Source organism: Gallaecimonas pentaromativorans (genome assembly GCF_003751625.1).
GTDB lineage: Bacteria > Pseudomonadota > Gammaproteobacteria > Enterobacterales > Gallaecimonadaceae > Gallaecimonas > Gallaecimonas pentaromativorans.
Genome location: NZ_RJUL01000008.1, coordinates 1 through 56,103 on the forward strand (window position 1 = coordinate 1; position 56,103 = coordinate 56,103).

52 protein-coding genes and 1 rRNA gene (1 of these 53 only partly in view) are annotated in these 56,103 nt (G+C 59.1%); 31 read left to right on the forward strand and 22 right to left on the reverse strand.

All coding sequences use genetic code 11. The features are described 5' to 3' along the window. Positions 1-89, forward strand: a 5S ribosomal RNA gene (gene rrf, locus EDC28_RS20525); the annotation flags it as partial. A gap of 995 nt (positions 90-1,084) precedes the next feature. Here the strand turns inward: rrf and EDC28_RS14585 are convergent. Both EDC28_RS14585 and EDC28_RS14590 read right to left on the reverse strand, forming a co-directional pair. After that, entirely contained in the window at positions 1,085-2,956 is a 1,872-nt protein-coding gene (locus tag EDC28_RS14585; protein ID WP_123422105.1) for a sensor histidine kinase, read from the reverse strand. Beyond that, complete coding sequence (locus EDC28_RS14590) at positions 2,956-5,211, reverse strand: EAL domain-containing protein (protein ID WP_123422106.1); 2,256 nt, start codon at positions 5,209-5,211, stop codon at positions 2,956-2,958. The genes EDC28_RS14585 and EDC28_RS14590 overlap by 1 nt, the downstream gene beginning before the upstream one ends. A 225-nt stretch (positions 5,212-5,436) precedes the next feature. On the opposite strand from EDC28_RS14590, the gene crcB reads away from it, so the two are divergent. The 7 genes from crcB to EDC28_RS14630 all read left to right on the forward strand — a co-directional run bounded on the left by crcB (position 5,437) and on the right by EDC28_RS14630 (position 13,483). Then, entirely contained in the window at positions 5,437-5,814 is a 378-nt protein-coding gene (crcB, locus tag EDC28_RS14595; RefSeq protein ID WP_050659344.1) for a fluoride efflux transporter CrcB, read from the forward strand. 9 nt (positions 5,815-5,823) lie between these two features. After that, on the forward strand, positions 5,824-8,001 hold the full coding sequence (locus tag EDC28_RS14600; protein ID WP_123422107.1) for a S9 family peptidase: 2,178 nt from the start codon (positions 5,824-5,826) through the stop codon (positions 7,999-8,001). Between the two features lie 164 nt (positions 8,002-8,165). Then, the gene (locus EDC28_RS14605) at positions 8,166-10,487 is read left to right on the forward strand and encodes a Tat pathway signal protein (RefSeq protein ID WP_170164138.1); all 2,322 of its coding nucleotides are present in this window, start codon (positions 8,166-8,168) and stop codon (positions 10,485-10,487) included. Between the two features lie 74 nt (positions 10,488-10,561). Beyond that, the gene (locus EDC28_RS14610; RefSeq protein WP_050659188.1) at positions 10,562-11,467 is read left to right on the forward strand and encodes a M14 family metallopeptidase; all 906 of its coding nucleotides are present in this window, start codon (positions 10,562-10,564) and stop codon (positions 11,465-11,467) included. Between the two features lie 97 nt (positions 11,468-11,564). Next, the gene (locus tag EDC28_RS14615; RefSeq protein ID WP_123422109.1) at positions 11,565-12,059 is read left to right on the forward strand and encodes a DUF6622 family protein; all 495 of its coding nucleotides are present in this window, start codon (positions 11,565-11,567) and stop codon (positions 12,057-12,059) included. Between the two features lie 189 nt (positions 12,060-12,248). Next, a complete protein-coding gene (locus EDC28_RS14625; protein WP_123422110.1) occupies positions 12,249-13,001 on the forward strand; it encodes a hypothetical protein in 753 nt (250 codons plus the stop codon). A 17-nt stretch (positions 13,002-13,018) separates the two neighbouring features. Further along, positions 13,019-13,483: a hypothetical protein gene (locus EDC28_RS14630; RefSeq protein WP_050659190.1), complete on the forward strand. Its 465-nt coding sequence runs from the start codon at positions 13,019-13,021 to the stop codon at positions 13,481-13,483. A gap of 6 nt (positions 13,484-13,489) precedes the next feature. Here the strand turns inward: EDC28_RS14630 and EDC28_RS14635 are convergent, their stop codons facing one another. From EDC28_RS14635 to EDC28_RS14645, 3 genes are read right to left on the reverse strand one after another with little or no spacing between them, the layout of a single operon-like run. Beyond that, positions 13,490-15,166 carry a toxin-antitoxin system YwqK family antitoxin gene (locus tag EDC28_RS14635; RefSeq protein ID WP_170164139.1) on the reverse strand — a complete coding sequence of 559 codons (1,677 nt, stop codon included), beginning with the start codon at positions 15,164-15,166 and terminating at the stop codon, positions 13,490-13,492. A gap of 11 nt (positions 15,167-15,177) precedes the next feature. Next, positions 15,178-17,313, reverse strand: coding sequence for a hypothetical protein (locus tag EDC28_RS14640; protein WP_123422112.1), 2,136 nt, complete (start codon positions 17,311-17,313; stop codon positions 15,178-15,180). Next, positions 17,310-18,230, reverse strand: coding sequence for a hypothetical protein (locus tag EDC28_RS14645; RefSeq protein WP_123422113.1), 921 nt, complete (start codon positions 18,228-18,230; stop codon positions 17,310-17,312). Before EDC28_RS14645 ends, EDC28_RS14640 begins: the two co-directional genes overlap by 4 nt. A 221-nt stretch (positions 18,231-18,451) precedes the next feature. Here EDC28_RS14645 and EDC28_RS14650 point away from each other — a divergent pair, with 221 nt between their 5' ends. Then, positions 18,452-19,486 (forward strand): response regulator, encoded by a 1,035-nt coding sequence (locus tag EDC28_RS14650; RefSeq protein ID WP_123422114.1) that lies wholly within the window; start codon positions 18,452-18,454, stop codon positions 19,484-19,486. 3 nt (positions 19,487-19,489) lie between these two features. After that, positions 19,490-19,930: a diguanylate cyclase gene (locus tag EDC28_RS14655; RefSeq protein WP_050659195.1), complete on the forward strand. Its 441-nt coding sequence runs from the start codon at positions 19,490-19,492 to the stop codon at positions 19,928-19,930. Here the strand turns inward: EDC28_RS14655 and EDC28_RS20180 are convergent. From EDC28_RS20180 to argE, 5 genes are all read right to left on the reverse strand, one after another. Continuing rightward, entirely contained in the window at positions 19,912-20,055 is a 144-nt protein-coding gene (locus EDC28_RS20180) for a hypothetical protein (protein WP_157052937.1), read from the reverse strand. The genes EDC28_RS14655 and EDC28_RS20180 overlap by 19 nt on opposite strands. Before the next feature lie 125 nt (positions 20,056-20,180). Next, a complete protein-coding gene (gene ppc, locus EDC28_RS14660) occupies positions 20,181-22,793 on the reverse strand; it encodes a phosphoenolpyruvate carboxylase (protein WP_123422115.1) in 2,613 nt (870 codons plus the stop codon). A gap of 12 nt (positions 22,794-22,805) precedes the next feature. Continuing rightward, positions 22,806-23,723, reverse strand: coding sequence for a 2-hydroxyacid dehydrogenase (locus tag EDC28_RS14665; protein WP_123422116.1), 918 nt, complete (start codon positions 23,721-23,723; stop codon positions 22,806-22,808). Next, a complete protein-coding gene (locus EDC28_RS14670; protein ID WP_211355742.1) occupies positions 23,720-24,469 on the reverse strand; it encodes a TerC family protein in 750 nt (249 codons plus the stop codon). The genes EDC28_RS14665 and EDC28_RS14670 overlap by 4 nt, the downstream gene beginning before the upstream one ends. Positions 24,470-24,508: 39 nt before the next feature. After that, positions 24,509-25,651 carry an acetylornithine deacetylase gene (gene argE / locus EDC28_RS14675; protein WP_050659199.1) on the reverse strand — a complete coding sequence of 381 codons (1,143 nt, stop codon included), beginning with the start codon at positions 25,649-25,651 and terminating at the stop codon, positions 24,509-24,511. Between the two features lie 234 nt (positions 25,652-25,885). Between argE and argC the strand changes: the two genes are divergently transcribed. Genes argC through argH form a run of 5 tightly spaced genes read left to right on the forward strand, consistent with a single transcriptional unit; the run spans position 25,886 to position 31,582 of the window. Next, positions 25,886-26,902, forward strand: coding sequence for an N-acetyl-gamma-glutamyl-phosphate reductase (gene argC / locus EDC28_RS14680; RefSeq protein ID WP_050659200.1), 1,017 nt, complete (start codon positions 25,886-25,888; stop codon positions 26,900-26,902). Further along, a complete protein-coding gene (gene argB / locus EDC28_RS14685; protein WP_123422118.1) occupies positions 26,899-27,648 on the forward strand; it encodes an acetylglutamate kinase in 750 nt (249 codons plus the stop codon). Before argC ends, argB begins: the two co-directional genes overlap by 4 nt. 7 nt (positions 27,649-27,655) lie before the next feature. Continuing rightward, on the forward strand, positions 27,656-28,540 hold the full coding sequence (locus EDC28_RS14690) for an ornithine carbamoyltransferase (RefSeq protein ID WP_123422119.1): 885 nt from the start codon (positions 27,656-27,658) through the stop codon (positions 28,538-28,540). 5 nt (positions 28,541-28,545) lie between these two features. After that, complete coding sequence (locus EDC28_RS14695) at positions 28,546-29,751, forward strand: argininosuccinate synthase (protein WP_123422120.1); 1,206 nt, start codon at positions 28,546-28,548, stop codon at positions 29,749-29,751. Position 29,752: 1 nt separating this feature from the next. Further along, positions 29,753-31,582: an argininosuccinate lyase gene (argH, locus tag EDC28_RS14700; RefSeq protein WP_123422121.1), complete on the forward strand. Its 1,830-nt coding sequence runs from the start codon at positions 29,753-29,755 to the stop codon at positions 31,580-31,582. A 31-nt stretch (positions 31,583-31,613) separates the two neighbouring features. Here argH and EDC28_RS14705 read toward each other — a convergent pair whose 3' ends face one another. The 7 genes from EDC28_RS14705 to EDC28_RS14735 all read right to left on the reverse strand — a co-directional run bounded on the left by EDC28_RS14705 (position 31,614) and on the right by EDC28_RS14735 (position 38,211). Then, positions 31,614-32,798 (reverse strand): ATP-binding protein, encoded by a 1,185-nt coding sequence (locus tag EDC28_RS14705; protein ID WP_050659205.1) that lies wholly within the window; start codon positions 32,796-32,798, stop codon positions 31,614-31,616. Further along, entirely contained in the window at positions 32,795-33,499 is a 705-nt protein-coding gene (locus EDC28_RS14710) for a response regulator transcription factor (RefSeq protein WP_244946599.1), read from the reverse strand. The genes EDC28_RS14705 and EDC28_RS14710 overlap by 4 nt, the downstream gene beginning before the upstream one ends. Continuing rightward, complete coding sequence (locus tag EDC28_RS14715; RefSeq protein WP_123422123.1) at positions 33,496-33,855, reverse strand: DUF3019 domain-containing protein; 360 nt, start codon at positions 33,853-33,855, stop codon at positions 33,496-33,498. The genes EDC28_RS14710 and EDC28_RS14715 overlap by 4 nt, the downstream gene beginning before the upstream one ends. A 5-nt stretch (positions 33,856-33,860) precedes the next feature. After that, the gene (locus tag EDC28_RS14720; RefSeq protein ID WP_170164141.1) at positions 33,861-34,688 is read right to left on the reverse strand and encodes a MipA/OmpV family protein; all 828 of its coding nucleotides are present in this window, start codon (positions 34,686-34,688) and stop codon (positions 33,861-33,863) included. Positions 34,689-34,796: 108 nt separating this feature from the next. Continuing rightward, positions 34,797-35,273, reverse strand: coding sequence for a bacterioferritin (gene bfr, locus EDC28_RS14725; protein WP_050659209.1), 477 nt, complete (start codon positions 35,271-35,273; stop codon positions 34,797-34,799). Positions 35,274-35,326: 53 nt separating this feature from the next. Beyond that, positions 35,327-35,545: a bacterioferritin-associated ferredoxin gene (locus EDC28_RS14730; protein WP_123422125.1), complete on the reverse strand. Its 219-nt coding sequence runs from the start codon at positions 35,543-35,545 to the stop codon at positions 35,327-35,329. A 65-nt stretch (positions 35,546-35,610) separates the two neighbouring features. Then, positions 35,611-38,211 (reverse strand): penicillin-binding protein 1A, encoded by a 2,601-nt coding sequence (locus EDC28_RS14735; protein WP_336391547.1) that lies wholly within the window; start codon positions 38,209-38,211, stop codon positions 35,611-35,613. A 138-nt stretch (positions 38,212-38,349) separates the two neighbouring features. Between EDC28_RS14735 and EDC28_RS14740 the strand changes: the two genes are divergently transcribed. The 9 genes from EDC28_RS14740 (at position 38,350) to EDC28_RS14780 (ending at position 47,232) form a co-directional block, all read left to right on the forward strand. Next, a complete protein-coding gene (locus tag EDC28_RS14740) occupies positions 38,350-39,417 on the forward strand; it encodes a pilus assembly protein PilM (protein ID WP_123422126.1) in 1,068 nt (355 codons plus the stop codon). Beyond that, positions 39,417-39,992, forward strand: a complete 576-nt coding sequence (locus EDC28_RS14745; protein ID WP_123422127.1) for a PilN domain-containing protein — start codon at positions 39,417-39,419, stop codon at positions 39,990-39,992. The genes EDC28_RS14740 and EDC28_RS14745 overlap by 1 nt, the downstream gene beginning before the upstream one ends. Then, positions 39,989-40,576: a type IV pilus inner membrane component PilO gene (locus EDC28_RS14750; protein WP_050659212.1), complete on the forward strand. Its 588-nt coding sequence runs from the start codon at positions 39,989-39,991 to the stop codon at positions 40,574-40,576. Before EDC28_RS14745 ends, EDC28_RS14750 begins: the two co-directional genes overlap by 4 nt. Next, positions 40,557-41,087, forward strand: a complete 531-nt coding sequence (locus EDC28_RS14755; protein ID WP_123422128.1) for a pilus assembly protein PilP — start codon at positions 40,557-40,559, stop codon at positions 41,085-41,087. Before EDC28_RS14750 ends, EDC28_RS14755 begins: the two co-directional genes overlap by 20 nt. Before the next feature lie 29 nt (positions 41,088-41,116). Then, positions 41,117-43,177: a type IV pilus secretin PilQ gene (locus tag EDC28_RS14760; RefSeq protein ID WP_123422129.1), complete on the forward strand. Its 2,061-nt coding sequence runs from the start codon at positions 41,117-41,119 to the stop codon at positions 43,175-43,177. A 245-nt stretch (positions 43,178-43,422) separates the two neighbouring features. Then, positions 43,423-43,938, forward strand: a complete 516-nt coding sequence (aroK, locus tag EDC28_RS14765; protein WP_050659215.1) for a shikimate kinase AroK — start codon at positions 43,423-43,425, stop codon at positions 43,936-43,938. A 4-nt stretch (positions 43,939-43,942) separates the two neighbouring features. Next, the gene (gene aroB / locus EDC28_RS14770; protein ID WP_123422130.1) at positions 43,943-45,025 is read left to right on the forward strand and encodes a 3-dehydroquinate synthase; all 1,083 of its coding nucleotides are present in this window, start codon (positions 43,943-43,945) and stop codon (positions 45,023-45,025) included. Between the two features lie 8 nt (positions 45,026-45,033). Beyond that, positions 45,034-46,302, forward strand: coding sequence for an SPOR domain-containing protein (locus tag EDC28_RS14775; RefSeq protein WP_123422131.1), 1,269 nt, complete (start codon positions 45,034-45,036; stop codon positions 46,300-46,302). Between the two features lie 33 nt (positions 46,303-46,335). Continuing rightward, the gene (locus EDC28_RS14780) at positions 46,336-47,232 is read left to right on the forward strand and encodes a Dam family site-specific DNA-(adenine-N6)-methyltransferase (RefSeq protein ID WP_123422132.1); all 897 of its coding nucleotides are present in this window, start codon (positions 46,336-46,338) and stop codon (positions 47,230-47,232) included. Here EDC28_RS14780 and EDC28_RS20515 read toward each other — a convergent pair. The 4 genes from EDC28_RS20515 to EDC28_RS14800 all read right to left on the reverse strand — a co-directional run bounded on the left by EDC28_RS20515 (position 47,143) and on the right by EDC28_RS14800 (position 50,029). Next, on the reverse strand, positions 47,143-47,346 hold the full coding sequence (locus EDC28_RS20515) for a DUF2970 domain-containing protein (protein WP_083445882.1): 204 nt from the start codon (positions 47,344-47,346) through the stop codon (positions 47,143-47,145). The genes EDC28_RS14780 and EDC28_RS20515 overlap by 90 nt on opposite strands. Beyond that, positions 47,324-47,542 (reverse strand): hypothetical protein, encoded by a 219-nt coding sequence (locus EDC28_RS14790; RefSeq protein WP_123422133.1) that lies wholly within the window; start codon positions 47,540-47,542, stop codon positions 47,324-47,326. The genes EDC28_RS20515 and EDC28_RS14790 overlap by 23 nt, the downstream gene beginning before the upstream one ends. 119 nt (positions 47,543-47,661) lie before the next feature. Further along, a complete protein-coding gene (locus tag EDC28_RS14795) occupies positions 47,662-48,336 on the reverse strand; it encodes a TorF family putative porin (RefSeq protein ID WP_148049860.1) in 675 nt (224 codons plus the stop codon). A 241-nt stretch (positions 48,337-48,577) separates the two neighbouring features. After that, positions 48,578-50,029, reverse strand: coding sequence for an NAD-dependent succinate-semialdehyde dehydrogenase (locus EDC28_RS14800; protein ID WP_123422134.1), 1,452 nt, complete (start codon positions 50,027-50,029; stop codon positions 48,578-48,580). A gap of 108 nt (positions 50,030-50,137) precedes the next feature. On the opposite strand from EDC28_RS14800, the gene rpe reads away from it, so the two are divergent. From rpe to EDC28_RS14835, 7 genes are all read left to right on the forward strand, one after another. Then, entirely contained in the window at positions 50,138-50,812 is a 675-nt protein-coding gene (rpe, locus tag EDC28_RS14805; RefSeq protein ID WP_123422135.1) for a ribulose-phosphate 3-epimerase, read from the forward strand. Further along, the gene (locus tag EDC28_RS14810) at positions 50,809-51,465 is read left to right on the forward strand and encodes a phosphoglycolate phosphatase (RefSeq protein ID WP_123422136.1); all 657 of its coding nucleotides are present in this window, start codon (positions 50,809-50,811) and stop codon (positions 51,463-51,465) included. Before rpe ends, EDC28_RS14810 begins: the two co-directional genes overlap by 4 nt. A 2-nt stretch (positions 51,466-51,467) precedes the next feature. After that, positions 51,468-52,472 (forward strand): tryptophan--tRNA ligase, encoded by a 1,005-nt coding sequence (gene trpS, locus EDC28_RS14815; RefSeq protein WP_050659224.1) that lies wholly within the window; start codon positions 51,468-51,470, stop codon positions 52,470-52,472. Between the two features lie 164 nt (positions 52,473-52,636). Next, the gene (locus EDC28_RS14820; protein WP_211355743.1) at positions 52,637-53,188 is read left to right on the forward strand and encodes a hypothetical protein; all 552 of its coding nucleotides are present in this window, start codon (positions 52,637-52,639) and stop codon (positions 53,186-53,188) included. Positions 53,189-53,326: 138 nt separating this feature from the next. Next, positions 53,327-53,956: a PepSY-associated TM helix domain-containing protein gene (locus EDC28_RS14825; RefSeq protein WP_123422137.1), complete on the forward strand. Its 630-nt coding sequence runs from the start codon at positions 53,327-53,329 to the stop codon at positions 53,954-53,956. 12 nt (positions 53,957-53,968) lie between these two features. Then, on the forward strand, positions 53,969-54,469 hold the full coding sequence (locus tag EDC28_RS14830) for a DUF2271 domain-containing protein (RefSeq protein WP_123422138.1): 501 nt from the start codon (positions 53,969-53,971) through the stop codon (positions 54,467-54,469). Positions 54,470-54,471: 2 nt separating this feature from the next. Beyond that, positions 54,472-55,269, forward strand: coding sequence for a DUF4198 domain-containing protein (locus EDC28_RS14835; RefSeq protein WP_123422139.1), 798 nt, complete (start codon positions 54,472-54,474; stop codon positions 55,267-55,269). An 85-nt stretch (positions 55,270-55,354) separates the two neighbouring features. Here EDC28_RS14835 and EDC28_RS14840 read toward each other — a convergent pair whose 3' ends face one another. Beyond that, on the reverse strand, positions 55,355-56,103 hold the 3' portion of the coding sequence (locus EDC28_RS14840; RefSeq protein WP_123422140.1) for an MFS transporter. The gene runs 421 nt beyond the window's last position; 749 of the gene's 1,170 nt are visible here — the last part of the coding sequence; its start codon lies beyond the right edge, outside the window; the stop codon is at positions 55,355-55,357.

Genomic DNA, 56,103 nt, shown 5'->3' on the forward strand with positions numbered 1-56,103 from the left:
ACCTGACTCCATTCCGAACTCAGAAGTGAAACGCAGCCGCGCCGATGGTAGTGTGGCATTCGCCATGTGAGAGTAGGTCACCGCCAGGCACCTAATAAACGAAGAACCCCAGCCTTACGGCTGGGGTTTTTTCGTTTATAGCGCCCAACGGCGCCCACCCGCCCATCACGGCCACCGCCGCAAGCGGTGTGGCATGGCAACGCACGTCCTTGTGCGTCGTCCCTGCGGGACCGTGCTGCGCACGTCCAAGCGCCGGTTCCCGACGCGCTTGTCGCCAGGTGATGTAGCTTCACCTCACATGGCGAAAGCAAACAAGCCGCTGCCGCAGGCAGCGTCCTTCCCGTGTGAGAGGAGGGCGAAGCCGGGAATAGCAGCATGAACAGTTTCATGCTGCCCGGCGTAGCGGGCCGCGCTCTGCGCGGCCCTGGCCACCGCCAGGCACCTAACACGAAACGCAAAAGTCTGGGCCCACCTCGGGCGAGAGAAAGGCCGGGGCTCGGCGCCCCCGGCTTTTTGCATTTGGGCTACGCCCGGCGGTGACCCACCCGTACATCACGGCCACCGCCGCAAGCGGTGTGGCATGGCAACGCACGTCCTTGTGCGTCGTCCCTTCGGGACCGTGCTGCGCACGTCCAAGCGCCGGTTCCCGACGCGCTTGTCGCCATGTGATGTAGCTTCACCTCTCATGGAGGCAAGCAAACAAGCCGCTGCCGCAGGCAGTGTCCTTCCCCTGTGAGAGGAGGGCGAAGCCGGGAATAGCGGCATGAACAGTTTCATGCTGCCCGGCGTAGCGGGTCGCGCTCTGCGCGGCCCTGGCCACCGCCAGGCTTCAAAAGTGGCTCTTTGCTCTCGCCTCTCACATTGCTATGAAAGCCGTCCCCTCTCGGAAACCTTCCCTGGCCAGTCACCCCGTTCGCACATCCGGTGTGCTCGCACTACTCGGACTGTCCCTGTCCTCGCCCTTCGGGCCATCGTCGCTTGGCTCCGATGTTCAACTTTGCTCCAGGCAAAGTTGTCGCCTGCGTGAAAGCAGCGCTTTCACTTCGAGGCTCACCCACCGCTGTACCTCCCTTATTTATACGGATCACAGCGCCGGTGTTTCGAGATTCTGTGGGAGTTGTAGGAAGAACGTGGTGCCTTGGCCTAGCCGGGATTGGACTTTGACTTTGCCGCGAAGCACGCTCACGACCCAGTTGTAGACAAAGTGCAGCCCCAGGCCAGAGTTGCCCTTGCCGCGACCTGTGGTAACGAAAGGGTCGAAGATCTGGGGGATAAAGCTGGGCTCAATGCCCTTGCCGTTGTCAGAAACCGTAATAGATACCCAACCTTTCTCCAGCCTGGCTTTAATGTTGATGCTGCCTTTGTTGTTAGTGTCAAAGCCATGATCCAAGGCGTTTGTGATTAGGTTCTGTAGCACCTGGGACAGGGTGCCGGGCTGCGAACGCATTTCAATCTCTGGCGGTATATCCAGCACTATCGCAACATGCTGTTTGGCCGCTCGTATCTTTATGGCGTCGGTAAGGTCGTTTGCTACTTGCAGCAGTTTAAAAGCAACAACGTCTTCGTTACTGCGGTCTATGGCCAGCCGTTTAAAGCGTTGCACCAAGGTAACGGAACGGGCCAAGTTCTGCTCAGCCAAGGCCAGTCCCTGTTCGGCATTGACAAGAAAGCTATCCAGATCAGAGCGGGTGAGGCCGCCGCTAATTTGAGCCTTAAGGGTGTCCAAATCACTTTGTTGTTTGGATATGGCCATCATGGCGCTGCCGATAGGGGTGTTGAGCTCATGGGCAACACCCGCCACCATCATGCCGAGGGAGGAGAGCTTCCTGGCTTCGACCAAATCATCTTGCAGGACTTGCTGCTGCTCAAGCAGGGTTTGAGCTTGTTGCTGTGCCTCAAAAAGGCGCTGATTGTCGCGGTCCAGCTGATCGTTTAGCCCCTTGAGGCTGTGCAGGTAATTGCGCTCGTGCCTGATAAGCCAAATCCCTGGGATAAAAAGCACCAAAGCAATCACGCCTGCCTCCCACAGTACGCGCTGCCGGTTTGCCTGGGTTTGTGCAGCCGGGGTGATAGCCAGTAGGAAAATATCGCGGCTGCCATCTGCCATCAGGCTGCTGCGTTCACTGGATACGCTGCCAAGTTTAAAGGCCATTGCATTGTCCGTCTTATCCTTGGTCAGCTCCTGCCACAATGCCGGTGTCTGTGTTTTTAGATTGTATTGAGGGTGGTTGAGATCGCGCCCCCACTGCCAGTCACTTTGTGGCGATAGCAACCAGTAGCCGTTGTCGTCGGCGATGCTGAGTTGGGTTTGATGCTGCTTGAGCGAGCTTAAGTGTTTGAATAATTTGGTGAGATCGTAGTTGAGGATCAATACCCCGTTGGGCATGGGGTCGATAATGCCGGTATGAAAGGCCACCCTTACCGTCGGTTTAAAAGGACGCTCCACTGCGCCATGTTCAACGTTGAGGTCGATAGGGGAAAAGTACAAAGCCGGCGGCATGGTCTTCATGGCATCGGCAAAGTAATAGCGGTTGGCCTTGTTTTGTAGCTGCCAAGGTTGGGCAATCACCGTCTTTTGGTTCTTGATGTCGACCCTCACCATTTCCATGCCGCTTTCATCCAGCCATCGCACCTGCTGGAGATTACGGATGGACAGCCCGAAGCGGGTAAAAACATCGGCGGCTATGCCAAGTTGAGGGGCCTGTTGCCTGTCCAGGGCGATATTGAGGGAGTGGTCGAGGTGCAGCAGGTTCAGGGCATTGCGAATATCCCCCAGTTCGCGGTTAATAAGGGCGATAGCGCTGGTCAGCAGATTGTGGTGATCCCGCTCCATGTCGCTTTGAATATCTGCGAGCTTGGTTTTGTACCAGAAGCCAGCTACCAGCAACGGCAGCAGCAGCACCGTCAGGTAAAGTAGCTGCAGGTAACTGCGGTTGTGGTAACGGCGACTTGCCATCAACGGGCCTGGGTGGCAAGCCAATCGAGCAAAGCCGGCAAAGGCATGGGCCTGGCGTAGTAGTAGCCCTGGCCCAGGGTGCAGCCCAGTTGCAACAGCATGCTCGATTGCTCTTCCGTCTCAATACCTTCGGCGACGATGGTGTAGTCAAACTTCTCCCCCAGCCTTATCACCATGTCTGCAAGCGAGTGGGTTACTTCGCTAAGCAGCAGGTCCTGCACAAAACTGCGGTCCAGCTTGATGATGTCGATTGGCATCCAGGCCAGATGAGCCAGGGACGAATACCCGGTACCAAAGTCATCCAAAGCGATCTTCAGCCCAGTTTTTCGCAGATCCTCCAACAGCGGGCTGATTTCGTCATAGTCGGCCATGGCCTGGGATTCGGTGATCTCCAGCTCCAAGAAGGGGGCCAGCAACGGGTTTTGTGTCAGCACATTGGTCAGCCGCTCCATATAGCGGGGATTGACCAGATCCTTAAGGCAGGCGTTGAAGGACAATTGCAGGTAGAAGCCGAGTTGGTGCAACTGCTTGATGGCTTTGATGCACTCTTCAAAAACAAAGATATCGATAACATGGCTGGTGCCGGAGGCTTCGGCCAGGCGCATAAACAGCTCCGGCGAGATCATGGTGCCGTCTGCGGTTCGCCAGCGGATCAACGCCTCCAGCCCCAACGGCCGGCCATCGCCCAGTTTGACCTTTGGCTGGAACACCAAAAAGAACTCGTTGTTTTCCAAGGCGCTGAACGAGCGCTGCAATATCTCGTAATGCTCCCGCTGCTGGCGCGCTATCTGCGGGCAATAAGGCAGGTAGGAAAGGCCTTTTTCATGGGCTTTGGTCAAGCTTACCCGCGCTAGGTTCAGCACATCTTCGCCGCTCAGCTCTCCCACTTCGCTAAGGCTGATGCTGGTGACGGTGAGTGGCAGGGAGTGAAGCACTGCGTCGACCGTCACTTCAAAGGAGTCCAGCCGTTTGAGTTGTTCTTCTCCCGGCATGGCGCCTTGGCTGACCATCACCGCCAGGGTGTCTGAGGCGATGCGGGCGATGTCTCTGAATATCGGGTCGCCGGCCGCCAGTTGCAGCACCAGTTGCTGGATGATGCGCTCGATATGGTCGTGGCCGAAGGTCAGGCTGCAAGAGAAGTGGTCGTCGATGGAAATGGCGATAAGGGAAGTAGCCCGGCGCTCTTCTTCGTTGAGCAAAGACAGCTCTCGCAGCAGCCAGTTACGGTTGTGGATCTTCAAAGACGAGTCCAGGTACGCGAGCTCATTGAGGCGATTGGTCAGGGCTATCTGGGTAAAGCCGATGCGGGCGTTCTCGGCAAAAACCTGCAAGAGTCTGATATGGCTGGTACTGAGCTTGATGGGGGATTTCACCACGATCAGGTAGTGCTGGTTTAGCTCGGGGCTAAATTCGCGGTTCACCTGCGACTTGAAGTAAAACACCGAGCAATGCTCGTTGATGGTATTGGCCTGGTTTTTAAGGGCATTTTTAATGGCGCTGCGAATGTCGTCCGTCAGCGGCGCCAGGGCTGTTGCCTCGTCCCCCAGCTCTGCCACCGTCATGCCGTTAAAGGCGCCGCTGGCGCAAATTACCTTTTGTGGCACCCCGTCATCGTAGAGCAGGGCGACGATACCGTCTGCGGTGGCTGATAAGCCGATGATCTCGGATACCTGTTCCAGTATCGACAGGGCAAACTGCTCGGTGTTTTGCCGGTTGATCATGGCGCGGGAGGCATCGGCAATCATCTGCAGGCCGTTGCGGGCCTGTTCCAACTCGATAAGGGTCTGCCAAGAGCGTAGGTTGGTGGTGACAATGGACGGTAGCCGGCCTTTGAGTTCGGATTTATCCCAGTATTCGTTGATGTCGTAGTTGTCGATAACGTCATTGCGCGGCGCCACGCCGGGCTGGCCGGTCAACAGCACGATGCGCACTGACTGGTTACCAATCACGTTACGAATGGTCTCCACCAGCCGCAGCCCGGCGTCGTCTACCTCCATCACCACGTCCAGCAGAATAAGGGCGATATCGCTGTGGCAGTTGATGGCGTCGATGGCGGTAGGAATGGAGTTGGCGGTCAACACCTCTACCCGGCGGCCAAGGTAGTGGAGGTTTGATAGGGAATAAAGGATGGAGGCCTGAAAGCCCGGGTCATCCTCAACCGAGAGAATACGCCAGGGAGCCGAGTCTTGTTGGGGGCTGGTGTCCTTGTCTCCGGTCTTTTCCCTGGCAAACTCAAAAAGATCGTTCCTGATCATGGTTATTCCTGCTACCTGCCGTAACCGGCGGCTGCCCGGCGGTTAGATTGTCTGTAAGTCACTATCACTTATAGGCATTGGCAAGCTTGGCCGCCAGTGAGGTTGCCGTGTTGGGAACGGAGTTTGTTGGGAATTTGCCCCCTCTTGCCGGGCCTTGAGGCTGGTATCTCAAAGCCGGCATCGGTAGGCTCTGGTTATTCTTTCTTTTCTGATGAGTTGTACATCATGCAGGCATTGTTGTTTGTTGCCCTGGGCGGCGCTGTGGGCGCCATGTTGCGTTTTGGCATCAGCGAGTTTGCGGTTTGGCTGCTGGGCCGCGGCTTTCCCTACGGAACCCTGGCGGTAAACCTGCTGGGCTCCCTGCTGATGGGCATCCTGATGGGTCTTATTCTTAGTGGCCAAATGGAAAACTACCCCTGGCGTAACCTCATCGGCATCGGTTTTCTGGGGGCTTTGACCACCTTTTCCACCTTCGCCATGGACAACGTGCTGCTGCTGGAGCAGGGCGACTTTTTAAAAGCCGGCCTCAACATCTTCCTCAATCTGAGCCTGACCATCTTGTTGGCCGTGGCCGGCATGGCGTTGGTCCGCCACCATCTGTAAGGAGCGGCCATGAGCAACGCACTGACTCTCGAGCGTATCTTCTCGGCGCCGGGGCTTTCCGGTGCTGCCTTGCGGGCGCCGGCTTTTTCTCCCGACGGGCGCCTGGTGACCTTCTTACAAGGCCGCGACAACGACCCCAGTCGGCTGGACTTATGGGCCTATGACATCGCCAGCGGCACATTGCGGCTGCTGGTGGATGCCGACCAACTGCACCAAGGGGACGAATCCCTCAGCGACGAGGAAAAAGCCCGCCGTGAGCGCCAGCGCCTCTTTGCCTCGGGCATTGTCGAATACCACTGGTCCCACGACGGCAAGGCGTTGCTGTTCCCCCTGGCTGGCAACCTTTACTACTACCCGTTAGGGGGGCAGGCGCGCCAGCTCACCGATTCTGCGGCTTTTGATCTCGACGCCAAGTTCAGCCCCGACGACACCCAGGTGGCCTTTGTGCGCGACCAGAACCTCTGGGTGCTGGACCTTGCCAGCGGCCAGGTGCGGCCCCTGACCCAAGACGGCGCCGGCCCCATCAAAAATGGTATGGCCGAGTTTGTGGCCCAAGAGGAGATGGCGCGGCTGAGCGGTTATTGGTGGTCACCAGACAGCCGCCAAATCGCCTTCTTGCAGGTGGACGAAAGCCCGGTGCCCGAGGTGACCCGTAACGAGATTTACGCCGAGCGTATCGAGCTTATCCAGCAGCGCTACCCGGCGGCGGGCGATGCCAATGTCAGGGTGAAGCTGGGCGTGCTCAGCGTAGAGAGCGGCAGCGTGACCTGGCTTGACCTTGGCAGTGATGAGGACATCTACATAGCCCGGGTCGATTGGAGCCAGGACCCCAACCTGCTGACCTACCAGTGGCAAAACCGCAACCAGCAGCGTCTTGAGTTACGCGGTGTTGACCTTGCCACCGGCCACACCCGGTTGCTGCTGGCCGAGAGCGCCGACACCTGGGTGAACCTTCACGACGATCTGCGCTTTCTAAAAGCCGACAACAGCCTGCTGTGGGCGTCTGAGCGCAGCGGCTTTAAGCACCTTTATCACCTAAAAGACGGCGAGCTGGCCCCGCTCACTCAAGGGCAATGGCAGCTCGATGCCGTGAAGGTGGTGGACGAAGCCAGTGGCTGGGTGTACTTCAGCGGCTGGCTTAGCGACCCCAAAGAGCGCCAGCTTTATCGCGCTCGCCTCGATGGCAGCAGCGCCAGCCCCGAGCTTGTCTCCAAAGAGGCCGGCTGGCATGAGGTCACCTTCAGCCCGGATGCCGGCCATTACCTGGACTTGTACTCGCGTTTTGACCAGCCGCCCCAGGTTGCCCTTCATGACGCCAGCGGGCAGCGCCTGGCGTACCTGGTGGAAAACCGCCTCGATGAGCGTCACCCCTTGAGCCCTTATCTGGGCCAGTGGACGGCGCCGCAATACGGCACCTTGGCGGCCGAAGACGGCCAAACTCTCCATTATCAGGTGTTCAAGCCGTCCACGCCGATGCCGCCAAAGGGCTATCCGGCCATAGTGCGGGTTTATGGCGGCCCCCATGCGCAGCTGGTGGTCAACGCCTGGAGCGAGGCCAACCTCTGGACCCAATACATGGTGCAGCGCGGTTATGTGGTGTTCCAATTGGATAACCGCGGCAGCTTCAACCGTGGCAAGGCCTTTGAAGATGCCATTTACCAGCAACTGGCGGTGGCCGAGCTTGCTGACCAAGTACAAGGCGCCCAGTGGCTCAAAGCCCAAGATTTTGTTGATGGCAGCCGGGTGGGCATCTATGGCCACAGCTACGGCGGATTCATGACCTTAATGGCGATGTTCCGCTCAGGCCATACCTTTGCCGCCGGGGTGTCCGGGGCGCCGGTAACCGACTGGTACCTCTACGACAGCCACTATACCGAGCGTTACCTCAATACCCCCCAGGCCAATGGCGCTGGCTACGAGCGCTCGGCGGTATTTCCCTACACCCAAGGTCTTGCTGGGGAGCTGCTTATCTACCACGGCATGGCCGACGACAACGTGCTGTTCAGCAACACCACCAAGCTGGCCAACCAGTTGCAGCAGCAGGGCAAACTCTTTGAACTGATGGCCTATCCTGGCGCCAAGCATTCCCTCTATGGCCGGGAAACCCGCATCCACATGTATAAAACCATCAGCCACTTCTTTGACCGCACCTTGGGGCGCGGCCTTATCAGCGCCCCCAACCTCTGACCCAAAGGCCGCCTCGCGCGGCCTTTTTTGTCGCTATCTTTTTGATCCTTCCCGGTTTAGGCGCCCGAACTGTGGCCCAGATCATGCTCTCATGGCTGTTATAAAAATAAATATATTATACGGTATACGTAAATGCCTGGGCTTTACGACACCAAGAGGGTGGGATGGACAGACGACACTTTTTGCAATCCATGGCGGCCGCAACCGCCGCGTTGGCGGTGATGGATGCCAAGGCCACCCCAGCGCCACTGTGGGCGGCGGTGAAAACGGCGCCCCTGGCGGATGTCGATTTAAGCGGGTACAGCCTGGTTTGCCATTTTGACGAGCAAGGCAAGCGCTGGGCCGTCTATGAAGACTGGCAGCGCCAGGATGGCGCCCTGGTCTTTAGCCAAGGCCAGCAGGCGCTAGTGCTGACCAAAAGGCTGGAGGCCACCTTTGCCGGCGATACCCCGCCTTACCTTGGCATGGCGCTTTCCAAAGTTGCCCTCAGCGACGCCGACCTGCTGGCCGATGCCCTGCTGGCCAACGGCGAGCCTGATGAAACCGCCGTGCGCACTGTCGCGCCGCCGCTCGCCTCCAAGCTCAACCCGGCCGATTACGGCGGACGCCTGCCCTGGAACAGCTTTGTGGGCACCCGCCAGTGTAACGACACCATGATGGTCTACCCCAATGGACGCACCCGTACTTATCACCCGCGCCAAGTGCTTAAAGGCGCAGGCTCGGATGAACTGGCCGCCAAGCGCTTTGAAGGGCTGGTAGGGGGCTGGATGCCGGCGGTACATAAGGTGGTCCCCTTGGGGGACGGCCGCTACTACGAGCTGTTGGTGTTTGCCGATGTGGACGCCACCGACACCTTTATTGCCCAAACCTGGCACCGCTCGGCGCTGATGGAAAAAGGCAAGGTACTGGAGGTGCATTACGCCCATAGCTACCCCGCCTATCCGCCGCGCCGCGAGCCGCCGCCGGCCGCCGATTTCTACCGGGCACTGCTGCGTTTTGCCGGCTACTGGCAGCAGCAATTGGCCGACATGGCACCCTGCCAACTGCCGGACCCCAGCTGGAGCGACATGGCCCGCTTTGCCTTTGCCCGCGAACTGGTAGTGCGCCCCGGTGGCACCTACCCCAAATACGGCGCCGTTGACCGCGACTACTACGGCCCCGAGTACGACGGCTTCCAAGACACCTTCACCAGCTCGCTCTATGCCAACCTCGAATGGGGCCGCTTTGCGCAAGCCAGTGCGGTGCTGGACCAATACTTCAGCGACTTTGTCTATGAGGACGGCATGATCAACATGCGCGGCCCCGAGACCGGCCAGTTCGGCCTGACCCTGTCGCTGCTGGCCCGTTATTTTCAGCTCACCGGCGACAAAGCCCTGCTGCAAAAGCACCGAGGCAAGATTGCGGCCACCGCCGCATTGCTGCTTGAGCTGCACGACGCCGCCCTGGCATTACCTAAAACGGCGCCGGGCTATGGCCTTATCCATGGCTGGAACGAGTCGGATGCCTGCCTGTTTGAAGACCCGTCCATTTGGTGGAAGCCCTATTACGCCAACAGCGCCATGACCGTCCGTGGCCTGGTGGATATCGCCGCCATCTGGCCACAGCTGGGGGGCGAGCCGGCACTGGCAGCGCGCTGGCGCCAGCGGGCCGCCACCTTAAAGGCCCGCCTTGAAACCAGTATCAGGGCCAATATCCGCCACGACATGAGCCCGCCCTATATCGGCCCGCTACCTGGGGTAGCGCTCACCTTCCGCCAGGCCCTTGCCCAGCAGCAACCCAGCGAGCAAGGCTGGCCGCACCGGGTCTATGCCGAGCTGCTGCACGCCGACGTGTTACCGGCGGATCTGGCCAACCTGGTGATCGATTGCATGCGCGCCTATGGCGCCACCAGCATCGGTGTTGTGGCCAATATCACGGCGCCGAACGACAAAGAGCGCAACCTGCTGGGCTTTATCTCCTACGGCTATGCCTTGCAGCTGCTGCGCCTGGGGCGGGTTGATGAGTACCTGCTGTTTATGTACGCCCATCGCTACCACGCCCACACCCCCGGCAGCTGGACTGCCGGCGAGGTGAGCGACATCACCGGCGGCATGCCGCTGTTTTGCATGCCGGCCCAGCTCACCATCCCATTGCTGCTGCGCTGGGCGCTGGTGTTTGACGACGGCCCCCAATTGCACCTGGCAAAGGCAGTACCCCATGCCTGGTGGCAAAGCGGCAAAACCGTTGCCTGTGAAGCCATTCCAACCCCCTGGGGCAAGGTGGGTTATCGCCTGCAACTGCATCTGGCTGAGGGGCGGCTGAGTGGCACGGTCACGCTGCCCCAAAAGCTGCCAGAGGTGCTGACCCTGACCCTTCGCTTGCCCAAAGGCCAGCGCTGGCAGCAGTTGCTGGTGGGCGGCCAGCCGGCCGAAGCCCTTGGCCAGGATTGCTTTGTTATTCGCGGCAAGGCGGGGCAGGTGTTGGCGATAGAGGGGCGCCTTGGCTAAGGGCGTGGCCCCTGCTGCTGGCGGCATAACTTTGCTACCCTGTGGTCTTTTCGTCAGCAGCAAAGGCAACAGAGATGACCTATCACATCGGTACCCCAGGTAAGCCCTGGGGCGAGCAGGAAAAGGCCCAGTGGCTGGCCGAGCGCCATCTGCAGCGCAGCTACCAGGACGAAGTCGTCAGTCAGGTTCAGGCCTTGGCCGGAGCCTTGGAGTTGGTGCAATACGGCGCCCTGAGTTACGACCCCGAGCGCTACCCGCTGCTGGCGCTCAAGTCCCCCAACTGGCAGCCGGGTAAACCCTATGTGCTGGTCACCGGTGGCATGCACGGCTACGAAACCTCCGGGGTGCAGGGGGCCATTGCCTTTGCCAGAGAAAAGGCCAGCCACTACGGCCAGCATTTCAATTTGCTGATCTGCCCCTGCATCAGCCCTTGGGGGTATGAGGTGATCAACCGCTGGAACCCGCTGGCGCTGGACCCTAACCGGTCTTTTATTGCTGACAGCCCGTCGGAAGAAGCGGCTGCTCTGCAAAAACTGGTTGCCGATATCGGGGCCGCATTTGTCTGCCATATCGACCTGCACGAAACCACCGACAGCGACGAGTCCGAGTTCCGCCCGGCCCTGGCGGCCCGCGACGGCAAGGTCTTTGAGCCCGGCACCATCCCCGATGGTTTTTACGTGGTGGACAACAGCGAGTCCCCGCAGCCGGCCTTTCAGCAGGCCATTGTCGAAGCGGTAGCCAAAGTAACCCACATTGCCCCGGCCGACCCGGACGGCACCATCATCGGCTCCAAAGTGGTGGCGCCCGGGGTGATTGAATACCCGCTGAAAAAGCTGGGCCTGTGCGCCAGCGTAACCACCGCCCCCTACACCTGCACCACCGAGGTGTACCCGGACAGCCCCAAGGCGACCCCGGCCATCTGCAACGCCGCCCAGGTGGCCGCCGTGTGCGGCGCCCTGGAGTTCCTGCTGGCCAGGTAATGCTCCCAAGGCCCGCCAAGCCGTGACTTCTGGCACATTGTTGCGCTGCTAGCGGGCCGATAACCTTGCCAGGCAACCTACCCAAAAGGAGCCTGTCATGGTACTTGAAATACTCAAACACACCCCGCTGTGGGTCTACGGATTGCTGTTGGGCTTGCTGTATCTTGGCGTGGCCCAAAGCCGCCCCCGCCAGCTTTCTTGCACCCGGGCCCTGATACTGCCCATGGTCATGGTGGTGCTCTCGGCCCTTGGCCTTATCAGCAGTTTTGGCGCTACGGCGCTGCACTTGGGGCTGTGGCTGGCGGGCCTGGCGGTAACGGCGCTGGTGGCGGGCGAGCTGTTCACGCTGGTCAAGGCGCGCTATCACGCCCACAGCGGCCAGTTTCATGTGGAAGGCAGTTGGTTGCCATTGCTGCTGATCCTCGGCATCTTCTTAACCAAGTACCTGGTGGGGGTACTGAGCGCGCTGCACAGCCAGTTGTTGGCCGAGCCGGCTGTGGTGGCCATACTCTGCCTGCTCTATGGGGTGCTAAGTGGCCTCTTTTTGGCAAGAGCCCGGCGCCTTTGGCGCCTGGCGCGCCAGCCGGAATAAATAGCCAGAGTGATGCTTAGTGTTTTTCCTCAGTCATGAGTTGACACATCTGGCGGAGCAATTGAAAATGCAAGTGGACCTGTCGTCTAATTTGGAAAGGCACCACTCTCTGAGTGGGATCCCGGTTCGATTCCGGGTAGGTAAAGAGCATTTTCAGCGAGTGTTTTTTACCTACCTTGGATTGGACAAATGTTAGAACAAGATAGACTTGATGTCTTTGCTGCCCAAACAGAGAACGTTAGAGCTTTGGAGCAGGCATGGAAGCACATTAACAAAACCATCAATGCTGCTTATTCTAGCGGCGATAATTCTACAGCCGAAATTCACACCAAACTTCTAGCTCAAGTCTACTGTGCATTTGCTGAAGCTGTATTCTCGAAAGTAATCCACACACCAGATGGACTGACCCTCGATGAGATTTCACAAGTAAAATCTCGAGGGAGGAAAAATATCGTGGATGCTTGGAAAAAGTGTGTAGAGCTATCTCTCCAAAAAGTTCAAGGTAAAAGTAGTGGTCATGTCGCTAACACGCGTCAGAAAATCGATTCATTGATAGACCATTATATTTATGACCCAAGCCTTCTGAGAAACAAGATTGCTCATGGTCAGTGGAAGGTCGCACTTAATTCAAACAACACTAAGGTCAATTCAGCTTTAACCACAAAGGTTCAGGCAATTTCTGTTGTTGACCTTTACCGGCATAAAGAGGCTTTTCAAAGTCTATTCCGCATCGTTGAAGACATTATCGAATCACCTAATAAAGCACACCATAGGGATTATTGGTCTCATATAACTGAGTTTGAAAAATCTCAGCGCAAGATGGCTAGTTGGACTATCGAAAAAAAGATTGCCGCATTAAAGGCAAAAAAGGAATGTTTTAAACACGCGAAAGGCATAATCAGTCAAGGCAGCCAGACACAGCAGAGTTGCGCCGCTGTTTGAAGCGTGATGGAGAATCGATGAGAATTGCCGCTGTAGCGCTGCTGGCGCTGTTACTTCAGGCTTGCGCCAGCACGCCGCCTCCCCTTAGCCAAGACCCGCAATGCGAGGCAGAATCTACCCTGGCCGGAGTGCTGGCGGGCATAAAATGGAATATCCGCAGCAAGGACTGGGATCAGGCCCGCAAGGACCGCAACTGGGCGCTGATGGCCCGCACCCTCTACCAAACCCAGAGCGAGCCTCGCCTCGCCGAAGGGCCCTTTCGCGACCTGGTCGAGCAGGTTCACGACCTGGATCTGACCAGCAGTTTCAAAGATGAAATGCTGGCCTACAGCAGCGTGGTGGCGGCCCAGTGCGAGCTTCGCCGCGAAGGGCGCATCAGCTGGCCACTGGCCAAGGTCAAGGCGCAGCTGCTGACCTGCCAGCCCCAGCATATCGTGGCCAGTACCCAGGCCTGCCTGAAAAAGGTACTGGCGGCCGACTAACCCCGTTTAGTTGCCAAAAAGCAGGCAGTCGGTGTCGCCTGCTGGGCAGGGTTTGGCACCCTCATCCACCGGCACTCCCTGGCGGTAATGCTCGGTGCTGTAGAGCACGCCGCCGCTGTAACGGCGCTGCTCGCCGTCAAGCTCCCCATCCTGGTAGCGGCTTACTTCTTCCAGCAGGCCATTGGCGGCAAAGCGGTAAAAGGTGCCCTGGGGGCGGCCTTGCTGGTCGTACTGGGCTGTGCCCAGCAGGTAACCGGCCTCATCTTTGGCCTGCCACTTGCCCACTTGCTTGCCGGCCTGGTAGCGGCCCTGCCAGAGCCGGGGGGCCTCTTCATAAGGGGCCTGGAAGACCCACTCGCCAGTGCGAAGGCCCTTTTCCATCATGCCCTTGCCCAGCAAGCGGCTATCTTCATCGTATTGCAGCCACTGGCCGTGCTCCTGGCCGCGCCGGTAATGGGCGAGCAGCAACAGCTGGCCTGCCGGGGTTTGTTCGCGCACCTCGCCGTCGAGCTCGCCGGCCTGGTTGTAATGCTCGGTTTTAAGGGTTTGTTGGTGATAGTGCCAGGTGCCCACCTTGTTGCCTTGCTGGTATTGGCCTTCTGCCAGCACGGTGCCCTCGCGGCTTTCGCTGTAGGGGCCATGGCGCTCGCCGTTCTGGTAGTGGCTGCGGGTGATGTGGCGGCGGCCTTGGAAGTCTGTGTATTGCTCAAGCATCAGCCCCTGGCGGCGCCCGGCCAGGGTTTCTTGGCGGGTGATAGGTTGGTCGCCACCTGCAAAGGTTTCCACCAGTATCCAGCGCCGGGCGTTATCGCTCTGGCGGCGCCGCTCAAGCTTGCCGTTTTTATAGTACTGCTCGGTTTCCAGGCGGTTTTTGCCCTGGTAGGCCAGGGTTTTGTGGTAGCTCAGGGTGCTGGCTTCGGTAAAGCGGCGGGTTTGGCTAAGGCGTCCTTGGCTGTCGTAGACCGACAACTCGCTGAGCACCCCCGAGCTATAAAAGCGCTTTTGCTCACCTGTGCGTTTGCCGCTTTGGTAGTGCTCGACGCGTACCAGGGTGCCGCGTTTGTCAAAACTTCGGGACTCGCCGTGCTGGCGGCCGGCCAAGTACGCCGTTTCGTGGCTTAAGCTGCCGTCTTCGCGCCAGTCTTTGTCGGTGCCGTCACGCTTGCCACTTTTATAGAAGGTTTCGCTGCGCAGCTTACCGCTGCTCCAAAAGTAGGCCTGGCGGCCATCGAGCTGGCCGCGCGAGTTGTAGTGGCGAAGAGCGACCAGCTGGCCGCCTTCGCCATATTGCTTTTCTTCGCCCACTTGGCGGTCTTTGACATAGTGCTGCTCACGGCTGAGCTTACCGTCGCTGTTGTAGTAACTGACTACTCCGTTGATATAGCCCTGGCTGTCGCGCTGGCCCACCGCCTCAAGCTGGCCGTTTTCATGAAAATACCGGTAGGGGCCGACGGCCACGGCGCTGTTGATGTCCTGGCGGTCAAAACTGCCGACAAAGCGCTGCTGGCCGCTGCTTTTGTAATAGATGGTGCCAAACCAGCGGCCGTCTTTTTCGGCCAGCGGCTCGGCCAGATAAAAGCTGGCCTGGCTGGGGTCGGTGCGGTTCCAGTGATCGTCCAGCCACACCTGGGCGGCACTCACCTTCAGCGCCAGTGGCAGCAGCAACATCAAGATAAAACGCATGGTGGCTGTCCTCATGGCAGGGGCGGGAAATCGGTGGTCCACTGGCGCTGGTAGGGGGCGGGTGCCACCACCAACTGCCGGGCCTTGACTGGCAGGCCGGCCACCCTCAGGTAACCGTCAACACCGATGCTGGCCAGGGTATCGCCAGGTTTGGCGGGCATGCCGCTGTGGCCATCAAGCAGGGCCAGTGGCCGACCTTCGTCATCCAGCAGCTGCAAGCGGGCCAGGGTGGCTTCTACCGTGGCATTACCATCCAGTCCTTCGACTTTGACCAGCCAGGGGCTGGCGGGATCGGCGCTAAAGGCAAGGGGCTGCCAGCCAGGGGTGCCGGTGCAGTCAAGGCGGGTGGTAACCGACTGGCCGTAAAAGTAGCGGCGTTTGCCATCGTCGGTGGCCAGCACCATTTGTTGCCCCGGCGCGGCAAAGCCAAGATAACCCGCCTCAGGCACGGCCGCCGGCTGCCAAGTCACGGGGTGGCCGTTCTCGCTAAAGCCCTTGTCGAGGCTTAGCTTGCACAAGGGCTGCCAGGCGGTGGGCAGGGTCAGCAGCAGCCCCTGGCCTTTATCCAGGTGCAGCGCCGGTTCCAAGGGGGCGCTGTCACTGCCCTCAAAGAGGGCCAATGCTTCGGGAGGCGGGTAGTGGGGGTTGGCAAGGTAGCGATTTGGGCTGACAAAGCTCACTTCGCGGCGCAGCACCGGCTCGGGGCTTCGCTCCAGCACATAAAAGGTGACTTGGCCCGGCGCCTTGTCCAGGTGAAACACCAGGTGCTCGGCGCCCTGGCCTGCGATGCTGGCGATGGCCTCTTTCTCTACCGGTTGCAGCCAGTCTGGCAGAGACTTGGTGTCGTTTTGCCAGTTCATGGTGCCTTGCAGGCCGTCAAAGCCCAACAGCCAACTGGTGGCGGTGTTGGTGTGGCTCAGGGTGAGCTCAAGGGGCGCGTTGGGCGGCGAGCTTAAGGTGAGGGTTTGGCCGCCAAGGCTTAGCTGCTGGCTTTTACCGGGCTGCAAGGTCAGGCTTTTGGCGCGCACTGTGGTGGCGTAGAGCTTGGCGTCGGCCCTGATGCTGGCAATGGTGGTGGGGTTTTCTTGCCAACCGGTGCGAGCAAGCGAGGTGTCGATGCGGGCGATATCGCCGTAGAGCGGGTAGCGCGAGCGCTCCTGGACGAGCAAGGCGTCTTTTATCACCTGGCCGCTGGCGTCCAGCGCCTCGATATTATCCAGCGCCAGCTCCTGGCGGTCCGGGTTGCCGGGCAAGAAGTAGCTCAGGCGCAAGTCGTCATGGCGCCGGTCGATGTAGCCCTCGGCGTAGAGGTGGTCGGTGGCCGGGGCGTGGCTTTGCTGCTCGGGAGGCGTGGGAATGGCAAAGGGCTCGTCGTCTCGCTGTTGGTAATGGGTGCGATAACTCAAGGATGCGAGCGAGCTACCCTTGGGCGCCATCACCATCAAGGTGCGCAACTGGCCGGTGATGCCAAAGCGCTCGAAGGGAGCCTCCATCACCAGGGCCATGTGGGTCAGCCAGGTGGTTTTTCTGTCAAATTGCAGGCGCCCGTAAAGGCGCGCTTGCTCGGCCTCGGCGCTGAAGTGAGCGCTTAGCTGCAAAGGGGTTACCTCGTCCACGGTGAGGGTGGCGCGGTGGCCCTGGATATCCGGCAAGGCCAGGGTAGCGCCCGGGGTGGCGGGAATGGCGCTGACAAACCCCGGCACCGCCATGCCTTGGCGCAACTGGCGGATAAGATCGCTGCCGCCGCGCTCAAGGGCCTTTTGCCACAAAGCCTGGTCGTGGCCTTTAAGGGTGACCAGCGCGCCGCTGTTGGCGTCCACGGCCAGCTCAAAGCCGGCGGCCATCAACTGGCGCCACTCCTTGTCGCCGCTGCTTGGTTGGTCGCTACGCAGTCGCCCTTGGCCACTGGCGTCCAGCGCCATGTAGTCATTGGCGATATCAAAACGCAGCACCTTGCCGGTTTCGGTGACCCGGTAACGCACCAGAGACTGGCTGTCCACGTGCTGGCTGGGGTAGTGGCCGTCCGGTTTGACCAGGGTGCTGGTCACTACCTGGTAGCTTTGTTCGTCCCCTAGCTTGGGGGAGAACACCAAATCGTCGTTGCAGCCGCCGAGCAGCAGCAACGCCAGTAGCACCAAGGGCCTCATGGCTGCGCCTCGAGCGCTGCCTTGGCGGGTAACACCAGCAGCGTCATGGTCATCAGGGTCAGCACCATCTGGCTGGTGCCGGCCAGGATGCAGGCCAGCATCAACTGCCAGGCCTCGCCCTCGAGGCTGAGCACCCACTGGCAAAGGCCGATAAGGGCCGACAACCCCAGATAAGTGCCGATAAAAGGCGCCTTGGCCAGCCCGGCGTTATTGAGGCGCTTGACCACCAGCACCAGCCAGTAGATGACGGTGGCGGCAAACAGCAGCACCATGGCCATGGTGGCCACCGTGAGCATGGCAAGGCTGAGGCTCGCCATCCACGACAGCAGCGCCCCCACCACCAGCACCACCAAGGCCATCAGCAGGTTCTTGTAGAAAAAGGCGCTGGCACTGATCTGGCTGCTGGCGGCTCTTGCCGGATTCAATGCCGCCAGGGGGTGGCGGCCAATGCCGGGCCTGAAGGCGGCAACCGCCACCAGGGCGAAGCATGTTGCCAGCGTTACCAGCCCCAGGGCGAAAAGGTAGGGCTGGGCGCCGTCGGTCAAGGCGTTCTCGAAGTTGGAGCTCATGCCTGCCAGGCGCCTTGGCAGCCGGGTCAGCACGTAACAGCCGAAGGCCAGCAACGGCGCCAAAAAGCGCCCACAAACACCCCGCGCCAGCAGGTAGCAAATGGCCAGCATCGGCAGGTCGCCCAGTACCCAGGTCGGCTGGAAGAATTCCAGCAGCACTTGCAGCTTGTTGCCGATGAAGGGGTCAGTGCCGTTACGGTCCGCGTTTTCGATGACGCTTATCAGGTAACGCTGGCCCAGGGTGCTGGACAGCTCCAGCTGCAACAGCAGGGCCAGGCCGATAAAAAAGCGGGTTCTGTCGAGGCTTTGGCGGGGGGCGAGAAAAATATCCTTGAGGATTGCCAGCATGGGTCCGTCCGTGGGCTTGAAGGTGGCGGCATGATAGGGAATTTCCCCAGGCAGGACCAGCCAGGCCGGGTAGGTTGCACCTTTGCTCCGTTAAGTGGCAGGCCCTTTGCTGCAAAAGTGAGCGAAAACGCCGTTTTTTCAAGGCGGGCCACTATCTTCCTTTGCTAAACAGCCACTTCCTTTCTAGTCTTTGGCCTATCCAAGCCCGCCAAGAAGGCCTTATGGCAACCCGAATTCTTATCTGCGACGACTCAGGGATGGCCCGCAAGCAAATGGCCCGTTCCCTGCCCGCCGACTGGGAGGTCGATGTCCAGTTTGCCAAGGATGGGCGCGAAGGCCTGCAATTGATCAAGGCCGACAAACCCGAGCTGCTGTTTCTGGATCTCAACATGCCCGACGTGGACGGCTATCAGGTGCTGGAGGTGCTCAAACGCGCCAACATCCAGCTGCCGGTGATCGTGGTGTCTGGGGACATCCAGGAAGAGGCTCACCGGCGGGTAAAAGCCCTGGGGGCACTGGATTTCATCAAAAAACCCATGGCCGCAGACAAACTGCTGGCGGCCCTGGAGGCCACCGGCCTTTACCGAAAAGCCGCCGCCAAAGCGCCCGAGGCGGCGCCCGCCCCCCCGGCGGCCGAGCCGCAGCGCCAACAGCGCCCGGCCCTGGAGCTGTCTCCCGAGCTTCGCGACGGCTACCAGGAAGTGGTGAACGTGGCCATGGGCCAAGCCGGTGCCATGCTGGCCCAGATGCTGGGGATCTTCGTCAAGCTGCCCATCCCCAAGGTTGACCTCTTGGAGCTCAGCGAAATGCAGATGGCGCTGCAGTCGGCCATGTCAGACCGAGTCTCGGCCATCTGCCAGGGCTTTATCGGCCCGGGGCTGTCTGGCGAGGCATTATTGCTGCTGGACGACGCCGACCTGGGCGACCTGGCCCGGCTGCTCAAATACGAGGGCGAGCTGACCCCGGCGGTGGAAGTGGAGCTGCTGACCGACATCGCCAACGTGCTGACCAGCGCCTGCCTTGCCGGCCTTGCCGAGCAGCTGGACGTGCGTTTTTGCCAAGGCCACCCCACGGTGCTTGGCTTGCACCGCGATCTGCACGAACTGCTGCGCCACGCCAAATCCTGGCAGCGGCTGCTGGCGGTGGAGATAAGCTACGGCCTGGAGGATTACAACATCACCTTCGACTTGTTGATCCTGCTGACCGAGTCGTCCCTGCATACCCTCAATTTCAAAATCGCCCACCTGCTGGAGTAACTGATGAGCGCGCTTTCCGAACTCAACGAGATCCATTGGCTGGTGGAGCTGTTGCAGAATGTCGATGTGGGCATGATGGTGCTGGACCGCGACTACAAGGTGCAGAGCTGGAACGGCTTTTTGGAAAACCACAGCGGCATGTTGCCAAGCCAGGTCAAAGACCGGGTGCTGTTTGACGTCTTTCCCGAGCTTGAGCGGCCCTGGTTCGAGCGCAAGGCGGCCATGGTCTTTACCTTAAAAAGCCGCGCCTTTGTCACCTGGGAGCAGCGCCCCTACCTGCTGCGGTTCAACAACTACCGGCCCATCACCGGCACCGCCGAGTTCATGTACCAGAACGTCACCCTGTTTCCCATCACCGGCCTGACCGGCGATGTGACTCATATGGCGGTGTTGATCTACGACATGACCGATCTGGTGCTGGCCCGTCAGGACACCAGCAAATAAAGGAATACCCCAAAGCCGCCAAAGAGGCAGGCGCCCAGCAGCAGGGTGATCAGTAACGAGGGTGGTGCCTGGTGAGGTGTGGCGAGCCGGTCCTGGCTCGGCTTTGACGCGGCGGTTTTAGCCATGGGAATCCTTTCCATGTATATAACGAATTGATTATTAACAATTATTGCAATCCATGCCATAGCGGATACTAGTGCAGCGACGCCGCTTTGCCAAGTTAGGCGTCGCTGCATTAGCCCGGCCCGAATTAGCCGGTGTTACGCATACCGGCGGCAATACCGGCCATGGTGACCATCAACGCCTGTTTGACCGGCTCTGGCGCCGTCTCCGAAGCCCGGGCCCGGCGCAACAACTCGGCCTGCAGGATGTTGAGCGGGTCGGTGTAGGGGTTGCGAAGCTTGATGGACTCTTGCAGCCAGGGGTCCTGGTCCATCAGGAACTCTTCCTTGGACAAGGTCAGCAGGGTGTGAATGCCCTCGTGGAGCAGCGCCCGCAGCTGTTTACCCAGCGGCCACAGGTGCTCCGGCACCAAGCGCTGATCGTAATAAGCCGACAGCTCCGAGTCGGTCTTCATGTACACCATCTCCAGCATATCCAGCCGCGCCTTGAAGAAGGGCCAGCGTTGGTAGAGGGTTTCCAGCTCTTGCTGGCGGCCGGCCTCAATCATGTTGCGAAGGGCCTGGCCGGCGCCCAGCCAGGCCGGCAGCATCAGCCGGTTCTGGGTCCAGGAGAAGATCCAGGGAATGGCCCGCAATGACTCCACACCGCCATCGGGGCGGCGTTTGGAGGGGCGGCTGCCAAGGGGCAGGCTGGCCAGCTCCTGCTCGGGGGTGGCGGCGCGAAAATACGGCACAAAGTCCTTGTGGCCGCGCACCACGGCCCGGTAGGCGGTGCAGGCGTCGTCAGCCATTGTGTCCATCACCTCGCGCCAGCTCTGCTCGGGCTCGGGAGGCGGCGACAAGCGTGCTTCCAAAATGGCGGTGATGTAAATCATCAGGCTGTTTACGGCAATGGCCGGTTGGCCAAACTTGAAGCGGATCATCTCCCCTTGCTCGGTAACCCGCAGGCCGCCGTCCACCGAGCCTGGCGGTTGCGACAAAATGGCTCCTTGGGCCGGGCCGCCGCCGCGGCCAACGGTGCCGCCGCGGCCGTGGAAGAGCCGCAGGCTGATGCCCCGCTCCTTACCGATGTTCACCAGCGCTTCCTGAGCCCGGTACTGGGCCCAGGCGGCGGCAATCACCCCGGCGTCCTTGGCGGAATCCGAGTAGCCAATCATCACCTCCTGGTGGTGGTTGGCGTAGTCGCGGTACCAGGGCACATCCAGCAGCGCCGTTATCACATCGGCGGCGTTGTTGAGATCGTCCAGGGTTTCAAAGAGCGGCGCTATGGGCATGGCCCACTGCATGCCGGCTTCTTTGAAGAACAGCGCCACCGCCAGCACGTCCGAGGGTTGCGAAGCCATGGAGATGATGTAAATGCCCAAGGCCTCTTTGGGCTGGCGGGCCACCACTGCAAAGGTGTCCAGCACCTCCTGGGTGTCGGCGCCCGGTTGCCAGTTGCGGGGAATAAGGGGCCGCTTGGAGTTGAGCTCGGCCAGCAAGAACTGTTGGCGCTTGGCCTCGTCCCATTCGAGGTAGGAGCCCAGACCAAGGTAACGGGTTACTTCGTCTACGGCCTCGGCGTGGCGGCCCGAGTCTTGGCGGATATCCAGGCGAATGAGGTTCAGGCCAAAACAGCGGGCGCGGATGATCATATCCAGCAGCGGGCCGTCGGCGATTTGCTCCATCTTGCACTCGTAGAGGCTCTTGTGCACCGCCAGCAGCGGCTTGAGGAAGTCCTCGTCCTGCCAGAGGATGTCGTCGCTGTCGGCCTGCTCACCGCGCAGGGTCGCCTCGATGTAATCGATGGTGTTGCGCAGCTGGCGGCGCACCTTGCGAAGGGCCACCCGGTAGGGCTCCTTGCTGTTGTCGCCCATGGCCATGACTTCGCTATTGGCCTGATGCATGGACAGCTCGGAGATAAGCGGGCTGATGTCGCGCAGGAACAAATCGGCCGCCGTCCAGCGAGCCAGCAACAGCACCCGCTCGGTGATTTTGGCGGTCACATTGGGGTTGCCGTCGCGGTCGCCGCCCATCCAGGAGGCAAAGCGCACCGGGCTTTTCTCCCAGGGCAGTTCCAGCTCGAACTGGCCCAGCTTGGCGTTGCACTGGCGGATAAAGTCCGGCACCGCGTCCCACAGGGCGTTTTCTACCGTGGCAAAGCCCCATTTGGCTTCGTCCACCGGGGTGGGGCGGGCGGAGCGAATTTCATTGGTGTGCCAGGCCTGGGCAATGAGCTGGCGCAGCCGGTCTTGCCACTTTTGCTGCTCGCTGGTGCCGATGTTGGGGTTTTCAAGGGCCTTGAGGCAGTCGGCAATCTCGTCGTATTTGACGATAAGGGTGCGGCGGGTCACCTCGGTGGGGTGGGCAGTGAGCACCAGCTCGATGTCCATCTCCTTGAGCACCTGGGGCAGCTTGGCTTTTTGCTCGGCATTAAGGCCGGCCAGCAGCTCGTCGAGGCGGCGGCCGACGCTGTCCATGTTATTGGTGACGCTAAAATGCTGCTCGGCGATGTTGGCCAGGTTCAAAAACTGGTTAAAGGCCCGGGCCACCGGCACCAACTCGTCGTCGGGCAGGCTGGTGAGGGTTTCCAGCAGCTCGTCGCGCCGGGCGCGGTCGCCAAAGCGGGCGGCCTTGGCCAGCTGGCGAATGGCCTCGATGCGATCGAGATAAGCCTCGCCCTGATCGTGGGCGATGGTCTGGCCCAGCATGTCGCCGAGCATGTGAACTTGTCGTTTCAGGGCGCCGTATTGGTCAGCCATGAGAATCCTCCTTCAATAACCGAGGGTCGTATTCACGACATGGTTAAGCGCCGTGCCTTGGCGCATTGCAAGATAGTTTTGATAGACCACCCTGGCCAAATCGTTACCGCTTGTGATGCTGGCGTTGTGGGGAGTGACTGTTATGGTTGGATGCCGCCAAAACGGGTGCTGGCGGGGTAGGGGTTCTTGGATAAACACATCAAGGCAGGCGCCGCGCAGTTGGCCGCCGTCAAGGGCTGCCAGCAGGGCCTGCTCGTCAAGCTGGGCGCCGCGCCCAACATGGATAAGGTAAGGGGCGCTATTGAGCCGGGCAAAAAAGGCGCTGTTCATCAGCCCCTGGGTTTGGGGCGTCAGCGGCAGCAGGCACACCAGATAGTCGAGCCCGGCCAGAAACTCGCCAAGGGCCGCCTCACCGCTAAAACAGTCGATGCCCGGCAGTTGCCGGGGGCTGCGGCTCCAGCCTTTGACGCTAAAACCAAGGCCGGCAAGCTGGCCGGCCACATAGCCGCCCAACTCGCCAAGGCCCATCACCCCGACGCAGCCGCCCCGGCGATAATGGCGCTGCTGCCAATGTTGGTTGGTTTGGTCATTGGCCGTGGCCTGCCACTGGCGCTGCTCGGCGAGGATGGCCAGCAGCACGTAATCGCGCATATCGGTTTTGAGGTTGGGGCTGATGGTGCGACACAGCGTCACCCCTGAGGGCAGCTCGGCGGCCAGGCCATCGACCCCGGCGCCCAGGCTTTGCACCACCTTGAGATTGGGAAACTGCGCCAAGGCACCGGCGGGAGGCTGCCAGGTAACGGCAAACGCCACGGTCTGGGGAGCGGGGCAATCGGGCCAGAGCTGAATATCCAGCTGCTCATCCAGCGCCTTTAGCCGCTTGGCCAGACCCTCGCCGCCGCGCCCCGGCAGCACCAATGCCAGGCTCATGCGCCATCACCGGGTTGGCGTTTTCTAAGTTGCACCGCTTTGCTGCGGCCTTTGCGGGCGCGGATATTAAGCACTTCCACTCCCAACGAGAAGGCCATGGCGAAGTACACGTAGCCTTTGGGGATGTCCAGGCCAAAGCCTTCGCCGGTGAGGGTAAAGCCCACCAGAATCAAAAACGACAGGGCCAGCATCTTGATGGTGGGGTGGCGGTCGACAAAATCGCCAATGGCCTTGGCGGCCAGCATCATCACCACCACCGACAGCACGATAGCGATGATCATCACCTCAATATGGTTGGCAAGGCCGACGGCGGTGATCACCGAGTCCAGGGAAAAGACGATATCGATAATGGCAATTTGCACCAGGGTGGCGGCAAAGGCGGCAGACTTGGGGGCTTCGTGGCTCTCTTGCTCGCCCTCCAGGCTGTTGTGGATCTCATGGGTGCTTTTCCAGATAAGGAAGAGTCCGCCGAGAATAAGGATGCTGTCGCGGCCGGTCACCGCGAAATCGCCAATCTGAAACCAGGGGCTGGTCAGCCCCATCACCCAAGACAGGCTCAGCAGCAACAAGATGCGGGTCAGCATGGCCAATCCCAGGCCAAGCAGGCGCCCTTTTTGCCGTTGCTGCTCGGGCAGCCTGCCTACCAGCACCGAGATAAAAATGATGTTGTCGATGCCAAGGACGATCTCAAGCAGGGTCAGGGTCGCCAAGGCGGCCCAGGCGCTGGGATCGGTTAACCATTCCATGATGTAAACCTGTTGTTAAATGACAACGCTTCCCCGATGTTACGTGAGACACAGCCGCTTGACCATGCCTTGCACCAGTTCCATGGCCGGGCCTATCTGATCCATGGCCATAAACTCGTCGGGTTGATGGGCCTGGCGGATGGAGCCTGGGCCCAGCACCAGCACCTCGCTGCCCAGGCTGGCAAAGAAGGGGGCTTCGGTGGCGTAGTTGGCGGTTTCCACCGGTTGGCCCAGCAACCGGCTGACTTCGTCTTTCCAGGGCCCATCCGGGCTGACAAAGGCCGGGCAAGGTTCGTGCAGGTGCTGCCACTGCAAGGCGCCGGGATGTGCTTTTTCTACATTTGACAGCTTTTCTTTTAAAAGCCCTTCTAATTCGGGAATGCTCATGCCCGGCAGCGGGCGCATGTCGATATGCAGCTCGCAGCAGCCGCAGATGCGGTTGGCGTTGTCGCCGCCGTGGATGTGGCCGAGGTTCAGGGTCGGGTAGGGCACCGCGAAGTGATGGTCGCAGTAGCGCTCGGCCAGCTCCTGTTTGAGCACAATCAAATCGCCCAGCACGCCGTGCATCAGCTCCATGGCGTTAAGGCCGGCGCCGGGGTCTGATGAATGGCCACTCTTGCCGGTAATGCGGATACCGGCGCTGATATGGCCCTTGTGGCGGCCGATGGGTTTGAGCTCGGTTGGCTCCCCCACCAGGGTCAGGGCCGGGCTGAACGGCGCGGCCTCGGCCAAGCGGCGGGCCCCTTCCATGGAGGTTTCTTCATCGGCGGTGGCGGCGATGCGCAGCGGCGCCTTGAGTTGGCTCAAGTCCATGCCCTCCAGGGCCGCCAATACCAAGGCGAAAAAGCCCTTCATGTCGGTGGCGCCCAGGCCAAACCATTTGCCGTCGGCTTCGGTCATCGCCAGTGGATTTTTATTCCACCGGCCCTCGTCGAAGGGCACGGTGTCGGCATGGCCTGCCAGCAGCAGGCCGCCAGGGCCACTGCCCAGCTCGGCCCACAGGTTTAACTTGTTGTGGCCCACCGGCTGCAAGGTCACCTTAAAGCCCAGAGTCTCGCACCACTGGGCCAATTGCTCGATCACCGCCTTGTTGCCGGTATCCAGCGCCGGATCGGTGGCAGACACCGAAGGCAGGGTCAGCAACCGGTTAAACATCTGCGCCAGAGAGGGTAATTTCTGCATGAATAAATTCCCGGTGGTGTTGCATTAAAATTTAGGTTTGGGTAGTCTATCGAGCATTGAATTAAAATCCACCATCCAGGGATAAAAATGTTTCAACCGATGCGACGATACAACTGCGTATTCCATTGAATCCGGGACCGCTTTTTTAAAGCCTGCCCGGGAGCAGGCGCGTTGCATCAGGCTTCACTACTGCTCATCTAGACTTGGTGTCATTGATTCTTGAGAGCTGTTGCCATGTTGAAAACCCTTATTATTGGTGGCGCCGGTTACACAGGCCAGGAACTGTGCAAACTGGTTACCTCCCATCCCCAGCTGAAACTCGGCCATGTCTTTGCCTCCGCCGGCTCCAAAAATGCCGGTGAGCCGCTGCCTTTGGGCATCAAGGGCGTGATTGAAGACGGCAACCTCGAGGCCATCCTGGCTGCCGCCAAAGACGCCCAGGTGATCCTGCTGGCCACCCCCCATGAAGCTTCTGCCGAACTGGTGCCGGATTTGGTCAGGCACAGCGACGCGCTGATCGTGGATCTGTCCGGCGGCTTTCGTCTGGACGCCTCAGCTTATCCCAAATGGTACGGCTTCGAGCACCCCTCAAAGGATCTGCTGGCCGGCGCCGTTTACGGCCTGGTGGGCTGGAACGATGATGCCATCAAAAAAAGCCGCCTGATTGCCGCCCCTGGCTGTTACCCCACCGCCAGCCTGCTGGCCCTCAAGCCGCTGATGAAAGCGGGCCTGATTGATGGCCTGCCCATTATCAATGCGGTCAGCGGTGTATCCGGTGCCGGTAAATCCAATAAGCCCCACACCCAGTTTTGCGAGGTGAGCTTGAGCGCCTATGGGGTGCTTGGCCATCGCCACCAGCCGGAAATTGCCCAGCACCTGGGCTGCGACCTTATCTTTACCCCGCACCTGGGCGCCTTTGACCGCGGCATCCTGGCGACCATCACGGTGCCGGTGAAGGCCGGTACCACCCAGGGCCAGCTGGATGCGCTCTACAACGACTGCTACGGCGAGCATCCGTCGGTACAGCTGACCGGCAATCTTCGGGAAAAATCCCCAGCCATCAAGAACGTGGCCTATACCCCTTATGCACAAATCGGCTGGGCGGTAGACGAGACCCGCAACCTGGTGGTGCTGTCGTCTGCCATCGACAACCTGCTCAAGGGCGCGGCAAGCCAGGCAGTTGAGTGCATAAATACGCACTTTGGATTCAAGCTCCGGCCGCTGCCGGGCTACGGTTGGGAGGCCTTATGAAGCCGCTGGTAGTGAAAATCGGCGGCGCCGTACTGGACGCCGGCCAAGCCCTGGAAAGCCTGCTCAGTGCCCTGGTGGCCGTCAAAGACCGCCCGGTGGTGCTGGTGCACGGCGGTGGTGACCGGGTTGACCAAGTGCTTAAGCAAGCCGGTATCGAGCCTCGTAAGTTCAACGGCAAGCGCATTACCGATGCCGCCAGCCTGCCACTGGTGGTGGGCACCCTGGCCGGTGAAATCAACAAAACCCTGGCCGCCAAGATGCGCGCCTTAGGCGGTGAACCGGTGGGCCTGTCCCTGGCCGACGGCATCGCCTTTGCCGAGCCGGCCGGGGAAGAGTGGGGCGCCGTGGGCGTACTCACCGAAGGTTCCGACACCCTGCTGTCGTTGTTGCTGCAAGGCGGGTTCATCCCGGTGGTGAGCTCCATTGCTGCCAGCAAAGGCGGGGATCTTTTGAATATCAATGCTGATGAAGCGGCGGCCAAGGTGGCCGAACTTCTGGATGCCGAGTTGGTGCTGCTCAGTGACGTACCCGGCGTGCTTGATGGCAACAAACAGCTGCTCCCGTCGCTGACGGCGGCTGATATTGCTGCCCTCAAGGCCGACGGGGTGATCAACGGCGGCATGGTGGTAAAGGTGGACGCGGCGCTGTTTGCCGCCGGGAAACTGGGCCGGGCGGTACGCCTTGCCTCCTGGCGCGACCCCCAGTCCATCAGCAACGCCGCCCTTGGCACCCAAATAGCACCCTGAGGACGACATGAAACACTTATTGACAGACTTTGACTGGACCGAAGGCGAACTGAAGGCGCTTTTACAAAAGGCGGCGACCGTCAAGGCCAAGCCGGCCGACTACGCCCAGGCCCTGGCCGGCAAGTCGGTGGCGATGATTTTTGAAAAGCCCTCCCTGCGCACCCGGGTCACCTTCGAGCTGGGTGCCCAGCAGTTGGGCGCCTTTGTGGTCTATCTTGACCAGAACCATGGCGCCCTGGGCAAGCGTGAGCCGGTGGGGGATTTTGCCCAGAACCTGTCGTGCTGGGTGGACTGCATCGTGGCCCGTACCTTCAGCCAGACCACCATCGATGAGCTGGCGGACAAAGGCTCGGTGTCGGTGATCAACGCCCTGTCTGACCGTTACCACCCCTGCCAGGCCCTGGCCGACATGCTGAGCCTGTACGAGGTGTTCGGCAAGCTTGAAGGGGTGAAGCTGGCTTATGTGGGGGACGGTAATAATGTCACCCAATCGCTGATGATACTGTCCAAGCTGTTGGGCGTAGAGATGGTGATTATCACTCCCAAAGGCTGTGAGCCGGCGGCGGACATCGTTGAAGCCACCGGCTTTACCGTGACCGACGACCTTGCTGCTTTGGAAGGGGTAGATGCCATCTACACCGACACCTGGGTCTCCATGGGGGACGACAAGGATCCGGAAGAGGTGCTGCGCACCTTCCTGCCTTACCAGGTGAACAGCGAGATGATGAAAAAATCCGGGGCCAAGGCCTTCATGCACTGCCTGCCCGCCTACCGCGGCAAGGAAGTGACCACTGAAGTGCTCGAGGGCCCGCAATCTATCGTGCTGCGCCAGGCCGAGAACCGCCTGCATGTGCAAAAAGCCGTTTATTTGAAGCTTCTTAAAGAGGATTAATACAGATGTCTGTATCCAAAGTGGTATTGGCCTATTCGGGCGGTCTTGACACTTCGGCCATCGTGCCGTGGCTCAAAGAAAACTACGACTGCGAAGTGGTCGCCTTCGTGGCCGACGTAGGCCAGGGCGCCGAAGAACTGGAAGGCGTGGAAGCCAAGGCGCTGGCCTCTGGCGCCTCCGAGTGCCACATTGTCGACCTCAAAGAAGAGCTGGCCAACGAATATATCTGGCCGATGCTCAAGGCCGAGTCCATCTACGAAGACGACTACATGCTGGGCACCTCCGTGGCCCGCCCGGTGATCGCCAAAGCCCAGGTGATGGTGGCCCGTAAAGTGGGCGCCGACGCCCTGGCCCACGGCTGTACCGGTAAAGGCAACGATCAGGTGCGTTTCGAGTCCTGCTTCGCCGCCCTGGCTCCAGATCTTAAAGTCATCGCCCCCTGGCGCGAGTGGACCATGCGCAGCCGTGAAGAGCTGCTCAACTACCTGGACGAGCGCAACATCCCCTGTAGCGCCAGCCTGACCAAAATCTACAGCCGCGACGCCAACCTCTGGCACATTTCCACCGAAGGTGGCGAGCTGGAAGACACCTGGACCACCGCCGGCGTTAACTGCTGGGCCTGGACCGTTGACCCCAAAGAAGCCCCGGACACCGCCGAAGTGGTGGAGCTGGATTTTGACGCCGGCGTACCGGTATCCCTGAACGGCCAGCAGCTGTCCGGCGCTGCCCTGATTGAAAAACTCAACACCATCGCCAGCGCCCACGGCGTGGGCCGGGTCGACATCGTTGAGAACCGTCTGGTGGGCATGAAGTCCCGCGGTTGCTACGAGACCCCTGCCGGTACCGTATTGCTGGCTGCCCACCAGGCGCTGTCGCACTTGGTGCTGGACAAGGTCTGCTCGCAACACCTGAAATTCCTGGGCCTGCAATTTGCCCAGCTGCTCTATGACGGGCGTTGGTTCACCCCGCTGCGCGAAGCCATTGTTGCCGGCGTTGACAGCCTCAACCAGGAACTGACCGGCAAGGTGAAAGTGGAGCTCTATAAAGGCCGCGCCACCGTGCTGGGCAGCGAGTCGCCCAACAGCCTGTTCTCCGAAGCCTTCGCAACTTTCGGCGCCGATGAGGTGTACAACCAGAAAGACGCGGCCGGTTTCATTCGTCTGTACAGCCTGCCAGCGCGCATCAAAGCGCTGAAGAAAGAGGGTAAATAACATGGCGGCGCTCTGGGGAGGTCGTTTTGAGCAAGGTGCCAGCGAGGCCTTTGCGCGGTTCAATGCCTCTTTACCTGTCGATTGGCGATTTTGGGCCGAGGACATCCAAGGCTCCCAGGCCTGGGCGGGTGCCCTGGCCGATGTGGGTGTACTGACCCAGAGCGAAGCCGAAGTGCTGCAAGGCGCCCTTGGCAAACTGGCTGGTCAGCTGGCCAGTGATCCCAGCCCGCTGCATGCCAGTAGCGAAGAAGACATCCACAGCTTTGTGGAGTCCTGGCTGATCAATGAAGTGGGCGATCTTGGCAAGAAACTGCACACCGGCCGTTCCCGTAACGACCAGGTGGCCACCGACTTTCGGCTGTGGTGCCGTAACCGTGCCCGTGGCCTGCTGGGCGAGGTCTACCAGACCCTGGAGATCATGGCGGTGCTGGCCGAGCGCGAGCACGGCACCCTGATGCCGGGTTATACCCACCTGCAACGGGCCCAGCCGGTGACCTTCGGGCACTGGGTGATGGCTTATGCCGAGATGCTGGAGCGCGACGCCGAGCGCCTGGAAGACGCCATCAAGCGGGTGAATGTCTGCCCGCTCGGTTGCGGCGCCCTGGCCGGCACCGCCTATCCCATCGACCGGGATAAGCTGGCCAAGGAGCTGGGTTTTGACCGGGCTGCCCGTAACAGCCTCGATGCCATTTCCGACCGCGATTTCGTGCTGGAACTGCTGCAGGTGGCCTCCACCTCCGGCCTGCATCTGTCGCGGCTGGCCGAAGACCTTATCTTCTTTGGCACCGGTGAAGCGGGTTTCGTGAAGTTCTCCGACACCGTCAGCTCCGGCTCGTCGCTGATGCCGCAGAAGAAAAACCCCGACGCCTTGGAGCTGATCCGTGGCAAGAGCGGCCGCATCTTTGGCTCCATGGCCGGCTTTGCCATGACCGTCAAAGCCCTGCCCCTGTCCTACAACAAGGATCTGCAGGAAGACAAAAACGGCCTCTTCGACGCCCTGGATACCTGGAGCGACTGCCTGCTGCTGACCCGTGAAGTGCTGGCCACCATCGAAGTGAACAAGGAAGCCTGCGCCAAGGCGGCCGCCGGTGGTTATTCCAACGCCACCGAACTGGCCGATTACTTAGTGGCCAAGGGCATCCCGTTCCGCGAAGCCCACCACATGGTTGGGGTGCTGGTGCGCATGGCCATCGAGCAGCAACTGCCCCTCGAAGCCCTGCCGCTGGCACAGATGCGGCAAGTGGCAGAGGTTATCGAAGACGACGTCTACCCGGCGCTGGATTTGCTGGCGGCGCTTGAAAAACGCTGCGCCCAAGGCGGTGTGTCGCTGGCGCGCCAACAGGAAGCCATCAAGGCCTTTAATGGCCGCTTGGCTGCCAAAGCTGTGCGCCGCGCCAACCTTGAAGACGTGGATGCCATCGTCAAGCTGATTGGCCACTGGGCCGGTGAAGGTGAAAACCTGCCCCGTTCCCGGGAAGACATCATCCACTCCATCCAAGACTTTGTGGTGGCAGACGTGGACGGCAAGGTGGCCGGTTGCGCCAGCCTGTACATCTACTCCACCGGCCTTGCCGAGATCCGCTCTTTGGGGCTGAACGAAAACGCCCATGGCAAAGGCCTTGGCCAGGCCATGGTGCAGATCCTGATGGACGAAGCCAGGTCACTGAAACTCAAGCGTGTTATCGTGTTGACTCGGGTGGCGGGGTTCTTCGACAAGCAGGGCTTCAAGGTGATCTTCAAAGACACCCTGCCCGAAAAGGTGATGAAGGACTGCAAGCTCTGCCCGCGCCAGGACAACTGCGATGAAATCGCCATGGAGCACCGGCTCTAACGAATAAAAAACCCCGCCTCGGCGGGGTTTTTTATTGCCGGAAATCCAGCATGATGCGGGCGCCGCCCAAGGGCGAATCTTCCAGGTGCAGCTCGCCGCCGTGCAGGTGCATGATACGGGCGCACATGGCAAGCCCCAGGCCCAGGTGCGGCGCCTGATCCTGATTGCGGGCACTGTCGCCCCGGTAAAAAAGCTGGGTGGCCCGCTGCTTTTCTTCTTCGCTAAGGCCGGGGCCGTCGTCTTCCAGATACAAGGCGCCATCTTGCCAGCCCAGGCGGATCTGCGCCTTGGCGTAGCGCTTGGCATTATCCAGCAGGTTTTGCAGGCAGCGTGTTAAAAGGTGGGGGTCGGCGGCCAGGGTAGCCGGCAGGACGCCGCTGATCTGCACCGCTTCCCCTGCCAGTAGCTTTGCCAGAAAAGCGGGTAGGGCAATGGTTTGGTGCTGGATGCTGTCTACCGCCTCCAGTTCGTGGAACTGGCTCCAGTGGTCAATGATTTGCTCCAGATAATCGAGGTCGGCCTTGATGCTGTCGGAATGGGGGCCTTTGCCGTTCATGGCCAGGGCAAAACGCAATCGGGTCAGAGGGGTGCGAAGGTCGTGGCTGACGGCGCGGGTCATCAGGGCTTGGTCGGCCAGCAACTGCTCGATGCGCTGGGCCATCCGGTTAAAACTCTGGGCCAAGTCCGACAGATAACCGCCCCGGCGCACCTTCACCCTTTGCTGCCAAAAACCGCGCCCGAACGCCTGAGCGGCCTTTTTCAAGGCGGCAAGCTCGCGGGCCAGCGGCCATTGCCATAGCAGCACAAAGAGCGCCAGCAGAATGAAAAACAGCGCTTCCAGGCCAAAGCTGCTGGCACGGGGGCCTTCCTCAAAAGGGCCTATCAGTAGCAGTTGGCTGCCTAGGGGGGTGAGCAGAAAATCCTGCCTGCCTTGGGTTAGAGGCAGAATTTGCTCGGGGCGCAGTGGAGTGGTGAGTTGAATATCGCTGGGGCTGAGCAGCTTGGCCTTGACGCCGTGCTGGTCGAGGTAGGCCTGCCACTGCCCGGCAGGCAGTGGCGCCAAGTCGCTTTTTATCAGCCGAACCAGTTGCACCTGGCTGGCGGTGGCGGGCGCCGGTTCACTGTTAATGTGCTGCCAGAGCTGGTCCAAGCCGTAGCCCAGCGACAGCAATGCCAGCGTCAGCAAGCCATAGAGGCTGATAAAAAGACGCTTCATAACCAGGAGTCGGGTGCGAACAGGTAGCCGTGGCCCCAGATGGTTTTGATGCGGGTAGGGCTGTCGCTGTCGTCGCCCAGTTTTTTGCGCAGCCTGGAGATGCGTTGGTCCAGTTTGCGGTCGCTGCCGTCGTAGCTAAAACCCAGCAGGCTCTCATAAAGATAATCACGGCTGAGCGCTTTGCCGGCCTGGCTGGCCAAGGCCCACAGTAGGGCAAATTCGTTGCTGGTCAGCGCCACTTCTTTGGCCTGGAACTCGACGGTACGGGTATCGCCGTTGAGCACCAGCGAGCCAAATTGCAGCTTGGTGGAGAGCGGCGCCCGGTTTTGGCGGCGCAGCAGGTTTTCGATGCGGGCCAGCAGCAGCTCGGGCTCAACCGGTTTGACCACGTAATCGGCGGCGCCAAGGTTCAGGCCCTGAATTTGGTCACGGCTGTTACTTAAGGCAGACAGGATCAGCACCGGGCCGTCGTATTGTTCGGCCAACTGGCTGCACAGAGTAAAGCCGTCGGTATCCGGCAGCATCAAATCGAGGATGATAAGGTCAGGCTGTAGCTCTCTGGCCAGTGGCAGCACTCGGCTACCGTTGGCAACCCAGTGTACAAAGTAGCCCTGTTCACGCAGATACAGCTGCACCAGCTCGGCAAGACGCCTGTCGTCTTCAACCAGCAACAAACGGGCTTTGGGGTCGGGTGTTATCAATGAAGACTCCATGGCATGCGGTTACGCCGCTTTACGTGTTGGGTGAAAAGCACCTGCCAGCTTCCCTGCCAGATGACGGTGCCGTCGCTCAGTATCAGTTTGAATAGCTGGGGGGTGTCGGCTTTGACTTCGCCCTGCCATTGGCCCTGAAGGGCAGCCGGCCAGCATTTTAGCTGCTGTTCCTGGCGATAAAGGCAAAGCGGCAGCGGCTCGGGTTGAGACCATTGCACCTGGACATCGGCTTTACAGCTGGACTCACTGGGCGCAGCTACACACCATCTTGGCTGCAGCTCAACCTGGGGCGCTTTTAGCGCCCCTGAGTTACCCATGAGAAAAACCAAGCCAAGCCATTTCATCGTTTCTAGAAGGTCAGGGTGATGCCGATAAAACTGTCCAAGACGGTCCTTTCGTCTACCAGCGGGCTATTGACGATGCCGCTTCCAAGGCGACGGCTATTGAGGTTGACCAGCAACCCAAGGTGTTCAGAAAGGGGATAAAGCCATTGGCCGCTGACCACCCAGTCGATACTGCTGCGGCCTTGGTAGCCCATACCATCCTGGTCGAGGCTTTCCGTTCCATAGTAGTAGTCGACCAATTCGGCGCTTTTCCAATCAAAACCGCCGCTAAATTGCCACTGGCCGTGAAATTCAAAGCCTCGGCCCAGGCGCAGGCTGGCAAAGGCGCCGTTGTGACGGCCACTGATGTCGTGGAGTAGTTTGAGCCGCACAAAGCCCTGCTGGCCGTAGTGGCTGAAGCCCAGGCCCCCTAACCAGGCCCATTGTGGGTCGTGATCTTGTTGGGAGGTGACCTTTTCTTCGGCCATGACCTTGTTGTTGCAGCTGTCGCAAAGTCCTGCCAACCGTGACGATGATAGGGAAACGCGTTTCCAGTGATGAAAGTAAAAGGCGTCGTCAGAATAACTGGCCATGACGAACAGCTGGTTTTCGCCATCGTCATAGAGATTGGCAGCCAATTCGCCGTTGTCGAAGTAACCCCAGTCGGCGTAATAGGCGACTTGAGGTAGCAGGTAGTAACGATTGTCCCCTTTACTGACCAGCGGATTCTGTTTATGACCAGCCCCCACCGCCAGCCCCAGTTCCCACTGGCCGGCAGCAATGGTGTCCAGTTCCTGAGCATGAGCTGCCAGGCTAGAGAGCAAAAAAATAAGGGATATCAGGGTCTTTGGCACAGGGGGAATCAGAAACAGGCAAAGGGACAGCGGATTGTAACTGCTTAACCTTTGCCCGTCTGTGATGTCATACAAATTGCGACATCTGCGATGTGCTGGCGGGGCTGCTCAGTCTTCGTCGTGCATCTGTGATTGCAGGTAGTTTTGCTGGCCCACTGTCGCCATCAGCTCAAGCTGGGTTTCCAGCCAGTCGATGTGGTCTTCTTCGGAGCTGAGAATTTTGCGCAACAGGTCGCGGCTAACGTAATCCCGCACCTTTTCGCAATACTCGATGCCGTCTTTAAGGTCGGGCAGCGCTTTTTGCTCAAGATCCAGGTCGCACTCCAGGCACTCTTTGGGATCTTCACCAATAGAGAGTTTGCCTAAGTCCTGCAAGTTGGGCAGACCTTCTAGGAACAAGATGCGCTCGATCAGCCAATCGGCGTGCTTCATCTCGTCGATGGACTCGTGGTACTCGTGGTCAGCCAACTTTTCCAGGCCCCAGTTTTTGTACATTCGGGCGTGGAGAAAGTACTGGTTGATGGCAACCAATTCGTTGCCCAGTACCTGATTGAGGATCTGAATGACTTTCTTGTCGCCTTTCATGAAATGCTCCTGAAGCTACTAACCAGAAAGCATGGGCTGATAAAAAAGTCTTGTCAAACAGCCATTTGAGTAATGAGAAGCGTTTGCGGAGGGCGCTGGGGGGCGGCTTGGGTAGTGGCTTCATTTAGCACGGCTTTTGCTTGGCGGGCGCATTTGCCACATTGGCTGGCAACCCCCAGTTCACAGCGCAGCTGTGCCAGAGAATGACAACCGGAAGCGGCCGCTTTGCGAATTGCCTTGTCGGTTACAGCATTGCAGAGGCAAACATACATAAAAAAATCCGGCCTACTGAGAACAGTGGACCGGATTATAAATACGAACTGTTTTTATTTCAATGTCAGTTCCCGGTCTTCTGTGGCTCCGCAGGGGCGAAAATATCGTCATTGCTGCTTTGGCTTGGCTGCAACGGACCGTCGAAGGGATTGGCCAGAGTATCGCGGGCAAAGGTCTTGGGCTCGGTACCGGCCTTGAAGTACTCAAAACGGCTGGTGTAGTCGGTGGCCCGAGTCAATTTGCCGGTTTCGCGGTCGATACGCACCGTCACGATACCGGGCGGTACCGGGAAGCCTTCTTCTGGCATGCCATCCAGCGCTATCTTCATATAGGCGTTCCAGGGCGGCTGGGCGCTCTTGGCACCGCCTTCCTTGCCGAAGATGGGATCGTCGGTAATGGCTTTCATGCGGGTGGTGCCCCCTAGCTCGTGCTGGTAGGTGTCGTAACCAATCCAGGAGGTGGCTTGCAGATCTGGCATAAAGCCGGAGAACCAAGCGTCTTTAGATTCGTTGGTGGTACCGGTTTTACCAGCGATATCATGGCGTTTGAGCTCACGGGCAGCACGCCAGCCGGTGCCGTTCCAACCGGTGCCGTGGTTCCAGGAGCCGCCGCCCCAGATGGTGCTTTCCATGGCCTGGGTGACCAAAAAGGCGGTTTGGGCACTGATGGCACGGGGCGCCAGACGATTACTGCCGATATAGGACACCGGGCATTGCTCCTGCCAGCTGACATCGCCACTGCCCTGAAGCTGAGCAAAGGCGGCGTCCATGGCTGCTTCTTGGTCGTTGACAACAGGCCAGGGTTTGGCTTTGGCCAACATCTGCTCGCACTCGGCGCAGGCGACTTTGGGGGTGGCCATCCACACCAGGTTGCCGTAGCCGTCTTCCACCTTGTCTATCAGATAAGGGGTGACCAGGAAGCCGCCGTTGGCAATGGCGCTAAAGCCACGGGCCACATTCATCGGTGTTAAGGAAGCCGAGCCCAGCGCCAGGGACTCGTTGCGGGGCAAGTCTTCGCGGGGGAAGCCGAAATCGCTCAGGCGGTCGATAACGGTATCGATACCCACGGCCCTTAACAGCCGCACCGACATCACGTTTTTGGACTCCGCCAGGCCCATGCGCAGGCGAGTCGGGCCGTTATACACCGGCGGCGAGTTTTTGGGGCGCCAGGCATAACCTTGCGAGCGATCCCACTGGTTGATGGGGGCATCGTTGACCAAGGACGCCAGGGTAAAGCCGTTATCCAAGGCCGCAGAATAGATGAAGGGCTTGATGTTAGAGCCTACCTGGCGTTTGGCCTGGGTCACCCTGTTGTACTTGCTCAGGTAATAGTTAAAGCCGCCAACCAGAGCCTCGATGGCGCCGTCTTGAGGGCGCAGCGAAACAAAGGCAGAGTTCACCTCGGGGATTTGTGCCAGCAGCCAACCGTCGCCGTGGGGGCGCACGTAGACGAGGTCGCCAGGGGCGACAATCTCACTGGCTTTGTCAGGCGCCGGGCCTTGGCGATTCTCGTTGATAAAGGGCCGCGCCCAGTCCATGGCCGACCAATCCAGCTCAAGCTTACCTTTGCCCTTCACCTCGACAGTGGCGGATTGGTCTTGCACGGCAGTCACCACGGCCGGTATCAGGGGGGTGTAAGTCATCTGGCCTTTCAGGAAATCCTGAATTTTACTTTCATCCCAGGGCCAGTCTTTGAGCTTCTGAACCGGGCCACGCCAGCCGTGGCGGCGGTCGTAATTGAGCACATTGGTGATCACCGCCTGCTGGGCGGCGCGCTGGTCTTTACTGTTAATGGTGGTGAAGACTTGGTAGCCCTCGCCATAAGCAGCGTCTTCACCAAACAGGTCGACCATTTCCTGGCGCACCATCTCCGCCACGTAATGGGCCGACAAGGTGATCTCGGCGCCATGGTATTTGGCGGTGTTGGGGGCTTTGGAGGCTTCGTCGTACTGGGCCTGGGTGATGTCGCCCATGTCCTTCATGCGGGCCAGTACTACGTTACGCCGGGCCAGGGCCCGTTCCGGGCTGGAGATGGGGTTCAGGGTGGAGGGGGCCTTGGGCAGGCCGGCCAACACCGCCATTTCCGGCAGGGTGAGGTCTTTTACATCTTTGCCGTAGTAGACCTGCGCGGCAGCGCCGACCCCAAAGGCACGGTGCCCCAGCTCAATTTTATTGAGATACAGCTCAAGGATCTCGTCTTTGCTCAGCAACTGCTCGATATGCCAGGCAATGAACATCTCCTTTATCTTGCGGATATAGGTTTTCTCGCGGGTCAGGAAGAAGTTACGGGCCAGCTGCATGGTAATGGTACTGGCGCCCTGGCTTTTATGGCCGGTCAGCACCAGGTTGACCGCCGCCCGGCCAAGGCCGACGAAGTCGATACCGGGGTGCTCGTAGAAGCGGCTGTCCTCGGTGTCGAGGAAAGCTTTGATCAAAAGCGGCGGCATATCCTCGATATTCAACGGGATACGACGTTTTTCACCAAATTGGGAGATCAGCTCGCCATCGGCGGAATAGACCCGCATCGGGGTCTGCAAGCGCACGTCCTTGAGCACGGCAACACTGGGTAGTTCCGGCTTGATGTAGTAGTACATACCCACCACACCAAGGGCGCCAACGATGGCCATCGCCCCCAGGGCAAACAAAATTCTAACCAGCCACTTCACTTATCACCTCGCAATTGCCCCCGGGCTTGCCCTATTATCTGCTTGATTAGGCGGCAAAACTATAAACGCTCAACTAGACCGCTTGCAAAAAGAGCACTATTCTTGTTCACCACATAACAAAAAATTTACGACGGTCCTATGCTTGCAAAACTCTTCCGTCGGCAAGCCCCCATCATGGTTGGCGTTGATATCGGTTCGCATTCGATCAAGGCCGTGTTACTGGCGAAAAATGGTAACACGTTCAAAGTTGAAGCGGTGGCCGTTGAACCCACACCCAAAGGGGCTGTAGTCGACCACGAAATCCAAGACATCGAACCCGTGGGTGAGGCACTGCGTCGTCTGGTACGCCGCTTGCCCTCGAAAATCCAGACTGCCGCCATGGCAGTGGCCGGTTCGTCGGTGATGACCAAGATCATTCTCATGGACGCTTCCTTAAGCGACGATGAAATGATGAGCCAGATAGAGGTGGAGGCCGAGAACCTCATCCCCCACCCGCTGGACGAGGTTAACCTGGATTTTGAACGCCTCCATCCTCATGCCAACGACCCTTCCCGGGTAGACGTGCTGCTATCGGCGGCCCGCTCCGAGTCGGTGGTGGCCAGGGTCAGCGCCATGGAAATCGCCGGTCTTGATACCGGTATCATGGACATCGAAGCCTACGCTCTGGGGAGAGCCATGGCTGCGGTGGCTGCGCGCCAGCCCGGCTTGGCCGATGCCAAATTGATAGGGGTTATCGATATCGGTGCCCGTACCAGTACCCTGGCAGTGATGGAAAACGGCGAGGTGATTTACACCCGGGAAGAGGCCTTTGGCGGTGAGCATCTTAACCAGATCATCCAGTCCACCTACGACATGAGCGTGGACGAGGCCGAGCGCGTGAAACTGCGCGGCGAGCTACCCAGTAGTGCTGCCCTTGAAGTGCTGGCCCCTTTTCAAACCGAATTCTTGCAACTGGTCCGTCGTTCCCTGCAACTCTTCTATACCACCTCCGGCCATGACGAACTGGACGCGCTGCTGCTGACAGGCGGCTCGGCCATGGTAGAAGGCCTGCCTGAAACCCTGACCGAAGAGCTGGGCTACCAAGTGTTGGTGGCCGATGTCTTTGCCGGCATGAAGGTTGGGGCTGACGTTAACAAACGCGACTTCGAGCGCTACAACGCGGCTTTGGCGATTGCCACTGGCCTGGCCCAGAGGAGTTTCGGTTAATGGCAAACATCAACCTTCTACCTTGGCGGGAAGAGGCCAGGGAAAAGGAGAAAAAGGAGTTCACCGCCACCCTCATTGGCATGGTGGTGCTGACTGTACTGCTGGCGTTTCTGGCCAACTGGATAGTCAGCCAATATGTCGATGGTCAGCGCCAGCGTAACGCCTACCTGCAAGGGCAAATCAAAGAGCTGGAACAAGCCATCTCCGAAATCGAACTGTTGAAAAAGCGTAAATCCGACCTGCAACAACGCATGGGCCTTATTGCCCGCCTGCGGGCCAGCCGGAACGTGACTGCGCATATTTTCGATACCGTGGCTGACTCCGTACCGCCCGGTATGTATCTGACCGAAATGAAGCGTGACGGCGATGATTTGTCGGTGAAAGGCAAAACCGAGTCCAACAATCGGGTGTCCAGCCTCATCCGCTACATCAAGGAATCCGAGTGGCTGGTGAACCCCGAGCCGCGGCGTATTCAGTCGGTTAACAAGTCCAGCGCTCTGTCAGACTTTGACCTGGGCGTACAGGTTCGCCTGGACGGCGTTGCTCCGGCACCGGCTGTGGGAGGTAAAAAATGAACATCAACGAACTAGACCTCTCGGAAATCGGCAGCTGGCCCAAGGCCGCCAAAGCGGTCTTTATCGGCTTTGTCTGTATCGTGGTGGCGGCGCTTTTCTACTACGTGCAAATCAGCGACAACCTCGACCAGCTGTTTGCCGAGCAGAAAAAGGAAGAAGAGCTTAAGCATACCTTTGAAAGCAAGCAGCGAATGGCCGCCAACCTTGAGGCCTACCGCGCGCAGATGCTGCAACTGGAAGCGACCTTCTCTCAGTTCTTGAAGCAGTTGCCAACCGAGGACGAAACGGCCGGCCTGCTTGACGACATTAACTTTGTGGGCACCTCCAGTGGCCTGGATTTCCGGGTCATCCAATGGCAGGCACCACAGGAAAAGGAATTCTATATCGAGCTGCCTATCGATATAGAGGTGGTAGGGGATTACCACCAGCTTGGCACCTTTGTCAGTGACGTGGCGGCGCTGCCGCGGATCGTCACCCTCCACAACTTCGATATCAAGGCCCTGCCTGACGGCAAGCTGCTGATGAAGCTGCAGGCCAAGACATACCGATATAAGGAGGACAGCAATGCCAAGAAGAAACGCTAAATGGCTGCTGCTGGTATCGGTGCTGGGGCTGGCCGGTTGTAATGACGACACCAGCGACTTGCAAACCTTCGTCGCCGAAGTGAAGCAGCGCCCGGTGCCCGGTATTGAACCGATGCCAGAGCTCAAATCCTTTGAACACTTTCGCTACGAGCCCGGTGATCGGCGCAGTCCCTTTACCCCGCCGAGTCCCGAACTGCTGGCGGAAAGTGCGGCTAACCGTAACCCCGATTGTTTGCAGCCCGATTTTGATCGGGTCAAAGAGCCTTTGGAGCAGTTCCCGCTGGATACCCTTTCCATGAAAGGCACTCTGGGCAGCGCAGGTGAGTTGTGGGCCCTGGTCAGGGCTGGCGACGGCAACCTGTACAGGGTCACCACCGGTAACTATCTGGGGCTATATAACGGCTTAATTCAGGAGATCTCCCGTAGCGGCATCAAGATACGGGAGCTGGTTCCGGATGGGGCGGGGTGCTGGCAAGAGCGTGATGCGTCGCTCGACTTGGTCAGTGAATAACAATGAGATTCTCGAAGGGACATGATGTGATGAATGCTTGCAAATCCCCTAGAACCCCGGCCTTTTCTGTATGGCGTCGGGCTAAACAAATCGCCCTGGGGCTGCTGCTGGCCATGCCGGTAGCCCAGGCTCTGGCGACTTCCTTGGTGGATGTGAAGGAAAACACCCTTGGCAGACAAGGGATAGAACTGGAATTCGTGATGGACGGGGACTTTATTGAACCCCGTACCCGTATCTCCTACAACCCGGCCGAGCTCTACATCGACTTTCGCGGTGTCGACTCCAAGCTGGCCATGTCGGAGCTGGCTGTCGCGGCGGGGGGCCTCGATAAGATCACCACCACCCATATCAACGATGGGGTGCGGGCGGTACTGCACCTGGATAAACTGATGTCCTACCAGACCAAACGTGTCGACAACCGTTATGTGGTATCGCTGGGGCAGGCCATTGCCGGCGGTAGTGAAGAGGGCGACGGCAAACAAATCAATGCCATCAAGGCCATTGATTTTCGCCGTGGCAAGGACGACGAAGGCAAGATGCTGGTGTTCATGCAGAACACCTCCGCTGCGGTGGACGTGCACCAGCAAGGGCCGCGTATTGTTGCCGAGTTCCTCAACACCGCTATCCCGGACAAGTTGATTTACCAACTGGATGTCACCGACTTTGGTACGCCGGTGCAGAATATTGAAACCTTCCGCGACGGTGACAAAACCCGGATCGTGATCAAGCCCACCGGTAATTTCACCTTCAAATACCAACAGGCCAATAATCTGTTCTCTCTGGAAGTACTGCCTAAAAAGGAAACCGCCAAGGAGAAAGAAAAAGCCTCTTACGACGGCAAACGTATCTCCCTGAACTTCCAGGATATTCCAGTGCGGACCGTGTTGCAGATCATTGCTGATTACAACAACTTCAACCTGGTGACCTCCGATACCGTCAACGGTAACATCACCTTGCGTCTCGATGGCGTGCCCTGGGACCAGGCACTGGACATCGTGCTTAAAGTGAAAGGGCTGGGCAAACGGGTTGATGGCAATATTCTGATGGTGGCCCCGGCCGATGAGCTCACCGCCCGTGAAGCCCAGGAGCTGGAAGCCCAGAACAAGGTGCAGACCTTGGTGCCGCTGTTCTCCGAGTTCATCCAGATAAACTACGCCAAGGCCAAGGACCTGGCTGACCTGCTCAAAAGCAGTGAAGCAAGCCTGCTCTCAGAGCGTGGCACCGTGACCATCGATGAGCGGACCAATACCCTGTTGGTGCAGGACACCGAAGACAAGCTTAAAGAAATCAAGAACCTCATCAAGGTGCTTGATGTGCCGGTTAAACAGGTACTGATTGAGTCGCGCATCGTCACCGTAAAAGACAGCGTGGTGGAAGACTTGGGCGTACGCCTGGGCTTCACCGACGCCAACGGCAGTAATGGTGTGTCTGGAACCCTAGAAGGAGCCAACGGCGCCGCCAACGGTGGCAGCAGCTCTGTGGATTTGGCGGACCGCCTGAACGTCAACCTGCCAGCCGGCGCCGAAAATGCCGCTTCCATTGGCTTCCATATCGCCAAGTTGGCAGACGGCAAACTGCTTGATTTGGAGCTGTCGGCTCTGGAACAAGAGAACAAAGGCGAGATCATCTCCAACCCCCGCTTGACCACGGCTAACCAGAAGGCGGCCTACATCGAGCAGGGTACCGAGATCCCTTACGTGCAAAGCACCTCTTCCGGTGCCACCTCTGTTACCTTCAAAAAAGCGGTGCTGAGCCTGCAGGTGACCCCGCAGATCACCCCGGATAACAAGATTATTCTGGACCTGGTGATCACCGAAGATACCCGTGGCGACACAGTACAGACCGCAACCGGTAGCGCCGTTGCCATCGATACCAAGGAGATCGGTACCCAGGTACTGGTGGATAACGGCGAGACCATAGTGCTGGGCGGTATCTTCCAGCAGGAGCGCTCGAAAGTGGTGTACAAGGTGCCGCTGCTGGGCGACATCCCCGGCCTTGGCTGGCTGTTCCGCAACACCTCTGACTCCAATGTGAAGAGCGAGCTGCTGATCTTCGTTACGCCACGGATCGTCACCGAGGACCTGGACTAGATTTTAATGAAAACAAGGCTCTGGCGCCGAATTTAGCGGCCAAAGCCTGAAAATCTACCCTTCAATGGCAAGGGGCCCTGCTCGGCAGGGCCCCTTTTTTTGTAAGCGCTGACAAGATGCTTGCCATGTTCAGTTGCCTGATGGGCGTACAATTGCGATAATCCGCCGTCACCTAACGACCTGTGGGGAACTTTCACCAGGGCGTTCCGCCCCCTGTTTCAGATAGCGAAGACGTAATCACCAATATGGCAGAAAAACGCAATATCATTCTTATTGGCCCCATGGGGGCTGGCAAAAGCACCATTGGCCGTCAACTTGCCCAAGATCTCCATCTGGAATTCTACGACTCAGACCATGAGATAGAGCGCCGCACCGGTGCTGATATCAACTGGGTGTTTGATGTCGAGGGTGAAGATGGTTTTCGCAAGCGCGAATGCAGTGTTATTGAAGAGCTGACTGAGCTGCAGGGCATTGTCCTGGCCACCGGTGGTGGTGCCGTCATCAACAAAGATACCCGCAACCGCATTTCCGCGCGGGGGATCGTGGTTTACCTTGAAACCACCATCGACAAACAGTTGGCCCGTACCCAAAAAGACAAGCGTCGCCCGTTGCTGCAAAAAGGCGAGCCGAAGGACACCCTGGTCCGCCTGGCAGAAGAGCGTAACCCGCTGTACGAAGAAGTGGCCGATATCGTGGTTCGTACCGACGATCAAAGTGCCCGCAGCGTGGCCAGCCAAATCATCGACCAACTGGGTTTCTAACGTTATGAAAAGACTGGATGTAGGCCTTGGTGAGAGAAGTTATTCGATACTCATAGGCCTAGGGTTGCATCCCAGTCTTAAAGATCAGGTTCAGGGGCGTTCGGTTGTTGTTGTTAGCCAGGCGCCCCTGGCCGGTCACCTGCAAACCCTGAAATCTTTCCTGGGGGACGCCCCCAAATCCCTGACCTGCTTTGAACTGCCCAATGGCGAAGGTGCCAAAAACCTGGGTGAGCTTGAGCGCCTCATCGGCTGCCTGATTGAAGCTGGCCTTGGGCGTGACGGTATGCTTATCGCCCTAGGTGGCGGTGTGGTAGGGGATATCACCGGCTTTGCGGCTGCCTGCTACCAGCGGGGCATGGATTTTATCCAGTTGCCCACCACCTTGTTGTCTCAGGTGGACTCGGCAGTCGGCGGCAAAACCGCCGTCAACCATCCGCTGGGCAAGAACCTTATCGGTGCCTTCCATCAGCCCCAGGCGGTGCATGTGGATCTGCACTGGCTCGATACCTTGCCAGACAATGAAATGTCGGCCGGTCTTGCCGAAGTCATCAAATACGGTGTCATTGCCGATGCCGATTTCTTCCAGTGGCTTGAGGCCAACATGGCCGGGCTGAGAGCCAAGGATAAAACCCTGCTTTCTCATGCCATCGCCACCTCTTTGGCCATCAAGGCCGACATCGTTGCCCAGGACGAGCGCGAGCAAGGGGTACGTGCCCACCTCAATCTTGGCCACACTTTCGGTCATGCCATCGAGGCTAATCAGGGCTATGGCAACTGGCTCCACGGCGAAGCTGTCGGCGCCGGTATGCTGATGGCGGCCGAACTTGCCAAGTCCAGGGGGATGCTGGATGATGAGCAGCTGATGCGCCTTTACCGTCTGAATAAGGCTGCCGGTTTGCCCCTCAAAGGGCCAGCCCAAATGACGCCGGAGCAGTACCTGCCGCTGATGATGCGTGACAAAAAAGTACTGGCCGGCAAGTTGCGACTGGTATTGCCAAAAGGCCTGGGTCAGGCTGTTGTGGTCAGTGACGCCACTGAAGCGGAGATCCTGGCTGCCATCGCGGCTGTTCAGACGGCCAACCATTGAGTTGAGCTATGCCAAATGCCCTTGAGGCCCTGCTAAGCCGGATCCAACACCTGCTGCATTTTGGCCAGGACCCCGTGGTGGTCATCGAGCCTGACAATGCCGACCGAGGCCTACTGATCAACCGTCTGCTGGATAAACTCCCCGACGGCCAAGACGTGGCCCTGCTGCGTTACAAAAAGTCCCCGGGCATGCGCAAACTGCGCACCGACATCCTTTCCCAGTGGTTCTCAGACCCCGTTATCAACCCGGACGATACCCTTGCCGAGAGCTACCTGCGCCTGTCACAGCAAGGCGCGCAGCGGCTATTGATTGTTGACGGCTCCTGCCCTCTGGAAGCCGATATCTTCCGAGAGTTTCTTGCCCTTAGCGAACATACCGACGACCAAATGGGCCTGCTGGTGATCGCACCCGACACTGCCGCGGTTCCGGCGCTGCGCTGGCAACCTATCTGGCTGGGCGACATCGGCCAGAAGGAAGCGCCAGCCAGTGCCGAAGCCAAGTCTAAAAAGCCCAAGCCGCTGCTGCTGATTGTGGCGGCCGCCCTGATGTTGGCGGTGGTTGTGGTGGCCACCCTTTATAAAGGCAAAGAGGCCGACACGCCGCAATCGGTATCGGTGCCGTTACCTGGAGTGACCGGCAATGCCAGCCCTGGCGCCGTGGCCTTGACGCCGCAACCGGTACAAAACAGCACCTCGGTGCCCAATGCGACTCATATCGAGCCAGAGTCTGAGAAGCCAGCGGCACCGCCGCATATGAACGCCGAGCAGCGCAAAGACATGGCCGAAGCCCGGGCTGACATCATCCATGTCGATGCCAATAGCGCGCCGGCTGCAGAGCCAACTGCCACTGCGCCCACTGCCAGCGAGCAACAGGCAGAGGCTGAAGCGGCTGACCCTCAGCCAAAACCGCAAGTGGCCCAGCAGCCCAAGCCGGAGCCAAAACCCGAGCCAGCCAAGCCTGCCCCGGCCAAAGCCGACCCTAAAAATGACACCTGGCCTGCCGGTATCCCTGACAGCCACTACGCGCTGCAACTGATTGCCGGGCAAGATAAGGGCAAGGTTCAGGCGGCCATGGCCGGGCAAGGTGTCAGCGACTGGCAACTGGTGAAAACCCGCCGCAACGGCCAGGATTTTTACCTGGTGGTGCAGGGTAACTACGCCAATCTGGACGCCGCCAAAGCGGCCGTTGCCAAGCTGCCGGCCACCTTTCGCAAGGCTGGGGCTTGGCCCAAGCGCTATGACAAAATCAAGGCAGAAATTAAGGCTGGCAAAGGCTAGAATGGCGGACTGTCTTTACCTCTATTGGCCCTCATGAAGAAACACCGTGCCTTTTTAAAATGGGCTGGCGGCAAATACTCGCTGGTTGACGATATTCGCCGCCATCTTCCCGAGGGTGAGGTATTGGTGGAACCCTTTGTGGGCGCCGGCTCGGTGTTTCTTAACAGCGATTTCGATCGCTACGTGCTGAACGATATCAACCCGGATTTGATAGCCCTCTATCAGCACCTGACTGCCGACCCTAACCGTTTTATCCGCGACGCCCGGCAGCTGTTTACCCCAGCCACCAACCAGCGAGCGGTTTACTACCGGCACCGGGAGCAGTTCAACGCCAGCCGCGACAGCTACCAGCGCTCCTTGCTGTTTTTGTACTTAAACCGCCATGGCTACAACGGCCTGTGCCGTTACAACCGCAAAGGCGGCTTCAACGTACCCTTCGGCTCTTACAAGGCGCCTTATTTTCCCGAAGACGAGCTGGGCTTTTTTGCAGAAAGGGCGCGCCGGGCCGTATTTACCTGCCAGCATTTTGTCAGCGCCATGCACAACGCTGGCAGCCGCCACGTGGTGTATTGTGACCCGCCCTATGTGCCGCTTTCGGTGACCGCCAGTTTCACCACCTACGCCAGCCCGGGCTTTACCCTCGACGACCAGGCAATGTTGGCCAAGACGGCGCTGGAATCGAGCCGCCGCGGGGTGTCGGTGCTTATCTCCAACCACGACACCGAGCACACCCGCTGGCTTTATCGGGACGCCACCCTCAATACGGTGCAGGTAAAGCGCAGCATCAGCCGCAACGGCAGTGGCCGGCAAAAAGTGGGTGAGCTTCTGGCCCTGTATCGCTCAACCGAGCACCAGGCTCACCAGCAGCCAGAGCAGCAGAACGAACAGCACCACACCGACAATGCCGCCGATGATGTAAGGCAGGGGTGATTGCGAGGCGAAATCCTGGGCATGGCGCTGACTGCTTTGCACACCAAAAAGGGCGCCTGCAATACTCAGGAAAAGGTTGGAGCGGGGTTTGTTACTTTTTGACCTGCTGGCCATTTTCGTGACGGGTTACCAGCTCGAGCAAGTCCAGAAAGTGCATCTGCACCGAACCGCTTTTACCGATCAACCACTGTCCCCAGCTGACCTGGGCTTCTGACTCTTCGCTGCTGGCAGCGGGGCGGGCAAGCCAAACGGCCATGGAGGCCAGCAAAGCAACGATCAGACCCAGCGCGGCGGCTTTTCTGATTGGCATTCTGTCCTCCTTAAGCAATTGGCTAAACAGTTGCTGAGTATACCCAACTGTTTAAATCCTGGCCAATAAAAAAGGGGCCAAAGGCCCCGAGCGGTCAAATCGACACAAGGATGGGAAAATCAAAAGCTGGCGGTAAGGCCGAACAGTATCTTGCCTTCGGTGGCGTGGGCCTTATCGTTGTCCTGATGCCAGCTGTAGCCCACAAAGAGGCTTTGGTGCTGGCTAAGGGCATAACCCAGTTTGACGGCGGCGTCGGCGTAGGCCTTGCCATAAGCCCAATAATCCGGGGAATAGCGTTTCTCACCGTAATTCTTGTAGCCGGCGTGCAATTGCAGCTGCCAGTTGTCATTGAGGGGCAGGGCCTTGTTCAGCTCGTAATAGTTGTGGCCATAGTCCCAGTCGTGGCGGGCTGAGAGATTAAACCAGGGCGTCATCAGGGTGACCGAACCTTCGGTTTGATGGTTGCTGCCACCGGGGTAATAAAAGCGGGCCAGGCGAAAATCGAGCGCGTAATCGGCATTGAGCTGATAGACATAGCCGCCCCACCAGTCAATCTCGCCACCGTCATCGCCGGACGTTCCCCACAGCCCCACATAGGCGCCGCTGTCGTGGGCGATATCAATATATCCCTGCACCACCGGATCGTTAGACGAGCCGCTGACACCACGGGAGACATAGTTGTTGGCGAAGGTAATGGCCTGGCTGACTTGAATGTGATCGTTAATCTCGTCGGCGTGAACTGCGAAAGCGCTGGCAGTCATCGCCAGGATAAACGGCGTATACGTCTTGAGCACGTCGTTCCCTATAACTTAAAGTGGTAATACCAATTTACCTTTAAGGAAAAAGGCGAAGGCGGACTTTACTTGAAAAAAAGGGGGCGATGCAATTGGCAAATCGACAGGAAGGAGGAGTTTGTTTAGCTAGTTGTCGATGTTTTACGGGAAGTGAGTGCTTATGATGAAGCTAAGTTGCGGCCCCGGTTGATAAAATGCGCATTGGTCAGGCCAATGGCTATTTTGGGGCCGCCTTGAACAATTATTTACCCAGCCCGGCCAGGCACAGGTATTTCATTTCCAGATATTCATCCAGGCCGTATTTGGAGCCTTCCCGGCCCAGCCCCGAGGATTTGACGCCACCAAAGGGGGCCATTTCGTTGGAGACCAGCCCGGTATTGATGCCCACCATGCCCGATTCCAGCTGTCCGGCGACCCGGAACACCCGCGCCAGGTCCTGGCTATAAAAGTAGGCAGCTAGGCCAAAGGGGGTGTCGTTGGCCATGGCAATGGCCTCGGCTTCGTCCTCAAAGGGAAAGAGCGCCGCCACCGGGCCGAAGGTTTCTTCTTCGGCTATCAGCATTTCCTGGGTCATGCCGCTTAACAAAGTCGGCTCGAAGAAGCTGCCGCCACGGCTATGGCGCTTGCCGCCCATATGCAAGGTGGCGCCTTTGTCTAAGGCGTCTTTGACGTGGGCCTCGACTTTCTCAGCTGCTTTTACATCAATCAACGGGCCTGTAGTCACTCCCGCTTCGGTGCCGGCGCCCACCTTGAGGGTGTGCATGGCCTGTTGCAGCTTTTCGGTAAAGCGCTCCATCACCTTGTCGTGGACATAAAAGCGGTTGGCGCAGACGCAGGTTTGCCCGGCGTTACGAAACTTGGCGGCCATGGCCCCTTCAACGGCGGCGTCGAGGTCGGCGTCGTCAAAGACAATAAAAGGCGCGTTGCCGCCCAATTCGAGCGACAGCTTTTTGATGTCGTGGGCGCATTGCTCCATCAACAGGGCGCCTACGGCGGTAGAGCCGGTAAAGGAGAGCTTGCGCACCTTGGTGCTGCTGGTGAGCACCTTGCCGATGCTGCCGGAATCCCCGGTAACCACATTGAATACCCCGGCCGGAATTTTGGCGCGGTGAGCAAGCTCGGCCAGTGCCAGGGCCGTTAGCGGCGTTTTTGATGCCGGGCGAGAGACCACGGTGCAACCGGCGGCCAGAGCCGGGGCCACCTTGCGAGTGATCATGGCGGCAGGGAAGTTCCAGGGGGTAATGGTGGCAACCACCCCCACCGGCACCCTTTGTACCAGCAGCTGCTGGCCGGCTTGCGGTGCGGGGATGATGTCGCCATAGGCGCGCTTGGCTTCTTCGGCAAACCACTCTACAAAGGAGGCGGCGTAGGCGATTTCGCCGCGCGCCTCGGCAACAGGTTTGCCTTGCTCGGCGTTCATGATTTGGGCCAAGTCCTGCTGGTTGCTCATGATGAGTTCAAACCAGCGGCGCAGTTTTTGGCTGCGTTCCTTGGCGGTCATGTCCCGCCAGGCGGGCAGGGCGTTGTGGGCGGCGTCGATGGCAACTTTCACATCGGCTTCGCTCAGGCTCGGTACCTGGGCCAGTACGCTGCCGTCGGCGGGGTTGGTCACTTCAAAGGTCTTGCCGGCTTGCTGCCATTGGCCGTCGATATAGGCCTGGGATTTAAGTAACTCGGGGTCGCGTAATTGCATACTGCCTCCTTGTTCACTACCGCCAGACCATAGCAAAGTCCGGCTTCATTACCCATGAACAGCATCGCTTGGTTTACAATAGCGCCGGACTGAATCTGGAGCCTGCCCATGAAAGACTTTTTGATTGCCCCCTCTATTTTGTCGGCCGACTTTGCCCGCCTGGGTGAAGAGGTCGCCAATGTGCTGGCTGCCGGCGCCGACGTGGTGCATTTTGACGTCATGGATAACCACTATGTGCCCAACCTCACTATCGGGCCCATGGTCTGCGAGGCGCTGCGCAATTACGGCATTAAGGCTCCCATCGATGTGCACCTGATGGTCAAACCCGTGGACCGCATCGTGCCGGATTTTGCCAAGGCTGGCGCCAGCATCATTACCTTTCACCCAGAGGCCTCCGAACATGTCGACCGCACCCTGGGCCTGATTAAAGACAGCGGCTGCCAGGCCGGCCTGGTGTTTAACCCCGCCACCCCGCTCCATTACCTCGATTACGTGATGGACAAGCTCGACGTGATTTTGCTGATGTCGGTCAACCCCGGCTTTGGCGGCCAGTCTTTTATTCCCGGCACCCTCGACAAGCTGCGCCAGGTGCGCCAGCGCATCATTGATAGCGGCCGTGATATTCGCCTGGAAATAGACGGCGGCGTCAAAGTGGACAACATCGGTGAAATTGCCGCTGCCGGTGCTGATATGTTCGTGGCTGGCTCCGCCATCTTCGGCAAGCCTGATTACCAAGCGGTGATCGACGCCATGCGTAGCGAGCTGGCCAAGGCCTCTGCATGATAAAAGCGGTAGCGTTCGATCTTGACGGCACCTTGGTGCACAGCCTGCCGGATCTCGCCTGGGCCGCCAATGCCATGCGCCGCCAGTTGGGGCTGGCGGCGGTCAGCGAGGCAACGGTGGGCCAATGGATAGGCAACGGCATTAAAAAGCTGGTGGAGCGGGCCTGCGCCGAGCTTGGCGAGCCGGCCAACGCCCTGGCGCTGTTCGAATCGGCCTACGAGGGCCACCTGGCGGTGGATTCCACTCTGCTGGCCGATGCTATCGCGGTGCTGGCCGAGCTTGAGGCGCGCGGCTTCAAGCTGGCGCTGGTGACCAACAAGGCCACCCGTTTTGCGGTGCCGTTGGTGCGTGAATTGGGCCTTGAGCCTTACTTTGAGCACCTGCTGTGCGGCGACACCCTGGCCGCCAAAAAGCCCGATCCTTTGCCGCTCATCTGGCTGTGCCAGCAGTGGCATATCGCCCCTGGCGAATTGATGCTGGTGGGCGACTCGAAAAACGACATCCAGGCTGCCCAAGGGGCCGGCTGCGTCTCGGTCGGCTTGACGGGTGGTTACAACTACGGGGAAGATATCGGCCTTTGTCACCCCGATTTTATTATTGATTCGTTGGCGCAGCTCAAAACGCTTGGCGCCCTGCAACAGAGGTACAGTTAGTCATGTCCAAACCCATTGTCTTGAGCGGCGCGCAACCCTCCGGCCAGCTTACCCTTGGCAACTATCTGGGCGCGTTGCGGCAGTGGGACCAGATGCAATCTGACTACGACTGTCTTTATTGCATCGTCGACCTGCACGCCATTACCGTGCGCCAGGACCCGAAAAAACTGTACGAGGCCACCCTCGACAGCCTGGCCCTGTACCTGGCCTGCGGCATCGACCCCAAGCGCTCCAGCGTCTTTGTGCAATCCCACGTGCCCGAGCACGCCCAGTTGGCCTGGGTGCTCAACTGCTACACCCAGTTTGGCGAGCTGTCGCGCATGACCCAGTTTAAGGACAAGTCCGCCCGCTTTGCCGACAACATCAACGCCGGCCTCTTTACCTACCCGGCGCTGATGGCGGCCGACATCCTTTTGTATCAGGCCAACCAAATCCCGGTCGGCCAGGACCAAAAGCAGCACCTGGAGCTGTCTCGCGATGTGGCCTTCCGCTTCAACAACCTCTACGGCGATGTGTTCACTGTTCCCGAACCCTTTATTCCCAAGGTGGCGGCGCGGGTGATGAGCCTGCAAGACCCCACCAAGAAGATGTCCAAGTCTGACGACAACCAGGGCAACTTCATCGGTCTCTTGGAAGATCCCAAGGTCATTACCAAGAAGATCAAACGCGCCGTTACCGACTCCGACGAGCCGCCATTGGTCCGTTTTGATGCCGAGAACAAAGCCGGTGTCTCCAACCTGCTGGGCATTCTCTCTGCCATCAGCGGCAAGAGCATCGAAACCCTCGAAGGCGAGTTTGAAGGGCGCATGTACGGCCACCTTAAAGGCGATGTAGCCGACGCCGTGGTGAACTTCCTTGAACCTTTGCAAGCCCGTTACAAGGAGCTGCGCGAAGACCGCACCACCCTTGACGCCATCATGCGCGCCGGGGCCCAAGAAGCCAGCGCCCGCGCTGCCCAGACCCTTAAAAAGGTCTACGAGGCCGTGGGTTTTGTGCCCCGCCCCTAAGCCGGGTTTTTATTGAAAAGGCGCCGTTTGGCGCCTTTTTTTATGCTTGGTTGAAATACAAGACATTCAGGTTATTCAGGATTTTCACGTGATATGTCGCCTAGCTACTTCAAAGGAACATTTCGCAACAATGCTGCCGCATTCCAAAGAAGGAGTCGTACCCCATGTCTCGTCTGTTTCCGTTACTCGTTGGCCTGATGCTGCTGGGAGGCTGTGCCAGCCATTATCATTATGATGTCGATCCTACCCCCCTTAAAAAGGGGGTGACACATTATCGGCTTAAAGATGTGCAAGTGAATCTTACGCTAGGCCATGGCGCCATACCTGGCGATACAACCTTTGCCCCGGAGCAGCAGTTGCATAAAGAGTTTGTCGACGCTCTTACCGATGCGCTCAAGACGAAGGGTATTCTTGCTGCTCCCGGTGACAATGATGTGGCAGAAGTGGTTGCCTCTATAGACTTCGAACGAACGTTCAACATCGGTGGCCACGCTCTTAACAAGCCCATACTGTCCGACCTGGTAAAAATTGAGCAGAATGGCCAACAGCTGGCTAGTTTTGGGCACAGTAAGTACACCACTAAATACTCTTATTTCGAAGATCTGGCCGTCAACGCCAAGATCACTGTTTTCCAATGGGGTGCTGAAGATGAGCCGAGAGATGTAAAACTGGTGGCTGAAAGCATCGTTAATGATATCGCTGCCCTTGGTAAATGAGCTTGAGCAACTATCCAAATGAAAAGGCGCCGTTTGGCGCCTTTTTTTATGGCTTTTATCGAAAGTGGTTCGCTCGAAGGTGAAAATGACAATGGTTATCAGTTATCATTTGCGCACTTTGGCTAACCCACTTTGTCGATGCGCCTTTCCAAACGTCAGCAATGGCTGCTTAAAAACATCCGCCTTATCCATATCTACAGCTCCATGGCGGTGCTGCTGGCGCTGCTGTTCTTTTCCCTGACCGGGATCACCCTCAATCACGGCGACTGGGGCAGCGATGCCGGCAAGCATTACCGGGAGCTGGAACAGCGCCTGCCAGAAGGGCAATTCCCCACGGCGCTACCGGCCGGTAGCGACCAGCGCCGGGCCTTGGCGGCCCGGCTGCGCCAGTGGTTGGAACAGGCTTACGGCATGCCGGGGGGCGAACTCACCCAAACCTTTGACGAGTCAGAGCAGCGTATCGAGCTGGATATCAAGCGCCCCGGCGGTTATGCCCTGGCCGACATCAACCTGGCCGAGCAGCAGTTTTACCTGGTGGACGATTTCGCCGGTTACCTGAGCCTGGCCAACGATCTGCATAAAGGCCGCCACGCCGGTGGCAGCTGGCGCTGGCTGATTGATGTGGTGGCGGTTATCTGCGTGCTGTTCGCGCTGAGCGGCTTTTACCTGTTGTGGCGGCAATTGTCGCGCCGTAACGCCGGGCTGCTGACCACCCTGTTCGGGGGCCTGCTGATGGTGCTGGCCTTTTTATTGTCTTCCCATACGTAGAAGGAGCCTCTTATGGTCAAGGGCCTGTTATTGCCCGTGCTGCTGTGCAGCAGTTTGCCGCTGGCCGCCACGCCAAGCCTGGATATCAGCCTCGGCGTGCCCAGCATCGACACCCACGAATACCAACGCCCCTATGTGGCCGCCTGGATTGAGGATGCCAACGGCAAGCCGGTGCGCACCCTGGCGCTGTGGCGCGGCGAAGACGACTGGCTCAAGGATCTGCGCGCCTTTTGGCGCAAGGTCGGCCGCCGCGACAGCCAACTGGTGGACGCACTCAGCAGCGCCACCCGCCTGCCCGGCAACTACCAGCTGAGATGGGACGGTAAAGACGACAGCGGCCAACTGCTGCCCGACGGCGACTACAGCATCTTTTTTGAGGCAGCCCGCGAGCACGGCGGGCGCAGCATCCTCAGCGAGAAGCTGCATTTTGCCGGCCAGGCATTCACCAAAACCCTGGCCGCCAAGCCCGAGCTTGGCCCGGTCACCCTCTCTTATCCTGCAAGGAGCAACTAACCATGAAACTGCGCCACCTCTTGGCCGGCTTTGCCTTTGTCAGCGCCGCCGCCAGTGCCCACACCGTTTGGGTGATGCCAAGCCAATACACTCTCTCCAGTGACAACACCTGGATTGAGGTCACCGTCACCGCCGGCAACATGACCTTCGTGGTCGACAAACCGGTCAGCGCCGACAACCTCAAACTGTTCGGCCCCGACGGCAAGCAACAAACCATTGCCTCCCACTACCAGGGCAAACGCCAGTCCCTGGCCGAGGCGCTGCTGAAAACCGACGGCACCTACCGCCTGGAGCTGTCCGGGGCGCCCCGTTACATGACCTTCTATAAAGAAGGCGACGAGCGCAAACGCCTGTTCCTAGATAAGCAACAAGCCAAGGCCAAGCTGCCAAAAGACGCAACCGAGGTGCAGACCATGCAGGTTGTCGGCAAGGCCCTGGCCTTTGTCACCGTCAACGGCCCCACCGACGCTCCTCTCAAGGCCACCGGCCATGGCCTGGAAGTTACCTTAAGCAAACACCCTGCCGACATCGTTGAAAAAGAGCCGGTGACCTTCACCTTCACCCTGGACGGTAAACCCGTTCCCAAGCTGGAAGTCACCTTGTCTCACGGCGGCGAGCTGTACCGTAACGACCCAGGCCGCCAGCACCTGGTCACCGACGCCAAAGGCAAACTCACCCTGACCCCAAGCGTTGCCGGCCGCTACCTGCTGGAAACCGGCCTGCAAGGTAAAGCCGACGGCATCAAAGCCGACCGCCGCCGCGATAACCTCACCCTGACCTTCGAAGTGGGTTTGCAATAAGGCCGATAAAAAAGGCGCCTAAGGGCGCCTTTTTCATCTGCTGAGCCTGGCCTATCTATGGCCCAGTGCCGTGCCTGTTGCTCGATTATGCCAGGCAGGCCGTTCGCTCACGCTTCGTTATCCAACCGGCGAGCAGGGCCAGCAGCAAAGCGCCGAGGGACAGCAGGGCACCGGCCCAGTTAGGGGAAGCCAGGCCAAAGCCAGCCGCGATGGTGGCGCCGCCAGCCCAGGCGCCAAGAGCGTTACCAAGGTTGAACATGCCGATATTGACTGAGGCCGCCATGGTCGGAGCGCCTGCCTTGTTGGCCCTGTCCATGACCAATTTCTGAATTGGGGAAACCGTAGAAAAGCCAAAGGCGGCCATTAGGAAGATGGACAAGGAGGCCACAACTGGGTTGTCGGCCCAAAGCCAAAACGCAAACAGTACCGCAGCCTGTGCAGCCAGCGAAATGTAGAGTGTTTTAAACAGCGCCCGGTCAGCAAAGCGACCACCAATGCTGTTACCCACCACCAGGCCCAAACCGAACAAGATCATTAGTTTGGCGATGCCACTTTCACTAAAGCCAGCCTGCTCCATCATCATGGGAGCAATGTATGTAATAGAGGTGAAGAAGGCTGCAGGGCCAAGCACCGTAATGCCCATGGTCAGTAGCACCTGCGGATCGGTGAAGGCACTCAACTCTATTTTTACCGAGAATCGTTCGCCATTTTTGATATTCGGAACCATCAGTAGCACGCCCAGTATGGTCAGTAGGCCGATACCGGCAATGATCCAAAAAACCAACCGCCAGCCTGCTACCTGAGCCAACCAGGTACCCACCGGCACACCCACCA

Bases quoted from the DNA above. Each gene is read 5' to 3' on its own strand.
- EDC28_RS14585 (WP_123422105.1), bottom strand. From the start codon at position 2,956: ATGGCAAGTCGCCGTTACCACAACCGCAGTTACCTGCAGCTACTTTAC.
- EDC28_RS14590 (WP_123422106.1), bottom strand. From the start codon at position 5,211: ATGATCAGGAACGATCTTTTTGAGTTTGCCAGGGAAAAGACCGGAGAC.
- crcB (WP_050659344.1), top strand. From the start codon at position 5,437: ATGCAGGCATTGTTGTTTGTTGCCCTGGGCGGCGCTGTGGGCGCCATG.
- EDC28_RS14600 (WP_123422107.1), top strand. From the start codon at position 5,824: ATGAGCAACGCACTGACTCTCGAGCGTATCTTCTCGGCGCCGGGGCTT.
- EDC28_RS14605 (WP_170164138.1), top strand. From the start codon at position 8,166: ATGGACAGACGACACTTTTTGCAATCCATGGCGGCCGCAACCGCCGCG.
- EDC28_RS14610 (WP_050659188.1), top strand. From the start codon at position 10,562: ATGACCTATCACATCGGTACCCCAGGTAAGCCCTGGGGCGAGCAGGAA.
- EDC28_RS14615 (WP_123422109.1), top strand. From the start codon at position 11,565: ATGGTACTTGAAATACTCAAACACACCCCGCTGTGGGTCTACGGATTG.
- EDC28_RS14625 (WP_123422110.1), top strand. From the start codon at position 12,249: ATGTTAGAACAAGATAGACTTGATGTCTTTGCTGCCCAAACAGAGAAC.
- EDC28_RS14630 (WP_050659190.1), top strand. From the start codon at position 13,019: ATGAGAATTGCCGCTGTAGCGCTGCTGGCGCTGTTACTTCAGGCTTGC.
- EDC28_RS14635 (WP_170164139.1), bottom strand. From the start codon at position 15,166: ATGCGTTTTATCTTGATGTTGCTGCTGCCACTGGCGCTGAAGGTGAGT.
- EDC28_RS14640 (WP_123422112.1), bottom strand. From the start codon at position 17,313: ATGAGGCCCTTGGTGCTACTGGCGTTGCTGCTGCTCGGCGGCTGCAAC.
- EDC28_RS14645 (WP_123422113.1), bottom strand. From the start codon at position 18,230: ATGCTGGCAATCCTCAAGGATATTTTTCTCGCCCCCCGCCAAAGCCTC.
- EDC28_RS14650 (WP_123422114.1), top strand. From the start codon at position 18,452: ATGGCAACCCGAATTCTTATCTGCGACGACTCAGGGATGGCCCGCAAG.
- EDC28_RS14655 (WP_050659195.1), top strand. From the start codon at position 19,490: ATGAGCGCGCTTTCCGAACTCAACGAGATCCATTGGCTGGTGGAGCTG.
- EDC28_RS20180 (WP_157052937.1), bottom strand. From the start codon at position 20,055: ATGGCTAAAACCGCCGCGTCAAAGCCGAGCCAGGACCGGCTCGCCACA.
- ppc (WP_123422115.1), bottom strand. From the start codon at position 22,793: ATGGCTGACCAATACGGCGCCCTGAAACGACAAGTTCACATGCTCGGC.
- EDC28_RS14665 (WP_123422116.1), bottom strand. From the start codon at position 23,723: ATGAGCCTGGCATTGGTGCTGCCGGGGCGCGGCGGCGAGGGTCTGGCC.
- EDC28_RS14670 (WP_211355742.1), bottom strand. From the start codon at position 24,469: ATGGAATGGTTAACCGATCCCAGCGCCTGGGCCGCCTTGGCGACCCTG.
- argE (WP_050659199.1), bottom strand. From the start codon at position 25,651: ATGCAGAAATTACCCTCTCTGGCGCAGATGTTTAACCGGTTGCTGACC.
- argC (WP_050659200.1), top strand. From the start codon at position 25,886: ATGTTGAAAACCCTTATTATTGGTGGCGCCGGTTACACAGGCCAGGAA.
- argB (WP_123422118.1), top strand. From the start codon at position 26,899: ATGAAGCCGCTGGTAGTGAAAATCGGCGGCGCCGTACTGGACGCCGGC.
- EDC28_RS14690 (WP_123422119.1), top strand. From the start codon at position 27,656: ATGAAACACTTATTGACAGACTTTGACTGGACCGAAGGCGAACTGAAG.
- EDC28_RS14695 (WP_123422120.1), top strand. From the start codon at position 28,546: ATGTCTGTATCCAAAGTGGTATTGGCCTATTCGGGCGGTCTTGACACT.
- argH (WP_123422121.1), top strand. From the start codon at position 29,753: ATGGCGGCGCTCTGGGGAGGTCGTTTTGAGCAAGGTGCCAGCGAGGCC.
- EDC28_RS14705 (WP_050659205.1), bottom strand. From the start codon at position 32,798: ATGAAGCGTCTTTTTATCAGCCTCTATGGCTTGCTGACGCTGGCATTG.
- EDC28_RS14715 (WP_123422123.1), bottom strand. From the start codon at position 33,855: ATGAAATGGCTTGGCTTGGTTTTTCTCATGGGTAACTCAGGGGCGCTA.
- bfr (WP_050659209.1), bottom strand. From the start codon at position 35,273: ATGAAAGGCGACAAGAAAGTCATTCAGATCCTCAATCAGGTACTGGGC.
- EDC28_RS14730 (WP_123422125.1), bottom strand. From the start codon at position 35,545: ATGTATGTTTGCCTCTGCAATGCTGTAACCGACAAGGCAATTCGCAAA.
- EDC28_RS14740 (WP_123422126.1), top strand. From the start codon at position 38,350: ATGCTTGCAAAACTCTTCCGTCGGCAAGCCCCCATCATGGTTGGCGTT.
- EDC28_RS14745 (WP_123422127.1), top strand. From the start codon at position 39,417: ATGGCAAACATCAACCTTCTACCTTGGCGGGAAGAGGCCAGGGAAAAG.
- EDC28_RS14750 (WP_050659212.1), top strand. From the start codon at position 39,989: ATGAACATCAACGAACTAGACCTCTCGGAAATCGGCAGCTGGCCCAAG.
- EDC28_RS14755 (WP_123422128.1), top strand. From the start codon at position 40,557: ATGCCAAGAAGAAACGCTAAATGGCTGCTGCTGGTATCGGTGCTGGGG.
- EDC28_RS14760 (WP_123422129.1), top strand. From the start codon at position 41,117: ATGAATGCTTGCAAATCCCCTAGAACCCCGGCCTTTTCTGTATGGCGT.
- aroK (WP_050659215.1), top strand. From the start codon at position 43,423: ATGGCAGAAAAACGCAATATCATTCTTATTGGCCCCATGGGGGCTGGC.
- aroB (WP_123422130.1), top strand. From the start codon at position 43,943: ATGAAAAGACTGGATGTAGGCCTTGGTGAGAGAAGTTATTCGATACTC.
- EDC28_RS14775 (WP_123422131.1), top strand. From the start codon at position 45,034: ATGCCAAATGCCCTTGAGGCCCTGCTAAGCCGGATCCAACACCTGCTG.
- EDC28_RS14780 (WP_123422132.1), top strand. From the start codon at position 46,336: ATGAAGAAACACCGTGCCTTTTTAAAATGGGCTGGCGGCAAATACTCG.
- EDC28_RS20515 (WP_083445882.1), bottom strand. From the start codon at position 47,346: ATGGCCAGCAGGTCAAAAAGTAACAAACCCCGCTCCAACCTTTTCCTG.
- EDC28_RS14790 (WP_123422133.1), bottom strand. From the start codon at position 47,542: ATGCCAATCAGAAAAGCCGCCGCGCTGGGTCTGATCGTTGCTTTGCTG.
- EDC28_RS14800 (WP_123422134.1), bottom strand. From the start codon at position 50,029: ATGCAATTACGCGACCCCGAGTTACTTAAATCCCAGGCCTATATCGAC.
- rpe (WP_123422135.1), top strand. From the start codon at position 50,138: ATGAAAGACTTTTTGATTGCCCCCTCTATTTTGTCGGCCGACTTTGCC.
- EDC28_RS14810 (WP_123422136.1), top strand. From the start codon at position 50,809: ATGATAAAAGCGGTAGCGTTCGATCTTGACGGCACCTTGGTGCACAGC.
- trpS (WP_050659224.1), top strand. From the start codon at position 51,468: ATGTCCAAACCCATTGTCTTGAGCGGCGCGCAACCCTCCGGCCAGCTT.
- EDC28_RS14820 (WP_211355743.1), top strand. From the start codon at position 52,637: ATGTCTCGTCTGTTTCCGTTACTCGTTGGCCTGATGCTGCTGGGAGGC.
- EDC28_RS14825 (WP_123422137.1), top strand. From the start codon at position 53,327: ATGCGCCTTTCCAAACGTCAGCAATGGCTGCTTAAAAACATCCGCCTT.
- EDC28_RS14830 (WP_123422138.1), top strand. From the start codon at position 53,969: ATGGTCAAGGGCCTGTTATTGCCCGTGCTGCTGTGCAGCAGTTTGCCG.
- EDC28_RS14835 (WP_123422139.1), top strand. From the start codon at position 54,472: ATGAAACTGCGCCACCTCTTGGCCGGCTTTGCCTTTGTCAGCGCCGCC.